Annotated in this window: 53 protein-coding genes and 3 rRNA genes; 1 reads left to right on the forward strand and 55 read right to left on the reverse strand. The window is 40.0% G+C overall.

Translation table 11 applies throughout. The features are described from left to right. The 43 genes from BR30_RS0113280 to metG all read right to left on the reverse strand — a co-directional run. A 16S ribosomal RNA gene (locus BR30_RS0113280) occupies window positions 1-174 on the reverse strand; the annotation flags it as partial. 346 nt (window positions 175-520) lie between these two features. Next, complete coding sequence (gene lysS, locus BR30_RS0113285; RefSeq protein WP_026565438.1) at window positions 521-2,005, reverse strand: lysine--tRNA ligase; 1,485 nt, start codon at window positions 2,003-2,005, stop codon at window positions 521-523. A 191-nt stretch (window positions 2,006-2,196) separates the two neighbouring features. Then, on the reverse strand, window positions 2,197-3,198 hold the full coding sequence (gene dusB, locus BR30_RS0113290) for a tRNA dihydrouridine synthase DusB (protein ID WP_026565439.1): 1,002 nt from the start codon (window positions 3,196-3,198) through the stop codon (window positions 2,197-2,199). A 72-nt stretch (window positions 3,199-3,270) separates the two neighbouring features. Continuing rightward, window positions 3,271-3,480 carry a helix-turn-helix domain-containing protein gene (locus BR30_RS0113295; protein ID WP_026565440.1) on the reverse strand — a complete coding sequence of 70 codons (210 nt, stop codon included), beginning with the start codon at window positions 3,478-3,480 and terminating at the stop codon, window positions 3,271-3,273. Next, complete coding sequence (gene folK / locus BR30_RS0113300) at window positions 3,432-3,959, reverse strand: 2-amino-4-hydroxy-6-hydroxymethyldihydropteridine diphosphokinase (RefSeq protein ID WP_026565441.1); 528 nt, start codon at window positions 3,957-3,959, stop codon at window positions 3,432-3,434. Before folK ends, BR30_RS0113295 begins: the two co-directional genes overlap by 49 nt. Window positions 3,960-3,961: 2 nt before the next feature. Continuing rightward, on the reverse strand, window positions 3,962-4,321 hold the full coding sequence (folB, locus tag BR30_RS0113305) for a dihydroneopterin aldolase (protein WP_026565442.1): 360 nt from the start codon (window positions 4,319-4,321) through the stop codon (window positions 3,962-3,964). Further along, on the reverse strand, window positions 4,314-5,156 hold the full coding sequence (gene folP, locus BR30_RS0113310) for a dihydropteroate synthase (protein ID WP_026565443.1): 843 nt from the start codon (window positions 5,154-5,156) through the stop codon (window positions 4,314-4,316). The genes folB and folP overlap by 8 nt, the downstream gene beginning before the upstream one ends. Window positions 5,157-5,264: 108 nt before the next feature. Beyond that, entirely contained in the window at window positions 5,265-6,194 is a 930-nt protein-coding gene (gene cysK / locus BR30_RS0113315) for a cysteine synthase A (protein ID WP_026565444.1), read from the reverse strand. Window positions 6,195-6,351: 157 nt separating this feature from the next. Continuing rightward, complete coding sequence (locus BR30_RS0113320; protein WP_026565445.1) at window positions 6,352-7,245, reverse strand: peptidyl-prolyl cis-trans isomerase; 894 nt, start codon at window positions 7,243-7,245, stop codon at window positions 6,352-6,354. A 35-nt stretch (window positions 7,246-7,280) separates the two neighbouring features. Continuing rightward, on the reverse strand, window positions 7,281-8,159 hold the full coding sequence (gene hslO / locus BR30_RS0113325) for an Hsp33 family molecular chaperone HslO (RefSeq protein ID WP_026565446.1): 879 nt from the start codon (window positions 8,157-8,159) through the stop codon (window positions 7,281-7,283). Window positions 8,160-8,180: 21 nt separating this feature from the next. Further along, on the reverse strand, window positions 8,181-8,960 hold the full coding sequence (locus BR30_RS0113330) for a type III pantothenate kinase (protein WP_026565447.1): 780 nt from the start codon (window positions 8,958-8,960) through the stop codon (window positions 8,181-8,183). Window positions 8,961-9,066: 106 nt separating this feature from the next. Beyond that, window positions 9,067-11,007, reverse strand: coding sequence for an ATP-dependent zinc metalloprotease FtsH (ftsH, locus tag BR30_RS0113335; protein WP_026565448.1), 1,941 nt, complete (start codon window positions 11,005-11,007; stop codon window positions 9,067-9,069). A gap of 117 nt (window positions 11,008-11,124) precedes the next feature. Continuing rightward, entirely contained in the window at window positions 11,125-11,670 is a 546-nt protein-coding gene (gene hpt / locus BR30_RS0113340) for a hypoxanthine phosphoribosyltransferase (RefSeq protein WP_026565449.1), read from the reverse strand. Window positions 11,671-11,694: 24 nt separating this feature from the next. Then, window positions 11,695-13,080, reverse strand: a complete 1,386-nt coding sequence (gene tilS / locus BR30_RS0113345; RefSeq protein ID WP_026565450.1) for a tRNA lysidine(34) synthetase TilS — start codon at window positions 13,078-13,080, stop codon at window positions 11,695-11,697. 190 nt (window positions 13,081-13,270) lie between these two features. Beyond that, window positions 13,271-14,278 (reverse strand): serine/threonine protein kinase, encoded by a 1,008-nt coding sequence (locus tag BR30_RS0113350; protein WP_026565451.1) that lies wholly within the window; start codon window positions 14,276-14,278, stop codon window positions 13,271-13,273. Next, window positions 14,247-14,984 carry a vWA domain-containing protein gene (locus BR30_RS0113355; RefSeq protein WP_026565452.1) on the reverse strand — a complete coding sequence of 246 codons (738 nt, stop codon included), beginning with the start codon at window positions 14,982-14,984 and terminating at the stop codon, window positions 14,247-14,249. Before BR30_RS0113355 ends, BR30_RS0113350 begins: the two co-directional genes overlap by 32 nt. 95 nt (window positions 14,985-15,079) lie before the next feature. Next, window positions 15,080-17,557, reverse strand: a complete 2,478-nt coding sequence (spoIIE, locus tag BR30_RS0113360; RefSeq protein ID WP_026565453.1) for a stage II sporulation protein E — start codon at window positions 17,555-17,557, stop codon at window positions 15,080-15,082. 316 nt (window positions 17,558-17,873) lie between these two features. Then, window positions 17,874-18,311 (reverse strand): S1 domain-containing RNA-binding protein, encoded by a 438-nt coding sequence (locus BR30_RS0113365; RefSeq protein ID WP_026565454.1) that lies wholly within the window; start codon window positions 18,309-18,311, stop codon window positions 17,874-17,876. Between the two features lie 95 nt (window positions 18,312-18,406). Further along, complete coding sequence (locus BR30_RS0113370; RefSeq protein ID WP_026565455.1) at window positions 18,407-18,790, reverse strand: FtsB family cell division protein; 384 nt, start codon at window positions 18,788-18,790, stop codon at window positions 18,407-18,409. A gap of 13 nt (window positions 18,791-18,803) precedes the next feature. After that, entirely contained in the window at window positions 18,804-19,436 is a 633-nt protein-coding gene (yabQ, locus tag BR30_RS0113375) for a spore cortex biosynthesis protein YabQ (protein WP_026565456.1), read from the reverse strand. Next, a complete protein-coding gene (yabP, locus tag BR30_RS0113380; protein WP_026565457.1) occupies window positions 19,433-19,735 on the reverse strand; it encodes a sporulation protein YabP in 303 nt (100 codons plus the stop codon). The genes yabQ and yabP overlap by 4 nt, the downstream gene beginning before the upstream one ends. Window positions 19,736-19,812: 77 nt before the next feature. Then, complete coding sequence (locus BR30_RS0113385) at window positions 19,813-20,088, reverse strand: RNA-binding S4 domain-containing protein (RefSeq protein ID WP_026565458.1); 276 nt, start codon at window positions 20,086-20,088, stop codon at window positions 19,813-19,815. Between the two features lie 17 nt (window positions 20,089-20,105). Beyond that, window positions 20,106-21,575 (reverse strand): bifunctional methyltransferase/pyrophosphohydrolase YabN, encoded by a 1,470-nt coding sequence (mazG, locus tag BR30_RS0113390; protein WP_026565459.1) that lies wholly within the window; start codon window positions 21,573-21,575, stop codon window positions 20,106-20,108. Then, complete coding sequence (locus BR30_RS0113395) at window positions 21,569-23,185, reverse strand: putative polysaccharide biosynthesis protein (protein ID WP_026565460.1); 1,617 nt, start codon at window positions 23,183-23,185, stop codon at window positions 21,569-21,571. Before BR30_RS0113395 ends, mazG begins: the two co-directional genes overlap by 7 nt. Window positions 23,186-23,738: 553 nt before the next feature. After that, window positions 23,739-24,275, reverse strand: coding sequence for a stage V sporulation protein T (gene spoVT / locus BR30_RS0113405; RefSeq protein ID WP_026565461.1), 537 nt, complete (start codon window positions 24,273-24,275; stop codon window positions 23,739-23,741). 225 nt (window positions 24,276-24,500) lie between these two features. Next, window positions 24,501-28,046: a transcription-repair coupling factor gene (gene mfd / locus BR30_RS0113410; protein WP_026565462.1), complete on the reverse strand. Its 3,546-nt coding sequence runs from the start codon at window positions 28,044-28,046 to the stop codon at window positions 24,501-24,503. Between the two features lie 100 nt (window positions 28,047-28,146). Beyond that, a complete protein-coding gene (locus tag BR30_RS0113415; protein ID WP_026565463.1) occupies window positions 28,147-28,377 on the reverse strand; it encodes an anti-sigma-F factor Fin in 231 nt (76 codons plus the stop codon). Window positions 28,378-28,519: 142 nt separating this feature from the next. After that, a complete protein-coding gene (pth, locus tag BR30_RS0113420) occupies window positions 28,520-29,083 on the reverse strand; it encodes an aminoacyl-tRNA hydrolase (protein WP_026565464.1) in 564 nt (187 codons plus the stop codon). Between the two features lie 176 nt (window positions 29,084-29,259). Then, on the reverse strand, window positions 29,260-29,892 hold the full coding sequence (locus BR30_RS0113425; protein WP_026565465.1) for a 50S ribosomal protein L25/general stress protein Ctc: 633 nt from the start codon (window positions 29,890-29,892) through the stop codon (window positions 29,260-29,262). Window positions 29,893-30,038: 146 nt separating this feature from the next. Next, a complete protein-coding gene (locus BR30_RS0113430) occupies window positions 30,039-30,995 on the reverse strand; it encodes a ribose-phosphate diphosphokinase (protein ID WP_026565466.1) in 957 nt (318 codons plus the stop codon). 23 nt (window positions 30,996-31,018) lie between these two features. Further along, a complete protein-coding gene (gene glmU, locus BR30_RS0113435; RefSeq protein WP_026565467.1) occupies window positions 31,019-32,392 on the reverse strand; it encodes a bifunctional UDP-N-acetylglucosamine diphosphorylase/glucosamine-1-phosphate N-acetyltransferase GlmU in 1,374 nt (457 codons plus the stop codon). A gap of 208 nt (window positions 32,393-32,600) precedes the next feature. Continuing rightward, on the reverse strand, window positions 32,601-32,891 hold the full coding sequence (gene spoVG, locus BR30_RS0113440; RefSeq protein WP_026565468.1) for a septation regulator SpoVG: 291 nt from the start codon (window positions 32,889-32,891) through the stop codon (window positions 32,601-32,603). Window positions 32,892-33,044: 153 nt separating this feature from the next. Then, on the reverse strand, window positions 33,045-33,419 hold the full coding sequence (locus BR30_RS0113445) for a RidA family protein (protein ID WP_026565469.1): 375 nt from the start codon (window positions 33,417-33,419) through the stop codon (window positions 33,045-33,047). A 15-nt stretch (window positions 33,420-33,434) separates the two neighbouring features. Then, complete coding sequence (gene purR, locus BR30_RS0113450; protein ID WP_026565470.1) at window positions 33,435-34,253, reverse strand: pur operon repressor; 819 nt, start codon at window positions 34,251-34,253, stop codon at window positions 33,435-33,437. 56 nt (window positions 34,254-34,309) lie between these two features. Then, complete coding sequence (ispE, locus tag BR30_RS0113455; protein ID WP_026565471.1) at window positions 34,310-35,179, reverse strand: 4-(cytidine 5'-diphospho)-2-C-methyl-D-erythritol kinase; 870 nt, start codon at window positions 35,177-35,179, stop codon at window positions 34,310-34,312. 275 nt (window positions 35,180-35,454) lie between these two features. Further along, the gene (locus tag BR30_RS0113460; protein ID WP_026565472.1) at window positions 35,455-35,640 is read right to left on the reverse strand and encodes a small, acid-soluble spore protein, alpha/beta type; all 186 of its coding nucleotides are present in this window, start codon (window positions 35,638-35,640) and stop codon (window positions 35,455-35,457) included. A gap of 164 nt (window positions 35,641-35,804) precedes the next feature. Further along, window positions 35,805-36,068, reverse strand: a complete 264-nt coding sequence (veg, locus tag BR30_RS0113465; RefSeq protein ID WP_026565473.1) for a biofilm formation stimulator Veg — start codon at window positions 36,066-36,068, stop codon at window positions 35,805-35,807. A gap of 207 nt (window positions 36,069-36,275) precedes the next feature. Continuing rightward, window positions 36,276-37,163 carry a sporulation peptidase YabG gene (gene yabG / locus BR30_RS0113470; RefSeq protein ID WP_026565474.1) on the reverse strand — a complete coding sequence of 296 codons (888 nt, stop codon included), beginning with the start codon at window positions 37,161-37,163 and terminating at the stop codon, window positions 36,276-36,278. A gap of 107 nt (window positions 37,164-37,270) precedes the next feature. Next, on the reverse strand, window positions 37,271-38,152 hold the full coding sequence (gene rsmA / locus BR30_RS0113475) for a 16S rRNA (adenine(1518)-N(6)/adenine(1519)-N(6))-dimethyltransferase RsmA (protein ID WP_035445545.1): 882 nt from the start codon (window positions 38,150-38,152) through the stop codon (window positions 37,271-37,273). Further along, window positions 38,145-38,705, reverse strand: coding sequence for a ribonuclease M5 (rnmV, locus tag BR30_RS0113480; RefSeq protein ID WP_026565476.1), 561 nt, complete (start codon window positions 38,703-38,705; stop codon window positions 38,145-38,147). The genes rsmA and rnmV overlap by 8 nt, the downstream gene beginning before the upstream one ends. 230 nt (window positions 38,706-38,935) lie before the next feature. Then, a complete protein-coding gene (locus BR30_RS0113485) occupies window positions 38,936-40,120 on the reverse strand; it encodes a G5 and 3D domain-containing protein (RefSeq protein WP_026565477.1) in 1,185 nt (394 codons plus the stop codon). A 235-nt stretch (window positions 40,121-40,355) separates the two neighbouring features. Beyond that, complete coding sequence (locus BR30_RS0113490) at window positions 40,356-41,123, reverse strand: TatD family hydrolase (protein ID WP_026565478.1); 768 nt, start codon at window positions 41,121-41,123, stop codon at window positions 40,356-40,358. Window positions 41,124-41,351: 228 nt separating this feature from the next. After that, entirely contained in the window at window positions 41,352-43,319 is a 1,968-nt protein-coding gene (metG, locus tag BR30_RS0113495; RefSeq protein ID WP_026565479.1) for a methionine--tRNA ligase, read from the reverse strand. Between the two features lie 482 nt (window positions 43,320-43,801). Here metG and BR30_RS0113500 point away from each other — a divergent pair, with 482 nt between their 5' ends. Continuing rightward, window positions 43,802-44,086, forward strand: coding sequence for an AbrB/MazE/SpoVT family DNA-binding domain-containing protein (locus BR30_RS0113500; protein ID WP_026565480.1), 285 nt, complete (start codon window positions 43,802-43,804; stop codon window positions 44,084-44,086). A gap of 55 nt (window positions 44,087-44,141) precedes the next feature. Here BR30_RS0113500 and rsmI read toward each other — a convergent pair whose 3' ends face one another. From rsmI to BR30_RS0113565, 12 genes are all read right to left on the reverse strand, one after another. Further along, window positions 44,142-45,014: a 16S rRNA (cytidine(1402)-2'-O)-methyltransferase gene (gene rsmI / locus BR30_RS0113505; protein ID WP_026565481.1), complete on the reverse strand. Its 873-nt coding sequence runs from the start codon at window positions 45,012-45,014 to the stop codon at window positions 44,142-44,144. Further along, window positions 44,992-45,279 carry a GIY-YIG nuclease family protein gene (locus tag BR30_RS0113510; protein WP_026565482.1) on the reverse strand — a complete coding sequence of 96 codons (288 nt, stop codon included), beginning with the start codon at window positions 45,277-45,279 and terminating at the stop codon, window positions 44,992-44,994. Before BR30_RS0113510 ends, rsmI begins: the two co-directional genes overlap by 23 nt. Then, window positions 45,266-46,018, reverse strand: a complete 753-nt coding sequence (locus BR30_RS0113515) for a tRNA1(Val) (adenine(37)-N6)-methyltransferase (RefSeq protein WP_035445549.1) — start codon at window positions 46,016-46,018, stop codon at window positions 45,266-45,268. The genes BR30_RS0113510 and BR30_RS0113515 overlap by 14 nt, the downstream gene beginning before the upstream one ends. A gap of 52 nt (window positions 46,019-46,070) precedes the next feature. Beyond that, a complete protein-coding gene (yabA, locus tag BR30_RS0113520) occupies window positions 46,071-46,442 on the reverse strand; it encodes a DNA replication initiation control protein YabA (protein ID WP_026565484.1) in 372 nt (123 codons plus the stop codon). Between the two features lie 13 nt (window positions 46,443-46,455). After that, a complete protein-coding gene (locus BR30_RS0113525; protein ID WP_026565485.1) occupies window positions 46,456-47,283 on the reverse strand; it encodes a PSP1 domain-containing protein in 828 nt (275 codons plus the stop codon). After that, window positions 47,276-48,283 (reverse strand): DNA polymerase III subunit delta', encoded by a 1,008-nt coding sequence (gene holB / locus BR30_RS0113530; RefSeq protein WP_026565486.1) that lies wholly within the window; start codon window positions 48,281-48,283, stop codon window positions 47,276-47,278. The genes BR30_RS0113525 and holB overlap by 8 nt, the downstream gene beginning before the upstream one ends. 47 nt (window positions 48,284-48,330) lie before the next feature. Then, a complete protein-coding gene (locus BR30_RS0113535) occupies window positions 48,331-48,660 on the reverse strand; it encodes a cyclic-di-AMP receptor (protein WP_026565487.1) in 330 nt (109 codons plus the stop codon). 107 nt (window positions 48,661-48,767) lie between these two features. Next, on the reverse strand, window positions 48,768-49,403 hold the full coding sequence (gene tmk, locus BR30_RS0113540) for a dTMP kinase (protein WP_026565488.1): 636 nt from the start codon (window positions 49,401-49,403) through the stop codon (window positions 48,768-48,770). Window positions 49,404-49,437: 34 nt separating this feature from the next. Continuing rightward, window positions 49,438-50,877: an aminotransferase class I/II-fold pyridoxal phosphate-dependent enzyme gene (locus BR30_RS0113545; RefSeq protein WP_026565489.1), complete on the reverse strand. Its 1,440-nt coding sequence runs from the start codon at window positions 50,875-50,877 to the stop codon at window positions 49,438-49,440. Window positions 50,878-50,971: 94 nt separating this feature from the next. Beyond that, a complete protein-coding gene (locus tag BR30_RS0113550; RefSeq protein WP_098576744.1) occupies window positions 50,972-51,190 on the reverse strand; it encodes a sigma factor G inhibitor Gin in 219 nt (72 codons plus the stop codon). Window positions 51,191-51,748: 558 nt separating this feature from the next. Then, window positions 51,749-51,865, reverse strand: a 5S ribosomal RNA gene (gene rrf, locus BR30_RS0113560). Window positions 51,866-51,941: 76 nt separating this feature from the next. Then, window positions 51,942-52,161 (reverse strand): 23S ribosomal RNA (locus tag BR30_RS0113565); the annotation flags it as partial.

Here is a 52,161-nt window from a genome sequence, read left to right on the forward strand (position 1 = left end):
AAAAGGATTATCCGGTATTAGCACCGGTTTCCCGGTGTTATCCCAGTCTTACAGGCAGGTTGCCCACGTGTTACTCACCCGTCCGCCGCTAGACTCCGAAGAGTCTCGCTCGACTTGCATGTATTAGGCACGCCGCCAGCGTTCGTCCTGAGCCAGGATCAAACTCTCCAAGAAAGTTGATTAGCTCATTTGTTACGTTGGCTTAGTTTCTTAAAAGAAACTAAAATTTATTGTTTGTTTGCACGATTTTGTTTGTTTAGTTTTCAAGGATCAATTACCAAATCGCCTTAAAGCGACTTTATCATCTTACCAAGTTATCAACTGAAAGTCAATAACTTTTTTAATTTCTTTTTTCTCACTGCATCTGTCTCGCAGCAACAGATATTAATATACCACCATTCAAAGACAGGTGCAATAGTATTTTTTAATTTCCCCCAAAAAAATTAAAGTAATAATATTCTAACTTTTCTTCGTTATAGATATAAAAAAAGTGCCAGTAACATGGCACTTTTTAAAGATCCTATTTATGACGCATAAGCGGGAATAATAGTACGTCACGGATAGATGGGGAATTAGTAAGCAGCATAACCAAGCGGTCTATTCCAATTCCTAATCCTCCTGTAGGCGGCATACCATACTCTAAAGCTTCAACGAAGTCGTCATCCATCATATGAGCTTCGTCATTTCCTTGCTCACGTTCTTTTAATTGCGCTTCAAACCGTTCTCTTTGATCAATCGGATCATTCAGCTCTGTAAATGCATTCGCATGTTCACGAGCGACAATGAACAATTCAAAACGGTCTGTGAATCTTGGGTCCTCATCATTTTTCTTCGCAAGCGGTGAAATTTCCACTGGATGCCCGTAAATGAAGGTAGGTTGGATTAACTTTTCCTCTACCTTTTGTTCGAAGAATTCATTAACAATATGACCATAAAGCATGTTGTTATTAATTTCAACACCGTGTTCCTTCGCAAGGTCACGTGCTTCTTCTACACTCATCTCTTTCCAGAAGTCTGCACCAGTGTATTCTTTGATAGCATCTACCATATGAAGTCTTTTCCATTCAGGTTTAAGATCTACCTCATAATCGCCATATTGAACAGTCGTTGAACCGACTACTTCTTGGGCAATATGAGCAATTAGGTTCTCCGTCAGACTCATGATATCACGGTAATCTGCATAAGCCTCATAGAGTTCAATCATTGTGAACTCAGGATTGTGACGGGTCGAGACACCTTCATTCCGGAAGACACGGCCAATTTCATACACCTTTTCCAGACCGCCCACAATCAAGCGTTTTAAGTGCAGCTCAATGGCAATTCTCATAAATAACGGCATATCCAGAGCATTGTGGTGTGTTATGAATGGACGTGCAGATGCTCCACCAGCAATGGAATGCATCATTGGTGTTTCAACTTCTAAATAGCCGTGGTCATCTAAATAACGACGCATCGATTGAATAATACGGCTTCTCGAAATAAAAGTAGCCTTACTTTCTTGACTCATAATTAAGTCTAAATAACGTTGACGGTAGCGCTGTTCAACATCCTTAAGTCCATGGAATTTATCAGGAAGTGGGCGTAACGCCTTTGTTAAAAACACAAAGTTTTCCACCTTAACAGATAATTCGCCTACTTTTGTTTTAAATAATGTACCGGCTACGCCAATAATGTCTCCTAAGTCTGAAGAATCGAATAGTTTATAGTTCTCCTCGCCGACTGCATCTTGACGAACATAGACTTGAATTTGACCTGTTAAATCCTGAAGATGCGCAAAGCCCGCTTTTCCTTTTCCGCGCTTCGTCATAATACGGCCTGCTAAAGAAACAGCTACATTTTTTGCTTCAAGCTCTTCTTTCTCTAATTCAGCATATTGCTCAACTAATTCCTTCGTGTTGTGCGAGCGGTCAAAACGTTTCCCGAAAGGATCAAGACCATTTTCGCGCATGGTATTCATTTTTTCACGTCTGACCATTAATTGGTCATTTAAATCTTCCTGACTCATTAAATTCACTCCAATAATCTTTTATTATGTAAAATGCTATAAATAAGGCAATCCCATTTTTCTGCATACTTTATTATTTTACACAAACTTACACTTTCAGACATCAAAAAGATGTTATTAAAATAAAAACTGCCAGTTTTTTCACTGGCAGCATCCAATTAGTATAGAAAAGACACTTTAAGTGACAAAAATCATCCTACAATTAACTGACTTTGTTCTTTCGCTTCCACTTCTGCGACTAATTCGTTCAATAATGTTACTAAGTGATCTCTAGTATCACATTCATTAATAGCATTACGAACTGTGGCGTTGCCGCGTACCCCTTTTAAATACCAAGGTGTATGCTTCCGCATTTCGCGAACGGCAATATGTTCACTTTTAAGCGCAATTAAGCGGTCTAGATGAAGGATACATACATCAATCTTTTCTCTAACAGATGGTTGAGGCATTAAAATACCAGTCTCTAAATACTGAATAGTGCGGTAGATCATCCATGGGTCACCTAAAGCCGCTCTTCCAATCATTACCCCGTCTACACCTGTTTCTTCAAGCATGCGTTTGGCATCTTGCGGTGTCTGAACATCACCATTACCAATCAACGGAATATTTAGGTTTTGTTTTACTTCACGAATGATATCCCAGTTAGCTTTTCCCTCATACATTTGAACGCGTGTTCGGCCATGCAAGGATACAGCCTTTCCTCCTGCACGTTCTACGGCCTGGGCATTTTTCACAGCAAATATATGCTCATCATCCCAGCCCATCCGCATTTTTACAGTTACAGGTTTTTCAACCTCCGCTACCACCGCTGAAACCATCTCATAAATTTTATTAGGGTCTAGCAGCCACTTTGCCCCAGCATCACATTTCGTAATTTTAGGAACAGGGCAACCCATATTAATATCAATAATATCAGCATTGGTATTCTGATCAACAAATTTAGCCGCTTCGACAAGTGTTTTTTTCTCACCGCCAAAGATTTGCAAGCTTAATGGTTTTTCACGCTCATCTATATAAAGCAGATTCATTGTCTTTTCGTTTTTATTAATGATTCCTTTATCACTCACCATCTCTGCACAAACTAAACCAGCACCAAATTCTTTTACTGTTAAACGGAAGGCAGAGTTACATACCCCGGCCATCGGAGCCAGGACAACGGGATTCTTCATTTCAATATCGCCAATTTTCAACATGAACCTACCTCCTCTTCTTCTGTTAATTATTCATAGGGTTGAACTTAGAATATGATCTAGGCCAGCGACAGTTTATAAATCTTTTGGCGTTAAGTCATCAATTGTGATTTTTAGAGAATGCGCAATCCTTTCCAGCAGATCATTTGCTGGAAGGCGGTTCCCTCTTTCAATTTCGCCCAAAATCGATACAGACACACCAAGTTCCTTCGAAAAACCTTCTTGTGTAAAGCCCTTTAACTTCCGATAGGCTCGAATACGTCTTCCCCATTTTTCAGCTTCCATATTCGGACTCCTTCTTTATTTGGTAATTCTTCTAATGATGATTCAAGTAACTTATTTATCTCCGAACATTTCTTGTCCTGATAGATTTCTAAAAGTGGAATAATTACAAACGCTCGCTCTAGCATCCTTGGATGCGGAAGGATGAGCTTCTCGCTTTGAATATTTTCTTGGTTATAGGTAAGAATGTCAAGGTCTATTGTTCGCGGACCCCACTTTATTTCCCTTTTTCTCCCAAGTTCTAATTCAATTTCTAAACATAAATCTAATAAATCCATGGAGCTGAAAGCCGTCTGAATCTCGATTACCATATTTAAAAATAAATCTTGTTCCTCATAGCCGATCGGATCCGTCTCATAAATTGATGAATAATTTACCAATTTAATACCAGAATAACTGGTTAATCTTTTAATTGCACTCGTTATAGTATCATAACGGTTTCCTATATTCGAGCCAAGGGCAATAAATGCTGTGTTTTCCACTTTTATCTTCTCCTTGTAATTTCTACTGCAACAGACCGATAATGACCTGGAATCGGCGGATCTGGTTTAATCACCGTAACAGTTACTTCAGATATAAGCGGGAAGTCTGTCAGCACGCCAGCTGCTATTCGCTCTGCCACCGCCTCGACTAATTTAAAAGGCGGACCCTCCACAATATCTTTACAAACTTGGTAGAGTTCTGCATAATTCACTGAGTATACCAGTTCATCGGTTTCGCCCGCTTTTTTTAGATCAATAGAAACTGATAGATCAACCGCAAAACGCTGCCCTAACCGAGTCTCTTCTGGAAAAACACCGTGGTACCCGTAAAACTCCATTCTATTGATGTAGATTTTATCCAATCGTTTCACCCTTTCCCATCAGGGCATCCATCATCTTTGCCATTCTGCTCATTTCTTTTACATCGTGAACACGGATTATATGACAGCCCTTTTGGATTCCGTAGCAAATCGTTGCTCCAGTACCTTCCATTCTTTCATCAACAGGAAGATCTAACGCTTGTCCTATCATCGATTTTCTGGAAGTCCCTAACAATACAGGATAACCTAGTTTAACAAACGTATCTAAATTCTGCATGGTGAGCAGATTTTCTTGATAACTCCTCGCAAAGCCGATACCTGGATCAAGGATAATCTGTTCATCCTTAACCCCTGCCTTTTTTACAATGGCTATACTTTCATATAGATCATTGATGACATCTCTCATAAATACCTTGTAGTTTCGGTCCTTACGATTGTGCATGAGCACAATTGGAACACCGTAATCAGCCGCCACTTGTCCCATCTTTACATCTGCCTTTGCCCCCCATACATCATTGATGATATGAGCTCCAGCTTCTATTGCTTGTTTTGCCACTTCTGCTTTATACGTATCAATCGAAATCGGCACTTGAACTTGTTCAGAGATCGCCTTAATAATTGGGATCACCCGCTCAAGCTCTTCCTCAGCTGGAACAGCAGCAAAGCCTGGCCGTGTCGATTCCCCGCCGATATCAATTATATCCGCACCATTTTCCACCATTTCTTTCGCTCGTTTAACAGCCATTTCAACTTGGTTGAATTTCCCGCCATCCGAAAAGGAATCTGGAGTAGCATTTAAAATGCCCATAATAATGGTTCTTTTACTACTATCCAAGGTATATGGTCCACATTGGATTAGTTCTTGAGATGTTTTCATACCTTTCCTCCTTATCCCGCATTTTTTCACTCCTATTATCATACATGAAATCTTAATTCGTATACAAAAAAAAGAAGCATCGGCAAAGCCGACGCCACTCAGATATTATTATTCAGCATCGTATTGGTAAAGCACCGTACTTAAATAACGTTCGCCATTATCAGGAATAATAGCTAGTACCTTTTTACCTTTACCTAATTTCTTACCAACTTCTAATGCTGCGTGAATCGCTGCGCCTGAAGAAATCCCACCAAGAATCCCCTCTTCTCTTGCTGCACGTCTTGACGCTGCAAATGCTTCCTCCGTACCAACTTGGATCACTTCATCATAAATGTCAGTATTTAAAGTTTCAGGAACAAATCCTGCGCCAAGTCCTTGAAGTTTATGCGGACCTGGAGCTCCACCTGAAAGAACTGGTGAATCTGTTGGTTCAATCGCAAAGATTTTAATTTCAGGGAAATTTTCGCGAAGAACACTTCCTGCACCTGAGATAGTTCCTCCTGTACCAATTCCAGAAACAAATGCATCTAATTGTTCCATTTGTTCAACAATTTCTTTACCTGTTGTTCTTCTGTGAACTTCAGGGTTTGCTTGGTTCTTAAATTGCTGTGGCAAGAAATAACCATGCTCCTTAACAAGTTCTTCAGCCTTAGCAATCGCACCCTTCATACCCGCTGGACCAGGTGTTAATACTAGTTCAGCACCATATGCACGAAGGAGGTTCCGTCTTTCCAAACTCATCGTTTCAGGCATTACAAAAACGGCTTTGTAACCTTTTGCTGCAGCAATCATCGCAAGACCAATTCCAGTATTTCCACTTGTAGGCTCAATAATGGTATCGACACCTGGTTTGATTAACCCTTGCTCTTCTGCCGCTTCAATCATAGCTAAAGCGATACGATCCTTTACACTGCTGCCTGGGTTAAAATATTCTAGTTTTAAATAAACCTCAGCACTATTTTCATCTACTAATCTGTTTAATTTAACAATTGGCGTTTGGCCGACTAATTCGGCAACTGAATTTGCAACACGAACCATTAAGAGCACCCCTATTCCGAGTAAATTGATTGGATTTATATTATTAAATTTACCAGTTCTATACTGAGTTTGTCAATCGTTTTGTTTGCGTTTTTTTCAATATTTAAACATTTATACTCTTGATATATAAGAAAAAGCACAGAATAGTACCTGTGCTTTAGTTCTCATTATGACCATAGAACCATTCGACCTTAGCGTCATCCCAAAAAGTCGAAGCAGATGCGGGCGATTTCATTTGTTCCAGCGCAATTTGCCTTCGAATTTGCTCTTTTACATCTGCAAAAGAATATTTCTTCCCACTAATCTTTCCGTCTAGCTTAAGAATGGCATAACCTTCTTCCACTTTAACAGGCATACTGTAGGCACCTGTCTTGAGTTCTTTAGCTACCTCAATATATTGGCTGGGATAACGCTCATCCCCTACACTAATATACCCAATATCGCCGCCTTCATTTGCAGAAAACTCATCAATGGAACGTTCCATGGCTAGCGTTGAAAAATCAGAACCTTGAGCCAACTCTTGCATCGCTTTATCTGCCTCTTCCTGTGTAGGGACAACAATATGTGATAAATGATAAGCAGACGATACATCAAAAAGGTCTTTATTTTTTTGATAATAGCTTTCTAGTTCACTGCTTGAAACTTTAACATCTTTTGTTAATAGTTCCTCTAATAGTAGGTTGCTGCGAATTTGTTCCTTCCACCTTTTTTCATTCTTACTATTCTGTTTAATAAATGAACTTGTGGTGGATTGCAGCATTCTAAATTCGCGGTCGACATCCTGGCTGGATACGTTAATATGATATTTCGCCGACATTTCTTCAATGACCTTTTGGTCGATCATTTCCTTTAACACATCTTTTCCATACCTAGCTTCAAGCTCATTAAGCCAATCTTGCCGCATAATCGTCTTTTTACCAATTGTAGCTACTGTCTCTTCATTTCCTATGGTACCGCCTGCCGTATTTGCCTTTGACAGAAAAAAAGCAATCGTAAGGCAATTCACCAATATCAGGGCCGCAATCACCATCCAAAGCTGCTTCTTTCCCAACCTCTTTCCCCCAATCAGAAAAGCGCAAACACCTGTTATTTTGCTTCCTTTTTAAGCTCTTCTAATTCTTCACTTGTAAAAAGGTATTTTTCATTGCAAAAATGACAATGTGCCTCAGCCTGACCATCTTCTTCAATCATTGCCGTAATCTCTGCTGCTCCTAAACCGACAATGGCATTCGCAAACCGTTCTTTAGAGCAATTACAGACAAACCCCACCGGCATCGTTTCTAACACCTTTACCTGGTCTTTTCCAAAAAGCTCTTCGAGGATTTGCTCTGGTGTTAGTCCACGTTCAATTAGTTTAGAGATGGGCTCAATTGTTTTTAAGCGTTCCTCCAATTTTGAAATAATTGGCTCCGGTGTGCCAGGCATTAATTGAAAAATAAACCCGCCTGCTGCCAAAATCGTATCATCTGGGTTCACCAAAACACCTACACCCACGGAAGACGGAACCTGCTCAGAAGTGGCAAAATAATAAGTAAAATCCTCGCCTAATTCACCAGATACAAGCGGAACTTGTCCGGAAAAGAAATCGCGCAATCCTGTATCTTTGACGACAGCTAACACACCGTCTGTCCCAACGGCACGACGGACATCCAGCTTTCCATGTTCATTCGATTCGAAATCCACCTCTGGGTTTGTTACATACCCTCGAACTTCCCCTTTGGCATTACTATCGACAACAATCGGTCCTAGTGGGCCGCCGCCATTAATTTTTATCGTTAATTTATCGTCACCCTTAAGCATAGCCCCCATCATAACTCCTGCGGTCAATGTCCTGCCCAATGCAGCAGAAGCTGTCCGCCATGTTTGATGGCGTCTTTGTGCCTCGGTCACAGTTTCTGTTGTCCGAACGGCAAAGGCCCGTATATTTCCATCATATGCAAGTGCTTTAACAAGATAATCCTTCATTGGTAAACCCCTTTCTAACTATTATTCCTTAGGTTGCCCTATGTTTCTTTTATAGATAAGCTGTAAACCTTTTAAAGTTAAAAATGGATCAACAATATCAATAATGGTTGATTCTTGGGCAATTAAATTTGCTAAACCGCCTGTCGCAATAACGGTAGGTTTTTTCTCACCTTGCTCCATCATCCGCTTGACAATCCCCTCTACTTGACCCACATACCCATAGACAATTCCCGCCTGCATTGCCGCTACTGTATTTTTACCGATTACCCCTTCAGGTCTGGCAATCTCTATCCTAGGCAGTTTTGACGCACGTGAATACAGCGCCTCTGTTGAAATACCCACTCCCGGAGCAATTGCACCACCCATATATTGACGTTCCTCATTCACATAACAATAAGTTGTCGCTGTTCCAAAATCGACGATAATCAGTGGACTGCCATACTCATGAATGGCAGCTACGGCATTGACGATTCGGTCAGCCCCGACTTCCCTTGGGTTATCATATTTAATATTCAGACCCGTTTTGATCCCTGGTCCAACAACAAACGGCTTAATGTGAAAATACTTTTGACACATTCTTTCGAGTGCAAACATGATTGGTGGAACGACTGAAGAAATAATGATCCCGTCAATATCTGAAAAAGAGAGTCCCGCATGATCAAACAAAGCTTTAATGTTCATTCCAAACTCATCTTCTGTGCGGTTTCTATTGGTTTCAACACGCCAATGGTATTTAAGTTCCTCACCTTCATAAACACCTAAAACAATATTGGTATTTCCTACATCAAATACGAAAATCAAATCTATCACTCACTTTTCAGATTATTCTCTTCTTTACTGAAAACATAATACCATATATTTGTTTAATCATGAAAAAAAGAGTGCTTCATACGAAGCACTCTTTACATTATTTTTGATTATCTAATTCATCAGAAGGATTCTGAGGCTCAAAATCATCCTTTTTCTTATTGATATTGACCTTGACGTCTTCTGTTTTTTTCGGGCCGATTTTCACAGCTTCTAAAGCTTGATTAGGCTCTGGCATATGTCCATGGTCCACCAAGTATTTAATCTGTTCAGCCACAAGTGTTTCCACTTCAAGTAATGTTTTCGCAATGAGATCAAGCTTATCACGATTTTCAGTGAGAATAACTCTAGCTCTTTCATAACATTCTTTAATAATACGTTGAACTTCCAAGTCGATTTCGTAGGCAATCGCATCAGAATAATTTTGTTCATTATGAATGTCACGGCCTAAGAATACCTGACCGCCTGAACCCTGACCAAACTGAAGCGGCCCAAGTTTATCACTCATACCATATTCAGTTACCATCTTACGTGCAATTCCTGTAGCACGTTGGAAATCATTATGTGCTCCTGTACTAACTTCTCCAAAGACAATCTCTTCAGCAACACGACCGCCCAATAAGCCAACAATTTTATCAAGCAATTCTGGCTTCGTCATAAAGTAGCGGTCTTCCCTAGGAAGCATGACAGCATATCCGCCTGCTTGACCACGCGGTACAATGGTAACCTTGTGGACCATGTCCGCTTCATCGAGCACTAAACCGATCACTGTATGGCCGCCCTCATGGAAAGCAACAATATTACGTTCCTTTTCAGAAATCACCCGGCTCTTTTTAGCAGGTCCAGCAATAACACGGTCTGTTGCTTCATCAATGTCTTCCATATCGATTTTCTTCTTACTGCTTCGGGCTGCAACCAAGGCCGCCTCATTCAATAAGTTTTCTAAATCAGCACCAGAGAAACCCGGTGTACGCATCGCAATATTTTTCAAGTTAACAGATTCATCTAATGGTTTATTACGTGCATGGACTTTAAGAACTGCTTCACGTCCAATAACATCCGGACGGTCAACAGTAATTTGCCGGTCAAAACGACCTGGACGTAACAAAGCTGGGTCCAAAATATCAGCACGGTTTGTTGCAGCAATAATGATAATTCCTTCATTTGCCCCAAATCCGTCCATTTCAACAAGCAATTGGTTCAAGGTTTGTTCACGTTCATCATGTCCGCCGCCTAGGCCTGCGCCACGCTGACGTCCAACGGCATCAATTTCATCAATAAAGATAATACATGGTGCATTTTTCTTTGCATTTTCGAATAAATCACGGACACGGGAAGCCCCGACCCCGACAAACATTTCAACGAAATCAGAACCACTAATCGAGAAGAACGGAACGCCTGCTTCACCTGCGGTAGCACGAGCAAGCAATGTCTTACCAGTACCAGGAGGTCCTACAAGAAGAACTCCTTTTGGAATCCGGGCACCTAATTCAGCAAATTTTCGTGGATCCTTTAAAAATTCAACAACTTCCACTAATTCTGCTTTTTCTTCATCAGCACCAGCTACATCTCTAAAACGCACTTTTTTCTTATCATCGTTATAAAGCTTCGCTTTGGATTTACCAAAGTTCATCACACGGCTGCCGCCGCCTTGGGCTTGGTTTAATAAGAAGAAGAATAAAATAAAAATAATCACAAACGGAATAATTGATGTAAAGAAAGTCACCCATCCGCTTGTTTCCTTCGCAGGCATTACTTCCACTTTTGAATCAGCTTTATTAATTTTGTTAATAATTTCTTCACTGTTTGGAACATACGTTATGAATTTTTTCTTCGATTCCAACTCACCACGGACTTCATAAACCCCGCGTTCCGGCTGCATCGAGAACGATTTTACATCGCCGCTTTCTAATTGGGTAACAAACTTATCATATGAAATATGATCAGTCGACTCATTGCTTCCATTAAAGAAACTTACCACACCAATAATGACTAAAAATATCAATAAATAAAAGATGGTATTACGGAAAATCCGATTCATCTCTTACCTCCTCCCACGATAGACAAACTATAGTAAATGGTATCATAGAAAATCTTACAAATTCAAGAAATTACACTTTGATAGGACTTACTATCTCCAAGTTAACGGTAAGGTCGCTTAGAGATTATTTGTGTATACTTCAGGTTTTAATACGCCAATGTATGGAAGGTTTCGATATTTTTCTATATAATCCAAGCCATAACCGACAACAAATGCATCTGGCACAATAAAACCAACATAATCCGCTTGAATTGCACTTTTTCTGCCTGTTGGTTTATCAAGCAGTGTCACAATCTTAATGGATTTTGCTTTCCGATATTTAAACAAGTCAACCAAATAGCTAAGCGTTAAACCGCTATCGATAATATCTTCGATAATAAGAATGTCTCTTCCTTCTACAGATGTATCTAAATCCTTAATAATTTTTACTTCTCCTGAAGAAACAAGTCCGGTTCCATAACTCGATACATCCATAAAATCCATTTCTAGATAGCAATCCATCCGTTTTAATAAATCACCCATAAACGGCATCGCACCTTTTAACACCCCAATAGCAAGCGGGAATTTATCTTGGTACTCTTCCGTTAATTCTGCAGCTAGATTCCTGATTTTATCTTGAATCTCTTCCTCTGATACTAACACTTTTTCAATATCCTGTTTCATCTAAATGTGCCTCCTAGAAGATCCCTACTTTTGATATGTGAATAGTATATATTGTTTAGCTTTGCAATCTATACCTTCAAATGAAGACTTTTTTATACCTGGCAGCCAAATAATATTACCTTCTTTGTCAGTTAGTACTGGCCACATATTACGTTCCTGCATAGGTACTTTTTGATCAATAAATATGGATTTTAATTTTTTTGAACCATTCAATCCCTTAATCGTCATTCGATCGCCAATTTTTCTAGAACGAATAATAATTGGCCACTTTATCGTGCCGACACTAAACAAAGCAGTGTTTACATCTGCATCCAGAATTTCCTCCGTTACATATTTGCAATTAATTTTCCCGCCATTCGGCAAGTTTATCACACCCGGTTCGTTCAATTCATAATGATAGGACGGTGCCTCATTCGATTGAAATTGGAATGTAAGGGAGTAATAGGAACGGATAACTTTTAAACCATTAGGAAAATCAAGCTTACCTGATGGCAGAGAATGCTGAATTAACAAAAATACTTGATCGATATGTACAGCAGATAAAGAAGTTGGTTTTTCTTTGTAAAGATAGTTTAATATTAGTTGAATCCCTCTCCTTTGTAAAGGTAAAGGCACTTCAAGAAACCGGTAAATGTCAATGGTAATTTTGCACTCTTCCTTTTTTGTCATTACTGTATTCATTTGCTGAACAGTTAATTCCTGAAGAAAGATTTCATCGTTGGTTAATTCCTCACTAAACCGTTGAAAATGTTCATGGACATGCGGGTTTTCTTTTTTTAAAAAGGGAATCACTTCTTTACGAAACCGATTTCTGCTATAAATTCCTTTTTCATTACTTGGATCTATTCTTGGGCTAAGGTGATGCCTTTGACAATAATCCTCTATGTCAGCTCTTTCTAACCCTAGGAACGGACGAAAAATTGTGCCGCTGTAAAATGGGCGGATAAATGGAATGCCTGCACGAGCAAGCCCCGTACTGCCCCTTGTTACTCTCATTAACATTGTTTCCATTTGATCATCGCCATGATGTGCCAGCGCTAAAAATGGATACTGATACTTTTCCATAATCTTTAAAAAAAACTCATACCTCGCATCGCGTGCCGCAATTTGCGAACTTTTCCCTGTTAATTCTATGATTTCCGGAACATTGACCCGAGTCATTTCAAAGGGCAAGCTATTCTGTTCACAAAATTTTTGAACAAAAATCGCATCCTCATATGACTCCTGACCACGAAACATATGGTCTACATGGGCAACAATAAGGAGCATATTTTGCTTCTCTTTTTCCGCAAGCAGATAGTGCAGCAGCGCTAACGAATCCGGACCTCCTGAAACACCAATGACAATTTTTTTCGAAGTTAAGCTAAATGCCTGGTGATGAAGAAAGGTCTTGACCTTTGTTTCCAACATAATATTGCACTCTTCCTTAAAACAAAGTTTAGAACCTTTAAATAGTAAGAATAACCTTAGTCTACCACTTTTAAGAATAAAGTATCAAAGCATTGATATTACAAATAGCCTAGAAATTTTTCCTATTCATTTATTGAAATCTCCACGTATTAAATGTTATACGAATGACTTAACAAATAGTTTCAAACATTTATAGTAATTTATTAAATGTATACCATGCGTATAACAGGCCTAACACAATAGCGATTAACCAGAATTCCATCCAACCGCTTTTTTTCTTCTTTTTACGGTAGTGCTGCCTTGTCATTGACTTGCTTCCAATAGAACCCGGGTGTTTTTGTGCTGGTTTGCTCGTCCCGCCAGACTTTACGGGAACTGGATCAGGATTTTTTTTATCAATCATCAGATCTAATAGGTCTGATCTCATTTGTTTCGCGCTGCTATATTGGCCTTGAAGTGCTTTTAGGATGACCTTTTCCCAAGCAATTAACTCAGGTTTCTGACGAATTGCTTCCCTTAATTGCTCGATTCCCCCCGTCGTTTTCGTTAAGCGTTTGGGATAGGCAGTGTTGATCATAATCATGGCCACTGCAAACAAGTCATACGAAGGTTCGGCCTTCCTTGACCCCAGCCCCCAATAGCCGCGATCATAAAACTCAGTAAACTCCTTAATAGCTCTCCCCTGAATGGTGGTGCCGCCCACATCAATGCACCTTATTTTCGGGGGTGGTCCGGTGACAATTAAATTTTCTGGCTTAAGGTCGCCAAATACCCAGCCGTTTTCATGTAGCTTGTCTAAATCATTTAACAGCTGCAAAAATAACACACTCGTCCACGATTTTCCCTTTTGTTGCAAAAACGATAAGAAGTCAGGGCCGTCGATGTATTCCATGACATAAAAGGAAATCCGTCCTTGATTACTTTGCCAATCATCGACATCAAGCAAAGAAGGCCCAAGGGTTGGGGTTCCCTGGACCTTTGCTAAGGATTTTAAAACATTTACCTCAGAGGTAATCGACATACCATTGTCACTCATTTTCAACGCTACTTGAGTGTTATTATGCTTGGCAAGGTAGACCACCCCGTTTGCTCCAAATCCAAGTTCCCTTATAATCGTGTACTTGTTCAAATGCCATTTCCCTGAAATGACTGTTCCTGGGCTTACCTTACATTGACTCTTCAAAGTATGATTCATCATCACGTGAAAGAAGGCTCCTTAAGGATTGTTTTTGATCAAACGAGGATAGCGCTGTCCGTAACGCTGGTCCTGTCGGGGTTATTCCTCCCGTAGACAGTTGGGAAAATACACTTGTCAATGTTTGCAGCTTCGGTGTCCAATCCAGCAACTTTTCGACATCTTTCTTTTTCCCGGGAAATACGTAAACTGAAAATTGATTATCACCTGTACGGGCGTTCAAGCTTAGAGAGAGGTCAAGGAGTGCTTCTTTTACTGTCGGCAGCTTGTGTTTCATACTCGCACTTGTGTCGACAAGAATCAACACCTCTAATTCGACAGTTTCTCCTAATTCATCCACAACCTCCATTACTTCGCCGCGTTTTTCAGGCGGGAGATCTTCCATGGTTTGTGACCGACCCAAAATTTGCTGTAATTCTCTGTTTACAACTCCTTGTATCGTCTGATTCATGGCCTTGCGGGTAACCATTTGTACGGTTTGCGATAATTGCTGGGCATAGACAATCTGACTGACTCCCCCGCCTGACATGGCAATCCCATCAATTTCGGTCATCCCTTTTTCATCAATGGTATCCTGCTCCATCACTCCAATAACATTAACAGTGATTCCTTGTTCCCTGGCGAGTGCAGCCATGGCAATTGGATCGTCACCTTGATTGGAGCACCCATCAGTAATAAGTAGAATTTGGCGAATCTTCCCTGTATACATAACCTTCTCCCTCCACTACATGTATTGGTACCATTTTCGACGGGAAGAAGGTGATTTATACATATTTTAATAGAAGACTGAGTAAAATAACTTGTTTAGGCTTGTCGTTTTAATTTTTGCACAGGAATTGACGCCCATTTCGGTGTATTATGTTTTATTTTTGCAACGGTCACCGTCATATCATCATGGATAATTTCTGATCGCGACCGAATGACTTCCTCAAGGATTAAATCTGCTACTTCTTGCGGGTCATCTGTCTCTAATCCTTGTAGTTTCCGCTTCATCCATAAATCATAGTTCTCTACATGCAAGGGTCCTTCAAATACCCCATCACTCATCATGATAAGTAAGTCGCCAGCCTTTAATTGCTCGCTTACCACGTCCACTTCAAATTCCTGAATCATCCCAATCGGCAAATTGCTGGCTTGGATTTTAATAATCTTATTTCCTCTCTTTATAAAGCTTGGTGTGGAACCAATCTTAAGGAACTTCGCAGATGCATTTTGCAAATCAATCATGGCTAAATCTAATGTAGAAAAAATTTCATCTGTTGTCCGGAGCGAAAGGATGGAATTAACAGATTTAATTGCCACCTTTTCCTCAATGCCCGATTGGAGGATCTTTTGCAAAAGAAGCAACGTTTCTTTACTCTCGTAATGTGCCCTTTCTCCATTTCCCATCCCATCGCTGATGGCAATCGCATATTTACCAAATCCGAGTTCAATCGTCGAATAGCTATCGCCTGAAACAAGGCCGCCATCCTTTGCTGCATGAGACACACCTGTTTCCACCGTATATGCCTTTGACGACCTGAACGTCACATGACAAAAGTCATTTGGAACAGTTGCACATTCTTCCAGTTTGACAACAATCGTCTCACCAAGAATGTCTGATAGCATCGGCGCAATTAACTTTTCACATTCACCATGGCCATTGCAAAATGGCAAGGACATTTCAATATCGACATTTCCTTGTTCAAGACTATATATTTCCACCTGCTCTATATGAATACCGAACGATTGCATCGCCTCCATAATTTGCTCTTCCTGTTTGTGATGATTTTCTCTTTCCCGCTGAATCTCCTTTGCAAAATTCTCCATTACTTCTGACACACCTAACAATTGGTCAGCAACCAGCTTACGACTCTCTTGAACCTGTCTTTTTAGCTTTTGGTTAGCTTGGAAAAAGGTTAATTCCTGGCCAATTGATTCATAGACTCTTTTGGAACGTGTACAAATTTTTTCCCACTCCCTTGCTAGTTTAGAAGAAATATTTCCATCGTTTTGATCCATTTCATGAATAATCTCTTCCATATAAGCATAGGTTGTATTAAAATTGCTCGCCCAACATTGATCCTTCTTAAAGCAGGTTTGGCAGGTTTTTTCGGTCACGTTGCTCATAAAGTAATCCATTTCCCGCGCATGTTCGTCTTCCCTTGGCTGAACTTCCATTTGTGAAAAGCTTTTGGACAAGGCATGGAAGACATTAGAGAATTGTGATACCCGCTGCGCGGTGACGTCGCGCATCTTCCGCATATATTTTTGTTGTTCAGCAGTGTATTCCGGTGTACCAGGGATATACTTCGCCAATCTTGAAGTTAATACTTGAGGTGTAAGCAGGAATAAGAAAACGGCCGCCGAGGTTTCCAAAACGGTCATCAGAATTGACCCATCACCGCCTTCCCCATACATGCCAATGAGGAGTGTGGCAATATATAAACCAATCGAAACACCTATTTTCTTACCTTCCTTCATTAGGCCGCCCAGAACACCTGAAAAAGCTAGTAGACTCATATGATAAAAACTGGAAACACTTGCAAGGCTAAAAATTAACCCCGTGACGACCCCAACAGTGGAGCCGACAGTTGCTCCAGCAATAAATGAAAATACTAACACTAAATATCTCGACAAGATATGTTCCACCGATAAATCATATACCTTCCAGCCGATTGTCCCTGTCATGATGGAAGCGAGCATGATAATCAAACAGACGATTTCTTCTGTCTTTAACAATTGTCTTCGTTTGTTAAAGGTCAACAATGGAATACTTTGTAAAAAGATTAGCGTTAATATAAAAGCAAGACTTGTTTGTACCCCGACCATCATGAAATCATATAGTGTCAATTGTGTCGAAAGGATAAAGGCTTCAGCTAGTTTCCCCAGCCCAAGCACAATACCGACAAAAAACGGAGCTGCCTTCAACTCATTTCTTAGCCATTTCTTGCTAATACGGAAAACAACGATAAAACATAGGGTAATGATAAAGGTACTGGCAGCATTTGATAATGAAATGGTCACTGCTCCAATAACCAGTCCGATCAAGGCAAGCGGTGCCCGATCTCGTTTAATTAAATAAACAGAAGCAAAAAAGGGAAGGCAAAAAGGGGTTAGTTTCGCCAAAATCAAGGCCCGTCCAAGCAAAAAACCAACCAATAACAGCAAGAACCCTTTTTTTATGAAAAAGGACTCCAGCATTAGTTGAATTTTTTTCAATCCACTCTGCAAAGCCCATTTGGATGGCTGAAGATTAACTTCACTGACGGGTTCTATGAAACTAGCATTTGTCTTTTCCATAAATCACACTCCCTATTCTTTCATTGTTCAGATAATTATAAAATTAATAGACTTAGAAGTTTGTCAAATTAGTGAACAAGCAAAAAAAATCGTTCGACGGTTTTCACTATTATCATTCAAATAATATTAATTAGTGTCGTAGAGTGTCACCAAAAACAGAGGGTGTCAGGCACCATGTGAAAAATTCACATGGTGCCTGACACCCTCATTTCGTTTTCAATTTAAAGATACAAAAAAGACAGGTCATTTCGACCTGTCTTCAAATATAGATATGAAGTGACTCTACTCTTTATCCGATTAAAAGTTTAGCAGCAAGTTACCCCCGCTTAGCTCCTCTTCCTCCACGTTTGGACTCTGTGTTCCTTTTTAAGGAAGATAAACGATCCTCACTATCTTTTAAAAATTTTGCCATTTTGGTTTCAAAATTTTCCGGCTTAAAATTATTACGATCGTTGTTTCTACCCTGACGAGGTCGTTGTGAATTTGAGTTTGAGTGGGATCTTTGCTGTGACTCAGGGCGATCCTTTGCCTTCTTAATCGACAGTCCAATCTTCCCATCCTTCTCAACATTAATGACTTTTACCTCTACTTGGTCGCCAACCTTTAGATGGTCATTAATATCTTTCACATAATTGTCTGCAACCTCACTGATGTGTACGAGTCCTGTTGAGCCCTCAGGCAGCTCCACAAACGCTCCAAAATTAGTAATCCCGGTTACCTTTCCTTGTAACTTGCTGCCTACTTCAATTGACATAAAAAGAATGTTCCTCCTTAAAAGTATAAAAAATCAATCTTACTCTATATTATACAAAAAGAAAAAAATCAGTGTCAATATGACTATAAATTGGTTCATTTACCCTTTTTTTCATCTGGAATATTAAAAATGATTTCACCTTTATTGGAGAAAAAGTACTCTTTTCTTGCTAACTTTGCAATATAATCATCATCATTTAATTTAATGATATTTTCATTGAGAATATCTTGCTGCCCTTTTAATTGCTTTAACTCATGATCCAGCTGCTTCTTCTGCGCAATCTTAGCATTGAGCTTCGCCGTTTGGGAAATGTTACTGGAAATCATTAAGTAAGAGAGAATGCTCGCAAAAACCAGAAACATTGTCAGCCTTCTTGCTAATAGCTTCTTTTTCCTAGCTGAAGCAATTTCTGCATATTCTTGCTGCTTTACAAAGGTTGTCTGAATCTTTGATACACTTCTCTTTTGTTCTGCTTCCATTTCCCTCACCGCCTTACTCTTTTCGTTTTTTCCATCTATCTATTAACTTAGTAATATAATTCCTGATTCTCTGAAAATTTCCTGCCGTTTTATTATATAACTTCTCGACGGATTTTTTAATACTTTTCGGCAAAAGTTTCCAAAAAATTAACAGAATCTTTTGCAACGGAACGAAAATAATTTTGACTATTAATAATAAAACTTTACCAATAAATTTAACAAGGGTGAAAAGGCCCCTGCCAATCGCAATGATAACCATGATAACCAACTGAATAAGACCAACAATTGGTTTATAGATCAAGAGCTGAAAGGTCTTTTTTAGGAAGCGGCTGATTGCAATAACAGATTTTATCACAAATTCGAGCAAGCGAAGGTAGATCCCTTTAAATAGACTCTGGTAAGCGGCAAATCCACAAATAAGAGCGAGGAAGATATAAAATCTAAGCTCGCCATTATTGACTAAAAACAAGGTATAAAAAATAATCACCGCTTGGATAATCCAAAAGAGTAAATCATTAAAAAAGACTATCCACTGCTTTCTTTTCGGCCGTTTTAAAAACCGCTGATAGGTATCGAACATGGCACCAAACAACGTGCCCATTCCAATCATCGAAAGCAGGGTGAAAAATTGAGTCGAGAGGCTCATCGGAATAACTTGCTAAAGAATCCTTTAGCTTTCTCCCCGTGCTGTTCATCAAGGTAAACTAAATCAAAGATCTTCCCCTTAATTGAAACAAGCCCCTTTTCTACATCTAAATTTTTCATTTGCAGGTTTTGCCCCTTGATGGCTAAAAACCCCATAGATGTTTCGAGTAAAAACTCCTCATTATCAAAACTTTCTACTTGTTTCACTCCGGTAATATCAAGCAACTTTCGTCCCCTCATGATGACATCATGTTCTGGAACGCTGCTCTTAGCTGGATTACTCTCATAAAATTGGCTCATTAACATCCCTCACAATCATTTGTACAACCTTTTTGATACATATTTATGTGAGGGATGAAAGAATTAGAACCCGGTTACTAAAAGGGCGATTCGGTGGAGCCAATTCTTTCTTCATTGATGATGGTATACATTTCTGCGGCTTCTTCCTTGCGTGTGGTATCTTGAATCCTGTCAATCCTTGCCGTTACCTTTCTTTGCCCTAAACGAATCGTTAATTCATCGCCGACTTTTACCGTTGAACTGGCCTTTGCCTCTTTCCCATTAATCTCAATTCGTCCTTGATCCGATACCTCTTTTGCCAATGTCCTTCTTTTGATTAAACGAGAAACTTTTAAAAATTTATCAAGACGCATGTAGTTGTCCCCCTCTTTTATAATCCCTTAACTTTTGCCTCATCCCAATATTGGTCAAGTTGTTCAAGTGTATGTTCCTCAAATGTCCTGCTGCTTTCCTTTACCCTTTCCTCGACAAACTGAAACCGGCGTGTAAACTTTTCATTGGTTTCAAACAAAGCTTCTTCTGGATGAATCTTTAAGAATCTGGCGACATTCACAAACGCAAATAATAAATCACCAAATTCCCCTTTCGCACGTTTCATGCCTTCTTCTGTTCCATCTAGTTCCTGCACAAATTCTTCGAGTTCTTCTTTCACTTTCTCCAAAGCAGGGGTAATTTCCTGCCAATCAAAGCCAACCTTGGCAGCTTTCTTTTGTAGTTCATAGGCTCTTAACAGATTGGGTAGTGCCATTGACACACCCTCAAGTAAAGAGGTGGGTTCTTCTTCACCCTTTTCCTGTTTCTTAATCTCCTGCCAATTTCGAACGACCTCTTCTGCATTCTCTGCCTCAACATTTCCGAACACATGGGGATGGCGTCGAATCATTTTTGCTGATAATCCCTCAATAATATCATCTATCGAAAAATAACCATCATCCTCGCCAATTTGCGCATGGAGCAAGACCTGCAACAGTACATCACCAAGTTCTTCGATTAAATGATCAATATCTCCACTATTTATCGCATCAATAACTTCGAAGGTTTCTTCAATTAAATATTTCTTTAAGGATTCATGTGTTTGCTCCCGATCCCATGGACAGCCAGTAGGACTCCTGAGTTCGGCAATAATTTCCCTGAGCTTTGAAAAATTCTTCAACAGAATTTGTTCCTCTTTGACTGGCGGGATATAAACAGACGTTAAATTGTTGATCGATACATTTCGATCCAACTCGTACAAAGGTACTTTCTCGATAATTTCCTGGCTGCTTCCTGCTGCCGTTACAATATACACCAAATAATCATCAGGTAATTTTTCCATTAACGTTAATTTCACGTTGGAAGCAACAAATTGATCGTAAACTTGGCCAATGATCATATGTTGTTCAATCTGCAACTGCTCTTTGGATAGTGATGTCCCATCAAGCAATTGGAATCCTTCAATGGGGTCAATTTTTAACGACGTAAATAAGGCGTCAATAAAACTTTGACCGCCGCCAATCGTAATCTCTATCTCTCGCTTTGGACCATACTCTAAAAGGAGCTGTACGGTCCGCTCCGCCACAAGCGGATGGCCTGGGACCGCATAAACCACCGTCTCGCGGCCGGCCTTACGCAATAGTGTCTGAACAATTTCTTCATATACATCCTCAAATTGATCATGTTTTTCATAAATCGCATCAAACGAAAGATAAGTAAATCCTTCTTTCTCTAACTCAGCGACAACAGGATGCTCCTTCGTCCGTAAAAATACCTCTCCTGCGTTCATTAATTTCTTATACACTCCAACGGGAAGCTGCGCTAAATCTCCTGCACCTAAACCAAGAATCTCAATCTTTTTCACCATTTATTCCTATCCTTTCGGGCCATTAATTTTATTAATTTACTTCCAAATGGAAATAATGATAGTTCTTCTTCACGAAACACTCTCCCCCTAATCATCACGAATAAGAAGAGCAATCCACCTAATATAGCGGAACTTAGCGATTGAAAGACGGATTCGATTCGTCCAACATCGCCTGTGCCCAATAAATATAAATAAACTTTTAAAAAGACGACCATAACTGCTGCCGCCATGATCACCGTCCATGAAAAGCGCAGAGAAAATAGCGAAATCCTGGTAATCTTTTTAAATTGAACGAATAACAGAACTGTGACGAGACATAGTGAAATCAGTGATGAAATGGCAGCACCCATTGTTCCATATAAGGGAACGAACACACCATTTAGTATATATTTTACTGGAAAGGCAAGGGCAGCCGCGATGGCAGGAAAAAGCATGACACCCAGCCCTTGCATAATTGCAATAATCGTTGATGTAATCGATGTAAATAGAATCATAAAGCCAAGCACACCGATGACCTCAGACCCCGCATTATTTTCAAAAAGCATCGTATTGGTTGGTTCAATAATAGCCCATAGTCCGGCCGATGCCCCGACACCAATAATCACACTTACCTTAAGGGCTACTTGAATTTTGTGTTGCAAAAATTCCGGTTTGGCAGATAAACGTTCTTTTGTAATTAAGGGGACAAGTGTTAAAGACATCGAGGTCGCGGCAATGGTACCTAACTGAATAAGCGGCTGCCCCCGATCAAATATCCCCTTAAGGCTCTTAGCCATGTCTTTTTCAATTCCGCTTGAGACAAGCAGGGAGAAGAGATTTAACGAATCCCCTAACTGGATAAAAATCATCAGCATCCCGCTGATACAAATCGTTAGACCTTGAAAAATCAGTGCCTTTAGGATCTTTTTGGCCTCGCCAGCATAGTTTTGAAACATACCTGGACTGGGTGCTATTACCTTCCATTCTTTACGAATCCACAAAAACATAAACAAGATGATTCCTGAGACCAAACTGCCTGTAATGGAGCCAAACATGGCCCCTCCGCCAACAAGATACAGTGAATAGCCCTTTTTCTTAAAAAGATATGCCAGAAAGAGGATGGTTACCACCCTAGTTGATTGTTCCCCCACCTGGGATAAGGCGGTTGGAACCATGTCGCCAATACCTTGGAAATAACCGCGTAAGATTGACATCAGCGGAAACATCAAAAACACGATGGAGACAACCCGTAAAAGAATAGCTAGCTGCGGGTCATTCATCCAAACAGCGATGCTGCCCGCCCCAAAATAAAGAATCAAGAAACAAAGAAAACCAAATAATTGCAAATAAATAAAGGAGAAAAACAGCAGAAGACGTGATTTGATATCGTCACCTTTTAGTTTCTGCTCCGCATACAGCTTAGAAATAACAACAGGAAAACCTGTCGTCGACAGAACGATGGCAATTCCATAAAACGGGTACACCTGTTGGTATATGTAAAAACCGGTATCGCCGACAATATTTTGAAAAGGAATTCGGTAAAAGGCACTTAAAATTTTTGTAACCAGTGCCGCTACCATTAAAATAAAAGCCCCTCTTAGCAGAGCCTTAGATTGATTCACAGACTTCATTCATTCACCTACCAAATAGAAAAGCGGAAGCGCCCGTTTAGCGGCGTATGGACTGGAGCACTTTGACCGAGATAAAGGAAAAACGGAGAACGTTAGTGAGCCGATGTTGACTTATCGACGGGAAAAGGGCGAAGTACACTAGCCGCTGGGCGCTGGAGCTAGACATTAAAATACAAACTCGAAGGTTATTATATCATGGAGAGAGCTTATTTAAACTAATAAAAGGCAAAGGATGTTCATTGGTGATTATGGCACCCTGTTGATTGGAGCGGAGGGCACGAAGACTCCTGCGGGAGTATGGGGCAGGGGAGACCCCGCATGCGCTGAAAGCGCCGAGGAGAAGAAATGCGGAAGCTCCTTGTTCAGCCCCGACAAGCGCTGGAGGGCCTGACGTTGAAGTCGTTCTTTGACTTCAGCGGCAGGACCGAACCGACCTCGAGGGGCTGGAGCTGGAAGGCTCCCCGCAACGCCCGCGAACCGCTCGTGCCTGGAGCGAAAATCAACAGGCCAGTTTAACAGAGCCAAATAAAAAAGACAGCTCTCGCTGCCTTTTTTATGATTCCATTTGTCGAGCGAGGAAGCCAGCTGCGGTTTCAACCGCCTTTTGTTCCACTTCGCCAAGAGTTCCTTCTTTAGAAAAAATAATAACTGCTCCGATTGGGTCACCATTTGCAATAATAGGTCCAATCGTATAGGAAGTTACCGCTTCCTCATTTCCATCCACTAAGGCAATGTCGCCCTTTTGCGTGTTCAAGATGGAATTTCGTTCTTCCATGGACTTTTCAATGACTTCACTAATATTTTTATTTAAGTATTCCTTCTTAGAACCGCCAGCCATTGCGATAACAGAGTCTCTATCACAAATTAAAACAGGGTTTCCAAGGCTATCAAAAAGTGCTTCAGCATATTCTTTGGCAAAATCACCCAATTCACTAATAGGTGAATATTTTTTCAAGATGACTTCTCCGTCTCGATCTACAAAGATCTCTAACGGATCCCCTTCGCGTATACGCAAAGTTCTGCGTATTTCTTTGGGAATGACAACACGACCCAAATCATCGATTCGACGAACTATTCCAGTTGCTTTCATCCAATGTTGCCTCACTTTCATCTGATGATTATTCAACTTGGTAATGATCTCTTTCCTGAAATTGTAATCATCACCAACTTTGAACTTAGTATCTTTCATCTGGAAAGTTATATACATAAACGTAATATTTTTTCAAATATATTAGAATTATCCCAAATTGGATAATGCTTCATTTCTCTGGAATGATTCGGTCAAACCGATTAATTCTGTGTTGGCCAATTCCCCTTAATTTACGGGATTTTCATGGCCCTTTTTGGCTTTGGACACGCCCTTAACCATTTCAAAGACAATGTTCAACCATTGTGACACAGGATAATCCTTGATCTTAATAACAATTTTCAGTCGAGGACCTTCCATTCCTGGAGAAACATTTCGGCCAAACTGACTGCCAATTTGGAAAATCTTACTTCCATCAATGGTGTTGGTCACCTCTTCATTTATTAAAATGGTTACTTCTTGTTTCGCCTGTTTAATTTGTTCCACACCATTTAGAAGAGCATAAACCTTCATTTCAGCTATCTGAAATAAAGAGGCAACCTCTTCTGGATACTCACCAAAACGGTCGAGCATTTCCGATTCAAGTTCCTCAATATCGTCGAGGGACTCAGAACCCCTGAACCGTTTATACATCTCTATCTTTTGATGCCCATCCTTAATATATGTATCAGGAATATAAGCATCAATTTCAAGGTCAATTTCGACTGATTTTTTTACAGCTGTTCCAGCCACGCCAATGGTTACCTTTCGCTCTTCAATAGCGTCTTTTAACATCTGGGAATAAAGGTCAAAACCAACAGAGTCAATAAAGCCATGCTGTTGGGCACCTAATAAATTACCAGCTCCTCTGATTGATAAATCACGCATGGCAATTTTAAAACCAGAACCTAATTCGGTAAATTCCTTAATAGCTTGAAGACGCTTTTCTGCAACTTCCGTTAAGACTTTATCTTTTCGATAAGTGAAATAGGCATAGGCGACACGATTTGAACGACCGACGCGACCACGGAGTTGATAAAGCTGAGAAAGACCCATTCGATCCGCATCAAAAACGATCAAGGTGTTTACATTCGGTATGTCCACACCGGTTTCAATGATGGTGGTACTAACAAGAACATCAAATTCACCCGCTAAAAAGCCGATCATCACCGTTTCCAATTCATTTTCTGACATCTGACCATGAGCACAAACTACGCGTGCATCCGGCACAAGCATCGATATTTCTTCCGCTTTTCGCTCAATATCTTCCACCCTGTTATATAAATAATAAACTTGTCCGTCCCGGGCTAGTTCCCTTTCGATTGCTTCCCGCACCAATGATCCATTATATTCCATTACATACGTTTGGACAGGGAATCGGTTTTCAGGCGGCGTTTCGATGACCGATAAATCTCGGACACCAAGCATGGACATATGCAGCGTTCGAGGGATCGGTGTTGCCGTCAAGGTTAAGACATCAACATTTGTTTTTAGTTTCTTAATTTTTTCCTTATGGGTAACTCCAAAACGCTGCTCTTCATCAATAATCAACAGGCCTAAATCACGGTAAACAATATCTTTGGATAGCAGGCGGTGTGTTCCTACGACAATATCAATTGTCCCTGCCTTTAATCCTTTAATCGTTTCTGTTTGTTGTTTTTTCGAACGGAAGCGGTTTAACAGGCTAATATTAATCGGATAATCCTGAAACCTTTCCCGTAAAGTTTCATGATGCTGCTGGGCCAAAATGGTAGTTGGGACCAGAAAAGCTACCTGCTTGCCATCAGCAATGGCCTTAAAGGCGGCCCGAATCGCTACCTCTGTTTTTCCATAGCCAACATCCCCGCAAAGGAGTCGATCCATTGGACGCGGCCTTTCCATGTCTTTTTTAATCTCATGAATAGAGCGCAACTGATCGTCTGTTTCTTGATACGCAAATGATGTTTCGAAATCTTTTTGCAAATCGCCATCAGGGGTATAGGCATAGCCAACGGCTGCTTCCCGTTCTGCATATAATTTAATTAAATCATCGGCAATATCTTGAACAGAAGATTGAACCTTCTTCTTGACCTTTTTCCAATCCGTTCCGCCCAGCTTATAAATCTTTGGCTCTTTACCTTCCGAACCAACATACTTCATGACCAGGTCAATCTGTTCGACAGGTACGTACAGTTTGTCTGTTCCTTGATAACGGATATGGAGATAATCCTTATGAATACCGTTAATGACAAGTGTTTCAATCCCTAAATACTTACCGATACCATGATTGACGTGGACTACAAGATCACCGATTTTTAACTCAGAGTAACTTTTAATTCTTTCAGCATTTGATAGTTTTTGGCGATTAGTAGATTTTTTGACACGTTTATTAAATAGTTCTTCCTCAGTAATAACCGCTATTTTCTGTATGGACAGTTCAAAACCTGTTTGCAGATTCCCGTGCATAATTTGAACTTTACCAGGAAGCAGCTGTTGTCCGCTCTTAATCACGCTCGCACTGATCTCATAATCCTCGAGGACACGCTCTAGCTTTTTAACCCGTTCTTCATCAGGTCCTAAAAATAAAATAGAATAATTGCCTTTTTTCCAGCGGTCGACTTCTGCTTTTAACAAATGCATCTGACCGTGGAAGTTTTGCATTTGCTTGCAGGAAATATTGATAATATTTTGTGGGCTGGTATTTGCCACATGCCGCAAAAATAAGGACATATAAACGATCGGCCATTCCTTTTTTTGCAAAAATACAGTAAGGTCATGAGAAATATGTAAATCATGGACAATCTGACCGGTGCCAAGTAAACTTGTATACCATTCTGCCTCTTCTTTTACTAATGAATCATTCATTTCTTGAACTCGGCTTATTTCGTCAATAAATACAAGTCCATTTCTTGGCAGGTAGTCTAGTAGACTACTAGCGCTATCGTAGGCTAGTGATAGGTATTTAAAGACTTGGTCAGGCTTCTGTCCATTTTTTAATTGCTCTAATTCAAAACTGATATTCTGTGACAGTTGCATTTTTGCCTTATCATCCTTCAGATTTCGAAGGCTTTTCCCTAACCCTGCTTCAAGCTTCTCAACAATTTGGCTATAATTCTCTGCTTCCAATAATACCTCTGTTGCCGGTCCAATCTGAATCTCTGAAACCTTTTCCTTCGAACGTTGATCTTCTAATGAAAAGGAACGAATCGAGTCGATTTCTGTGTCAAATAATTCAATTCGGAGCGGATTGGCCTCCGTTAGCGGATAAATATCAATAATCCCGCCTCTTACACTAAATTCTCCCGGCGTTGTCACCATTTCTGCTCGAACATACCCCATTTTGACAAATGTGTTTAAGGTGTGGTCGATATTTATATCTTCTCCTAATTTTAATGAGAGTTGGTATTTCTCCCATATTGACTTAGGTGGGACAATTTTCTTTAATCCTGCAATGGGGACGATTAATATTCCTTTTTTATGCTTGCTCCAGTAGTTTAAGGCCTCAATTCTTTGTGCTTTTAATTCAGGACTGGCAATACTCATTTCAGCAGCAATTAACTCATTGGCAGGAAAAAGGAAAACTTCCTTCTCGCTTAATAGATTGACAATATCATCATAAAGTTTTTGGGCTTGTAATAGATTATGGGTGACGAGCATGATTGGCCTTTGCATTTGTTCGTAAATAGATGCGGTTAAAACCGTTCTAGACGAACCCGATAACCCGGCAATCAGCTGTTCCTTTAGGCCCTCTTCAACCCCTGCAATCACGGAATGGACATCTTCCTGCTTGAGGAATAACGATGTTAAAGCATTCAAGGTTTCTCCTCCCTCCTTCTTCCATCAAAAATCATATGATTATTCTTATTTTAGTAAATTATAAATAGAAAAACGCTTTGGATAATCAGTCCAAAGCTGGTTAGTGAATAAGGAAATCGTATTGGTGGTAATCTGGATTCCGTTCTAAAGCTTCTTGACAGTCTTCACAAATGGCTGTGATGTGAATATCGCCAGATGAGTCATACGCAACCATTTCCAGTCTTTCTTGATCATTTAATTTATGAAGACCGAGGGCTTCGCTGTGTATGGATGCTTTGTCAATCGAACCAAGGTTTGTACCACAATGCCGACAATGGTAATGGATGGCCACGCCAGTCCCTCCCTAATCTAGGATTCCTTAATAGTATGAACCTTCTGGGAGAAACTTATTCAATTAGAAACCGCTATCATCACGACCCATCGTATCTTTATATTGGTTTATTGTATGAAACAAATGGGTATTTCATGTATCATCATGACTGATTATAATCATTCATTACCTGTAAGAAAGACTTCTTTAGCCACGATGCGCAGGCATCTGCACTTTTTTCCACGGCCTCATCCATTAGCGCCTTTTCATCCGGACGAAAACGGCCAAGAACATAATCAGGCACACTCATTCCTGCTTGAGGGCGATCGATTCCAATTCTAATTCGGTTAAACTCCTGAGTGCCAAGATGAGCAACTGTTGACTTAATTCCATTATGTCCGCCTGGACTCCCTTTTTGCCTAAGTCTAATCTTTCCAACGGGCAAGTCAAGATCATCATAAATCACGAGCAGATCTTCTTCGGCAATTTCATAATAATCCATGACAGCTCTGATCGACTCGCCCGATAGATTCATATAAGTCAGCGGTTTTAACAAAATGACCTTTTCTCCGTTATAAAAACCCATTCCATACAGCCCTTTAAATTTAGACTGGTTAAGTGGAATTGAAAAAGTACTTGATAGTGCATCAATGACTTCGAATCCAATATTATGTCTTGTATGTTCATATTGTTTCCCAGGGTTACCTAAACCAACTATTAATTTCATTCTGGGTCCCACCTCTTCCGGTTTAGCCAACCTTTTAAATAATTTTCGAAACATCTTTTTTCTCCCATGAGAGTGTAATGAGGTAAAAGACGTAACCTTGTAAAGATTACGCCTTGTTGCTACTCTTTAATTTACAGTGAACAGTGAACATTGTCTAGCCTAAGGTGCAGGTCTTTTTATTCTGGAGTGGTCTCTCTGCCTTCTTCATTATCAGGATGTCCGCCATCTTGCTGCTCTCCAGCATTAATTTCATCTTCTTGTTTCGGAGGAAGAATGGAAGCAATCACTTCATCATTTTCATGGTTGATTTGGAAAGTAGATCCTTGATTAAGAATGTCGGCAATGGTTAGCGTTTCGCCGACCTGCAGATTCGTTACATCAACCTCAATTTGTTGTGGGATATTATCCGGTGTCGACGTAATCGATAATTGATGGAGCGGTTGCTGTAAGACACCGCCATCTTTTACACCTGCTGCATCCCCAGCTAAAACAAGTCTTACATCTACATTAATCTTTGAGGATTTATCGACTGCTAAGAAATCAACATGAATGATTTCCCTTTTAATTGAATCCTCTTGGTATTCGGTTAAGACTACGTCCTGTTTGCTGCCGTCCACATCTAAAGAGATGACTCCATTCCGGCCCACTTGACGGATTGTTTTCGTTAAGTCAGCCGAATTAACATATACTGGCTTACTATCAACTTTTGAACCATAAATGATGGCTGGGATATTTCCATTCGTTCTAATTTGCTTTAATGCCGAGTGGCGCAATTCCTTCCGTTCCTTTGCTTGTAAAACTGTACTCATGTTTATCACCCTCCTATTTTATCAAAAACTGTCTATATAAAAATGCCCTAAAAAAGGAGGGTCTAAACATTTTTTTGCAAAACAAAGATAAAGTCTTTATACAGAAACAGGATCCAGCCGCATGGGCCAGATCCTTACACATTTAATCAATCAAACAACGTACTTACGGATTGCTCTTCGTGAACTCGGATAATTGCTTCACCAAGAAGTGGTGCAACGGATAAGTTAATAATCTTATCAATCTTTTTCTCTTCTGGAAGTGCAATTGAATTAGTTATAACCAATTCTTTGATGTTTGAATTTTGAATTCGTTCAATTGCAGGTCCTGATAAGACGGGATGGGTACAGCAAGCATATACTTCTGATGCCCCATTTTCGATTAAGGCGTTAGCAGCTAGTGTGATCGTACCAGCTGTATCAATGATATCATCAATTAAAATCGCTATTTTCCCTTCAATATTACCAACAATATTCATAACTTCCGCCACGTTTGGTCTTGGACGACGTTTATCAATAATTGCAATTGGAGCTTTTAATCGTTCAGCTAACTTCCGAGCTCTTGTCACTCCGCCATGGTCTGGAGAAACAATGACAATGTCCCCTTGGAAATCTCTCGCTTTAAAATAATCTGATAAGATCGGAACACCCATTAAATGATCAGTAGGAATATCAAAGAATCCTTGAATTTGTGGTGCGTGAAGATCAAGACAGATCACACGAGTCGCTCCTGCTGTTTCAAGCAGAGTTGCCACTAATTTAGCTGTAATTGGCTCACGGGCACGTGCCTTACGATCCTGACGTGCATAGCCATAATAAGGCATAACAATATTAATGGTCTTTGCTGACGCTCTTTTTAACGCATCAATCATGATTAATAATTCCATGATATTTTCATTCACTGGCTGGCTAGTTGACTGGATGACATAAACATCACCGCCACGGATACTTTCCTCGATATTAATTTGAATTTCTCCGTCACTAAATCTTGTGACCGAACATTTACCTAATTCAACACCGATGAATTTCGCAATTTCTGTTGCAAGAGGGAGATTTGAATTTAAACTAAACACCTTAAGATTTGGGTCTAAATATTGATTCGACATGATAGCCTCCTAAAATCATTCACTTATTTCTTTAGATTCAGCTTTTGGACGTAATTTTCCTTATTTACTTGCTGTGCCCGGGCAATCGATAAGGCATCGCCTGGTACATCTTTTGTAATCGTCGAACCTGCTGCCACATATGCACCCTTCCCAATGGTAACAGGGGCAACTAGATTTGAATTGCAGCCAATAAAGACTCCATCTTCAATCTTAGTTAAAAATTTATTTTTCCCGTCGTAATTAACTGTAATGGAACCGCAGCCGATGTTCACATCAGAACCTACCTCTGCGTCACCAATGTAACTTAGATGGGAGGCTTTGCTTCCTGTTCCAAAGACAGCTTTTTTGATTTCCACGAAATTGCCTATTTTCACTTCATCTTTAATTGTCGAGTCTGGGCGAATATGAGCAAATGGCCCAATATTGACGTGAGCACCAATAGAACTATTATGTGCAACGGATTGACGGACTACCGTTTCCGCACCAATTTCACACGAATCAATTTCTGAGTTTGGTCCAATCTGACATTCTGATCCAATCACGGTTTTGCCTTTAATCATCGTTCCTGGATAGATCACCGTGTCCTGCCCGATTTCAACATCCGTTTCTATGTAGGTGTTGGCAGGGTCAATAAGGGTTACCCCGTTCCTCATATGAGCAGCATTCGTGCGAGCGCGCATAATTCGCTCTGCTTCTGCAAGAGCCACACGATCATTCACACCTAGTGTTTCTTCAAATTCATCTGTTTGGAAAGCTGTGACCACTTCCCCCTGCTTCTTTAAAATTTCAATGACATCAGGTAAATAATATTCACCTTGGACATTGTCATTCGAAACATTCTTTAACGCTTCAAATAAGGCTGTATTATCAAAGCAATAAGTCCCTGTGTTGATTTCATTAATCTTTCTTTCGACTTCTGAAGCATCTTTATGTTCAACAATTTTTTCTACCAAACCGTCTGCGTTTCGAATAATGCGGCCGTATCCAGTCGGGTCCTCAATTCTTGCTGTAAGAATCGTTGCTTTTGCCCCTAATTCTTCATGGTGTTTAAATAAAGCTTCCATCGTTTCTGCTCTAATTAAAGGAGTATCACCACATACAACAATCGTTACTCCGGCTTTGCCTTCAAGGATGTTCTGTGCTTGACTTACAGCATGGGCAGTTCCTAACTGCTGATCCTGAAGAGCATATTGGCTGCTTTCACCTAATTGTGCTTGAACCATTTCTGCCCCATGACCAGTAATGGTGACAATTTCTTTTATATTAAGCTTCATTATTTGGTCAACCACATGTTGTACCATTGGTTTTCCGCATACGGGGTGTAATACTTTATATAGCTTAGATTTCATTCGCGTCCCTTGTCCCGCGGCTAAAATCACAGCATAACGATTAGACATGAACAGTCCTCCAATTAACCTTTTTATCCACTAAAAATATTAACGTAATTGAACGCTCTTTTCAAGGTATGTGAGGGAAGTGTCTATTTTTGTAATAATGAATTAATTTGAGATTGAGAGTAAGGTAAGAGGCTGCTGAGGGGAGATGAGTGCCTTTTGCACAATAAAAAGAGCCTTCATAGAAGAAAGGCCCTAGTTGTAAAAATCCTTAGGAAGCTCCGGCTTCTTCAAATTCTACTTCCAATTCACCTAGACGGTGGTACTCAGCCAAAACAGCTTCTTGGATTTTACCGCGTGTTCCTGAATTGATTGGATGCGCAATGTCACGAAATTCTCCATCAGGAGTACGTTTGCTTGGCATAGCTACAAATAAACCGTTGTTTCCGTCGATAACCCGAATGTCATGAACGACAAACTCATTGTCCAAAGTGATTGATGCAATCGCTCTCATTCTTCCATCTGTGCTAACGCGGCGTAATCTTACGTCAGTTACTTCCATGTGCTCACACCCTTTTCTTTAGATAAAAAGCTAAGTAAATAAATTCAACAATTTTTTCAAAAATCCTTCTTTATATTCAAAATATTTTTGAAAAATTAGGGCGAAATAGTGAACACTATGGAACGATGGATGAAAAGGAAACAATCTAATCTCTTATTTAACGAGTGCGACTACTTCGATTTCCACTAATACATCTTTCGGCAATCGAGCAACCTCGACACATGAACGAGCAGGTTTATGTGTAGAGAAGTATTCACCATAGACTTCATTTAATGCAGTGAAATCATCCATATTTTTAATAAATACGGTGGTCTTTACCACGGTTTCAAATGATGCACCCGCAGCAGTTAATACCCCCTGCAAATTTTGAAATACTTGGTGAGCTTGTTCTTTAATATCGCCTGTTACTAAAGATCCTTCAGCTGTTAATGGGATTTGTCCTGAACTATAGAACAGATTATTAACAATAATTCCTTGTGAATACGGGCCAATTGCAGCCGGTGCTTGATTTGTTTGAATCACTTTCATATGTATTCCCTCCATCTATTTTTTAAAATAATTGCCAGCTTGAACATTAATCTTCTTATCTTTCAAATCTACATCAGCTAATTGCACGAGCGATGTATATTCATCGACGAGCCGCTCTTGTATTTTTTCTGCCTCTACTAACACAGCAATTCCCGCCAGATGTCCATTGAATTCCTCAAGCAGGCTGATCATGCCCATAACGGTTCCGCCAGCCTTCATAAAATCATCCACAACAAGGACGCGGGAACCTTCTTTCATACTTCGTTTCGAAAGGAGCATGGTTTGAATTCTTTTCGTTGAACCAGACACATAATTAATACTAACAGTCGGACCTTCGGTAACCTTACTATCTCTCCTAACGATCACAACAGGAACATTCAACTGACTCGCAACTGCATAGGCAAGTGGAATTCCTTTTGTGGCCACGGTCATGACCACATCTATTTTTGCGTCGGTATAAGCAGAGGCGATAATGCGCCCGGCTTTTTGGACCACCTGTGGATCGCCCAAAATATCAGTTAAGTATAAGTATCCTCCAGGTAGCAGCCTGTCAGGATTAGCAATTAAATCACATAATTCATTGATAAAAGGTGCTGCTTCTTCATGGCTTACTTTTACAAAGAATTTAACCCCGCCAGACGCCCCGGGCACGGTTTGGATGGTCCCAATTCCTCTATTTTCAAATGTCTCTTTGATGATAGCCAAATCTTCACTAATCGAGGATTTCGCAGAGGCATAACGTTCAGCAAAAAAAGTAAGCGGAACTAATTGTCGAGGATGATCCAGTAAATAATTAGTCATATCAATCAAGCGTTCACTGCGGCGAAATTTCATAACAATCCCCCAAAAACACGAATATTCTAACTTAAGGATACCATTTTCGTACGTCTTCAATCAAGTGAGTGTCGTTCACCTAACATGCGGACGGCAAATACTTGATCACAGAATCCTCTTAATCCGTTATAAATTCGGTGCATTCTAGAATCATGCTGAACAATTCCAAACACCGTCGGCCCGCTCCCGCTCATTAGGACTGCATCCGCACCAAAACGTTTCATTTGTTCCTTAATGAGCGCAACTTCAGGATGAAGGTTTAGCGTCACTTCTTCTAAGACATTCCCAACGTTGCCGCATACCTTTTGGTAATCATGCTCTTGGATTGCTTCAATCATACCAGCGATATTAGGATGGACCGTTTCTTTAATATCCAGCCTTCGGTAAACTTCAGCTGTTGACACCCCTATAAAAGGCTTTGCGAGGATGACCCAGCATGTTGGCGGGGCAGGTATTTGTGTAATAATTTCCCCTCTCCCCTTTGCCAAGGCTGTCCCGCCATAGACACAAAAGGAAACATCCGACCCAATCTCGCTGCCAAGTTCGGCCAATTCATCCATGGTTAATCCAAGATTCCAAAGCTTATTTAAACCTCTTAAAGTGGCTGCAGCATCACTGCTCCCCCCCGCAAGTCCAGCTGCGACCGGAATGGTTTTTTCAATCGAAATCATCACACCTTGTTTGACATGGAATCGATCTTTTAAGAGCTGGGCAGCCTGATAAGCTAAATTTCGCTGGTCATCAGGAACATAGCGATTGTGAGAAAGAATATGTATTTTATCTTCGTTTAATAACGATAGCTCTACCCGGTCCGCCAAATCAATCGTGGTCATAATCATCTCCACCTCATGAAAGCCATCGGGGCGTTTGTGTAGAACATCTAATGCTAAATTTATTTTGGCCGGTGCTTTTACTAAAAGCTTCACTACGTCCACCTACTTCTATATTGTCCAGTTTCAGCGCCTGGGCAAGGCGCTCCCACTTTTCCTTTTCCGAAAATCCACATTTTGTCCTATTTTACCACAAAATGATAAAAGTAAGACGTGAGATATGCGAAATCCTATCAAATTTCATAATTTATTATATATTTTATATAAACAAGGTCATATTTTGGAGAAAAAAGACCAAAGGAAAATGTTCCTCTGGTCTCGCTGCAGTAAGTGATTGATTAATATAATAAGCGGAAGTCCTTTTTTAGAAGTTAACCTCTTGGACTCCGATTGGCTAACTGTCCTTGTGCAAGTTCAACGGCACGCTTGACCATATTCCCTGCATCTTTTGCTTTGATGCCGCCCCATCCTTCTTTTTGAACAACATCATAAAATCCAAGTTCCTTTGCCAACTCTTCTTTCAAGTGACTGGACATTATTCCTCTTCTTCTGCCCATCTAAACAACCCCTTTCATACTACAGCATTCTTAGTATGGGATAGATATTGGTATTTATGAGGGAAGGCATTGATTTGCTCTCTATTTTCAGTATCTACTAGCTTTCGCTTTATAAATAGCAAAAAGCAGTAAACCAAGGTTTACTGCTGCAGATTGCTTATATACTAATTTAAGGCTAAATGTCCTGATGCATCTTCGTAGAAAGTGATTTGAACTGTTTCTGTTAATACATCCGCATAGCTGTAAGAAACACGTTCGAATGAGTTTTCATCCTGATCTAATTGAATAACAAATACAGATGGATAAGTTTCCGCTAAAACACCGGAGCGTTCAATGGTTTTTCTACGTCCACCATTGGCTTTAAGCAGTAATCTTTTCCCTAAATTTGTGTCAAGAGCCTTTTTAATATCGGCTAAGGTTTTTGGCATTCGGTCCACCTCACTGTGTAAAGTATAACACACTGACATAGTTATGTCAAACAAAAACATAAATTATATCAGTCAAACAAAAAGTTTGTCAATATGTTTTGTTCTACTTTTTCTTCTAAAATTCAACATTTTTAGCTTGCCTTAAATTGCAGGGGAATATGTACCAGCCATAAAATAAAAAAATAAGCCTTTTCGTTTTGGAAAGGCTTATTCATCTTCCTCTTCTTGGATTGGCCGATAAGGCATCCCTGTCCTTAACACTCCCTTTGTCTCAATCCCACCAAGTCCCTTTTCACCTGTTAAGGTGTTCCGTAACACATCCCATACGTTGATTCGTTCCATGAAAGGTGTAAAGCTGATTTTAGCAACAATATACACTGGGTCCAGTGCATGAATGTTAATCCTTTCTGGTGAACTAGCGAAGTTCGCTCCGGCGTGAATCAAGGATTCAAAATGCGATTGACATGCACCAGCAAAGATGACGAGCTGATCCAAGTGAGGGATTCTTTTCCTTGCTTCATTAACCGTTTGAACGAAATGTTTTGAATGACGGTAAGCATTAATATCTGTCATCTTCCCTTTTGCTTTTGAATATGCATCATGACCAGTAATCACGAGAATATCGGGACGATACGTATCAATCAGGGCACCAATTCGATCAGGCATCTCCTTTTCGTTACAGTGTATCCCCATAACAGGGATACCCACCTTTTCATATACTGTCATACATTTCTTTAAATAGGATGGATCACCATCTAGATGGAGAACCTTCCCTGGCATTTGAAAATAATTACTTGGTTTTACATAGCCGCCAGTCGCCACGTATTCCTGCCGGTGCTTGATTAATTCCACATCTTGAGTAAACAGCCGAAATGACTGCTCCTCCAATGTCCGGTATTCATTCTTCAGCTTGGCTCTTTGATTATGGTCAATAACAACCAAATCCTCGTATGGGGCATCTGCTACGAGCCGGAAATCCTCTCCATATAGGACTGCAAACTTCTGGTCGTTTATTTTTCGGACATCAATTATACGAAAGAGAATATCACAGTTATACGAGCGCCTGCCGACAATATCATTTATTTTTATATCCACTGTCGTCACTCCAATGAGACCAGCAAATAGGCCTAAATAAGGTTTCACTCATAGGCTATGCAGCTAGCTGCCTCATTGTGAAAAAAAATAGACCCTTTAACAGGGGTCTAGTGGAAATACGGATACAATTCTTCGGTTAAACGGCCAAATTCTTCTAAGGAAAGGGTCTCGCCTCTTCGGGTAGGATCAATCCCACTGGCACTTAGGGCTTGAAGGATTTCCTCCTTTTTTTGTTTTCCATCTGGCAGCTGGCTTGTTAGATTATTAAGCAGGGTTTTCCGACGCTGAGCAAAACTTGCCCTTGTCACTTGGAAAAAGAACGCTTCATCGGTCACTTTAACCGCTGGTTGTTCCCTCTTTGTCAATCGAATAACGGCTGAATCAACATTTGGCTGCGGGACAAACACTGTTTTTGGGACAATCATGACGGTCTCAGCCTCTGTGTAATACTGAACAGCAATGGAAAGAGAACCATAATCCTTCGTCCCAGGCCTGGCAGAAATACGGTCTGCCACCTCTTTTTGAAGCATACAAACAATCCCGCGGATTGGCAAATGCTCTTCAAGAAGTTTCATAATGATTGGCGTAGTCACATAATAAGGGAGGTTAGCAACAACCATAATATCGCTAATTCCAGCGAATTCTCCCGTGATGACTTCGGCAACGTCTGCTTCTAGCACATCATTATGAATAATGTTTACATTTGGATAGGGTGATAACGTATCCTTTAAGATAGGCAGCAACCGTTGATCAATCTCAAAGGCAACGACCTTTTTACTCGACCGGGCCAACTGTTCGGTAAGCGCGCCAATACCTGGTCCGATTTCAATCGCACCAGAGTCTTCTGCTAAATTCGCGAAACTAACAATTTTTTTTAAAATATTTGTATCGATTAAAAAGTTTTGACCTAGGCTCTTCTTAAATGAAAAACCGTATTTATTTAGAATTTCTTTTGTCCTTACTGGGGTAGCAATATCTTTATTATTCATGTAGTTCCTCCTGACGTACAACCCTTAGTGCTTCCGAAAATTCTTGTTTACTGATTTGGAACATCATTAAGCGCTTATGGAGCTGTTTCCCATTTGTATATCCTATTTTTAAAAATTCACCCAGGATGATTCGTCTCTCTTTCGCTCCTTCGCCGCCAATAAGGCCAGCGGTAAGTAAGTCCTCTTGAGTTATTTCTTCAGTATACGTCTCACTCATAACTTGAGCATCCTTTAGTGCCTCTTGGATTGCTTCTGGACAGGCATGCTCCACACCAAGACTTTCACCAACTTTCCCCATTGCAGCCTCCTTTGTTAAAAAGGCATGTTTACAACCAGGAACCGCCTCGGCAATAGTCTTCCGGATTTTTTCACCTGGAAAGTCAGGATCGGTAAAGATGATTACGCCTCTTGTCTTTTGTGCCCGACGTACCTTTTCTATGGTAGCCCCATTTACAGCCGACCCATTTGTTTCAATCGTATCCGCATTTACTGCTCGTTTAATCGCTGTTGTATCATCCTTACCCTCAACAACAATAATTTCTTTAATCTTCATTTTACTAATATAGGCCTCCGTAATAAAAAAATAAAAAATTGAAAAAAACTTGAAACATTTTTGTAATGTCCATCGTCTATATTATCAAACAGATTCATACAATTAAGTAAGAAAAGTTTAATTATCTCTTCAGAGGGTATACTGTTTTTATTAATATGTATCGATGTTAGTATAAAGAAATTTACGAGAAAAGCAAAATGCAGAGGATAGGACCCTCTGCATAAAGGAAATTAATCTAGTACTTTAATTTTTACTTTTTTCCGCCCCCAGCGGTATGCATCACTTTTTGATGACATGAATAAATCAATGATATATCCCTTAATAGCACCGCCAGTGTCACCTGCCACAGCGTACCCATAACCATCAACATATACCTTTGATCCAAGTGGAATAACTCTCGGGTCAACCGCGATTACCTTCATGTTCGGATTCGCACGGAGATTAAGTCCGGTTGCTGTTCTTCCTGAACACCCATTGCAATACGCTGTATAGGCAGTTGCAGTCACATAAAACTCTTTTCCCGACTCATTAGCAGCACCACGGGAAACTTGTAATGATAAATCCTTCGTTCCGACAGCCACAACTTTATCTTGTTTCTCTGCAATCTTTTGCTCACTTAATAATTTTCTAGATACTTCTTTGCCATTTTCAAGCCAGACTTCATACTGTTTAGAAATGCGACCTTTTTTACCTTTGGTGATGGTTTTTTCCTTGCCTTTTTCTAAACTTTCATCCTTCTTGGTTACCACAGCAAATTGAACAGGTTCTTCCACTACATCGGTGACTTTTTCAACCCGAATGACGTTAACAACACCATTCTTAGAGATGGATTCTGTTAATGACGGCTCAACTCGGTCTAATTTGTTTAGCTTAATCCCCTGTTGTGATAAAAAGTCAGCGACCGTAGCCGAAGTGGCCCAAACTTGTTGCTTTTTACCGCCGTCAACATATGTAAGATGAATCGCTTTTTTTATTCCAACTTTCATCTTATCTTTAATTGCTGCTTGCGGACTAGGTGAGATTTCATCATGTTTGCTCAAAACAATTTTCTGCTCTTTTAGGAGTCCAGCTAATGTATCCGCTGTCGTCCAGATCGTTTTCTTCTCGTTGTCCTTGACAATGTGAACCTGTTTAGCTTGCTTCCATACGACCATAAGGTGGTCCTTCACCTTTGAATTCGCCTTTGGTTGCAAATAGTCTTGTGACCGGATGGATACATCCATTTCATCAAATAATTCATTGACTGTATCCGCATGTGTCTTTACGACCTTTTGCTGATTGTTAAGAGTGATGGCAACAGTTTTCTTTGACCCTTCATAAAAAAGAATTCCAAGAGATGTCAACAAAACTACGAAACTAGCAAAAGCAATGGTCAATGTCTTCCGGCTCAAAGACTGGGGAAACAGGTTTTTCATGGTTTTGAATACGATGAAAAACGCCTCCTTCTCTTAGAGAGATTAATGAACCATGCTGTCGGCTGTCTATCCTTGCATACTCTGCGAGGGTATTTCTAATTATGCACAAAGTTAGAATATTTGCAAAGAGAAACTTCTCGACACGGTTATCCTATGTAGAAAAGGAGACGTGTAGAACTTTTTGTTTTCATTAAATTTTAGGACAAGCTTCCACTGTCTTCGACAAATTCCCCTATCATTTTATGGCGAATAATTTTTTAGCATTTCGTGTCGTTGCTTCAGCCACTTCTTCAAATGTCAACCCTTTTATTTCGGCAATTTGTTCAGCCACTAGTTTTACATAACTAGGCTCATTTCTTTTCCCACGGTACGGATGGGGAGCTAAATACGGGCAATCTGTTTCGATTAACAGCTTATCTAAAGGCACTTCGGCTGCTACTTCTTTCGGCTTTTTGGCATTTTTAAAGGTCACTGGACCTCCTAGTGAAATATAGAAGTTCATTTCCACACATTGTTTCGCCACTTCAGGACTGCCGCTAAAGCAATGCATAATTCCGCCTACTTCTTCTGCACCTTCTTCCTTTAAAATTCCCACGATATCAGCGGTAGCCTCGCGATTATGAATTACGATAGGCAGCTTCACCTTTTTAGCCAGCCTAATTTGTTTCCGGAAAACCTCCTTTTGAATATCCTTTGGAGATTTGTCCCAATGATAATCCAAGCCCATTTCACCAATCGCAACCACCTTTGGATGGGCAGTTAATTCCTCTATCCACACTAAGTCTTCTTCTGTCATGTCAATTGCATCAACCGGATGCCAGCCAACACAGGCATAAATAAAGTCATAGGTTTCGGCTAATTCCATAGCTCGCTCTATAGTTGGGCGATCAAATCCGACAACCACCATATGGGTGACTCCCTCACGTTCTGCCCTTCCAATCACTTCTTCTAAGTCTTCGTTATACTGGTTATCATTTAAATGTGCATGTGTGTCGAATAGCATAGTAAGTAAGAACCTCGTTTCCTTATTTTTCTCTAAATTGTGCACTTACGGCCCTTTAATGTCAAAAAATCGAATAAAAAAAGGGAATGTCCCGATAAAATGTTTCACGTGGAACACTTAAAAGCGGAAGCGCCTTGATCAGGGGCTTGTGACCCCGAGCCCCTAGGCGCTGTAGCTGGATATAACCAAAAGTAAAAGCGCCCTTATCAGGCGCCTTAACTTATTTTATTATTTTACTTTAGCACCATTTGCTAAGGTCTGATCAACTGTTGCCAGGGAAAGTTGGCCATTTTTTGAACCGGCTAAGATCATGCCCTGTGACAATTCGCCGCGCAATTTGACTGGTTTCAGATTCGTAATACAAATCACCTTGCGGCCGACTAATTCTTCAGGCTTATAATATTGAGCAATTCCCGAAACAACCTGACGTTTTTCATATCCTAAATCAAGTTGAAGTTTAAGGAGTTTATCTGCCTTTTTTATCGGCTCTGCTTGAATGACCTCAGCAACACGCAAATCAATTTTCATAAAATCATCAATCGCAATTTCAGCGATTTCTTCTGGTTGTTCTTCTGGCTTTTCTTCTTTCTTTTCTTCCGCTGCTGGAGCAGAACCTTGCATCTTCGCCTTAATAAAGTCAACTTCCTCTGCAATTTCAAGCCTTGGGAAGATTGGTGCAGCCTTTTCAACCTTTGTTGCACTTGGAATTAAGCCGAAATCAGCAAGGCTTTCCCATGCTTTTAACGATTCATCTTGAATACCCAGCTGCGCAAAAATTGCATTCGGCGTACGTGTTAGGAACGGCTGCAATAAAATCGCTATCCGTCGTAATGATTCAGCCAAATGGACCATTACACTAGCAAGCTCCTCACGATTCGTCTCATCCTTCGCTAACGTCCATGGTTTTGTTTCATCAATATATTTATTGGTTCGGCTGACTAACTGCCAAATCGCTGTTAACGCTACAGAGAATTCCATCTTCTCCATCGCTTCCTCATATTTATGAACGGTTTCTTGATTCACTTGCAGGAGTGAAGCATCAAATTCACTAACGGAACCAGCATAATCAGGAATAACCCCGTTAAAATACTTTTCGATCATCGCAACAGTACGATTGAGCAGATTTCCTAAATCATTGGCTAAATCAAAGTTGATTCTTTCAACAAATCCTTCTGGTGTAAAGACGCCATCCGCTCCAAATGGAACTTCTCTTAATAGATAATAACGAAGAGCATCAAGACCATAACGGTCAATTAGGGTGACTGGGTCAACCACATTCCCCTTTGATTTGGACATTTTTCCATCTTTCATTAACAACCAGCCGTGGGCAAAAACCTTCTTTGGAAGTGGAAGGTCTAAAGCCATGAGCATAATTGGCCAATAGATGGTATGGAAACGGACAATTTCCTTCCCAACAAGATGTACATCAGCTGGCCAGTAGTTTTTGTATTTGGCATCATTTTCTGTCCCGAACCCAAGTGCTGTAATATAATTGGATAATGCATCAATCCAAACATAAATGACATGCTTTGGATTTCCCGGCACCTTAACTCCCCAATCAAACGTAGTCCTCGAGACAGCTAAGTCTTCTAAACCTGGCTTGATAAAGTTATTAATCATCTCATTCTTACGAGATTCAGGCTGGATGAAATCAGGATTTTCCTCATAATACTGCAAGAGACGATCTACATATTTACTCATTCTAAAAAAGTAGGATTCTTCTTTAACTTTTTCAACTGGTCTGCCACAATCTGGGCAATTTCCATCCACTAGCTGCCGGTCAGTAAAAAAGGATTCACACGGTGTACAATACCAGCCTTCATACTGATCGAGATAAATATCGCCTTGTTCAAGCAGCCTTGCAAAGATTTTTTCAACAACCTGTTTATGCCTTTCCTGGGTTGTTCGAATAAAATCATCATAGGAAATATCAAGTTTATTCCATAACTCTTGAATACCATCAACAATTTCATCAACATATTGCTGCGGAGTAATCCCCACCTCTTCTGCCTTCCGTTGAATCTTTTGTCCATGCTCATCCGTCCCAGTTAAGTACATAACATCATAGCCGCGCATACGCTTATATCGTGCCATCGCATCACCTGCAACGGTGGTATAAGCATGCCCAATATGTAAATTTCCGCTAGGATAGTAAATCGGTGTTGTCAGGTAAAAAGTCTTTAATTTATTCTCCATTTGTATACCTCCAATAGTTGGCTAGCGCACAACCCTATTAAACCATTATTGCCTGTTTTTTCCCGTCTCTATCATCAAAATATACCTAAAAATCAACTTTTGTGCAAGGAGACACGCTATCGTTAACTTCCAGTTTTTTTAAATTTTCACCTTTTACACCCATAATCGCTTTACGTCCTTCGAAGTATTTGTAGTTCAATAGTAACGAACTATGCAGGAATTTGTCGAATAACACCATAACGAACGAATGTTCCTTTTGAAAAATAATAATATTATTATAGTAGAATTTAAGTAATATTTAGGTAAAATGTTGCTAAATCAACACTTCTCTAAATTATATAGTTTTACTATTATTTCTCAAAATTTAATAATTGACGGATATGGGAATTTCTTGTATTATAAGGTTATGAAAAATTTGTCGAATAATGACGAAGAAATAGATAGAGAAAAATATGTTCATAATATGAGAGGAGCTAGTAAAAATGAAATCTACAGGTATCGTTCGTAAAGTTGATGAGTTAGGCCGTGTGGTAATTCCAATTGAATTAAGACGTACTCTTGGTATCGCTGAAAAAGATGCTCTTGAAATCTATGTGGATGATGAGCGTATCATTTTAAAGAAATACAAGCCTAATATGACTTGCCAGGTAACAGGAGAAGTTTCTGATGATAATTTATCTCTTGCTGGCGGTAAATTGATTCTAAGCCGTGAAGGTGCAGAACAATTAATTCAAGAAATCCAAAACAACTTTGAACTAGTAAAATAAGAAAAAGCTCCAGCACATTTGCTGGAGCTTTTATATTATTCATATGATCATTTAATTATTCGACATGATAGGCCTGATACACATCTCTTTTATTCATTTCACGGTCTTTTGCCGTTAGCTTAATCGCTTCTTTCGAAGGAATATTCTTTTCAGAAATATAATGATTTACATGTTCTTCAAGCGATAAGCTTTGCCACCAGCTCGGTGCTTCCTCCTGCTGCTGATCTGTTCCTTCCACAATCAAGCAAAACTCCCCGCGGATTTCATCCTGATGAGTCCAAGCGATTACTTCCTCGATTGTTCCACGAATAAATTCCTCATACTTTTTCGTTAATTCCCTGCATATGGCCACATTCCGGTTCCCCAGCACATCTACCATAATTGATAAGGTTTCTTTTAAACGATGCGGAGATTCATAGAAGATTAATGTTGCCGACTGCCACTTTAAAGCTTCTAATTCCAAACGCTTCTCCTTCTTATTTCGATTTAAAAATCCAAAAAAGTAAAAAGGCTGACACGGCAACCCTGAAGCAATTAATGAGGTCAATGCAGCGTTTGCACCTGGCAAGGGAACAACTGTTACCTTTTCCCGCGTAGCGGCTAACACCAACTCATAACCAGGGTCAGAAATTGCTGGCATACCCGCATCACTTACAAGGGCAATTTTTAACCCTTCCTTTACTTTTTGAATCAATTTATCACCGCTTGTTTCTTTATTGTGTTCATGATAACTGACCACAGGTGTTCCAATTTCAAAGTAATTGCACAGCTTCTTTGTATTTCTTGTATCTTCAGCCGCAATTAGGTCTGCCTCTTTTAATAATCGAATCGCTCGGAAACTCATATCTTCTAAATTTCCTATGGGGGTAGGGATTAGATATAAAATTCCCTTTGTTGCTTCATTCTCAAAGCTCTTTTGCTGCCACATGGCTATCACCTGTTTCTCTTATTAGAAATTCATCTTTTTTCTTTCTAGTTAATCGTTTGAAATTGTATTCTGCCCTTAGTGCATCCCCTTTATTTTCAAAACATCGATAGTATGTAAGTTCAACCGGGCCTCGGCCTCGTGTATACTTCGCCCCTTTTCCTTCATTATGCATCTTGATCCGCTTTTCCAGATTATTCGTGTATCCACCATACAAACTACCATCCTTACAGGTAAGCACATAAAAGAAATGTTCATTTTTCTCCATATAGAATCTCTTTTATTTCTGAAGTATATTCATTAGCTTCATTATAGACAAATAACGGTGGGAGAATTTTCAAATCTGGACTGCCATCCTTAATCGCCTCAATCAACAAAGTATTTGCCTCTTTTCCCTTCTTCGGATAAACAAATTGGATCCGTTTTGGTTCAAGCCGGTATTCTCTCATCAATGTAATGATATCCAATAGTCGTCCGGGACGGTGGACAAAGGCCACCTTTCCGCCTTGTTTCACTAATTGGCTCGAGGCCATAACCGCGTCCTCTAATGTACAAAGAATTTCATGACGAGCAATGGCTAGATGTTCATTCGGGTTCATTTCTTCCTTAGATGGTGTAGTAAAATAAGGTGGATTGCATGTAACAACATCAAATTTCCCATGCCCCAGTTGCTTATGAATCTCCTTGATGTCACCATGAATCATCTGCAGCCGAGTCTCTAGGTGATTATATTCAATACTTCTTACGGCCATATCATACAATCGTTCCTGTATTTCAACACCGGTAATTCGCCCTTTCGTACGTGCACTTAGAAATAAAGGAATCACTCCATTTCCGCTGCATAGGTCAATTAAGTTCCCTTTTTGAATCGGAACATAGACAAATCTTGCTAGTAAGACTGCATCAAGGGAAAAGGCAAAAACGGATGGACTTTGAATAATCCGTAAGTTTTCTGCCAACAAATAATCTAACCGCTCATCTTCCTTTAAGTTAACCAAGGTTTCCATCCTCCAACAAAATATATGAAAATAGAGGCTGATTATTTTCAGCCTCTTAAAGTTATTTCTTATTTAGAAAGGAAAGGCAGAATAAACAATCGCCTTCTTTGCGTAAACTTCCAAAATGAAGGTTACAAATATGAAAACCTTCTTGATATAGACGGGCAAGGTTATCATATCCTTCTCCTACATCAAATGGCTTTACACCAGACGTCTCGGGCACAGAGGACCCTTTTTTATTCTCTGTTTCTTTCTTTTCCTCTTCGGTCGTTACATCTAAACGGCGTCTCAAATGTTCATTTTCAAGCTTTAAATAATGATTCTCTTCTAGTATCTCGGCTAAATGCTGCTTTAATTCTCCTAGCTTTTGGTAAAGATGGCCAATTTGTGTTTCCATATTACTTACTGATTCAAATATTTCTTTTTTATCCACGTCTTCCACCTCATTAATCTGTGGATTGTATAGAAAAGGCACCTTCTTTATTGATTTCCTCCAAGGTATACTCCAGAACGCGTTCCTGTTCCTTCAGTTCCACCTGTAGTACCCGTTCTAATATATTTAATCCTACTACTTTTCCTTTACCTTGCGGTGTTTCAATGATTTCCCCTAAATCCGGCAACAATGCTTTAGCAGATTCATATTCATCATTTTCATATTTTAAACAGCACATTAATCTGCCGCATAATCCGGATATTTTTGTAGGATTTAATGATAGGTTTTGGTCCTTTGCCATTTTGATCGAAACGGGATCGAAATCCCCTAAGAAGGTGGAACAGCATAACATTCTGCCACATGGACCAATACCGCCAAGCATTTTCGCTTCATCACGAACACCAATCTGGCGTAATTCAATTCTCGTCCGGAAAATAGCTGCTAAATCCTTTACAAGCTCACGGAAATCAACTCTTCCATCAGCAGTAAAATAGAAGATCACTTTGTTTCGATCAAATGTATATTCAACATCGACTAGTTTCATATCCAGTTGATGCTCATTCACTTTTTCATTACAAACATCATAAGCTTCTTTTGCGGCTTGCTTATTCTCTTCAACAATCATCTTATCCTTCGGGTCGGCAATTCTAACCACTTTTTTGAGTGGAAGGACAACATCATGCTCCTCAACCTGTTTACGAGCAATTACTGCTTTGCCATATTCCACTCCACGAACTGTCTCGACAATGACAAAGTCGTCTTTTTCAATGGAGAGTTCCCCTGGATCAAAATAATAGATTTTCCCCGCTTTTTTAAAGCGTACTCCTACAACATCATACAAATGAAGATCCCTCCTGCAATTTTAACACAAGCTGTTCCATCATCAGCTGAGGATTCATATTCCTCTCCAGCTTCCTCTTTGCATCAAGGATAGCTGACATTTGATCCGATATGCGCCGTCCAGATGTATGCAGGGCAAATTGTCTCAGCCGTTCGCTTTCCTCTCGAAAAACAATCTGCTCCTGCCTATCTAATTGTATATATAGTAAATCCTTAAAAATAAGAAGTAAAAGGTCTAAACCACGATGTATCTGTTCTTTCTCTTTAAAGTGTGAAAACCAGTCGGCCTGAAGCGTTACCATTGCTTCTAACGGATTTTTTTTCAACACCTCATATAATTTTACCACTATTTTTTGGGCTTGTGCAAACCATTCATCGACATTTAAATTTTGGGCTTCTTCTAAACTGTTGGTTAATTGTGCTAGCAATGGAGCCTTTTGCGGTTCTACGCCGTTTTCCACCAATTGTTTTATCATCACTTGTGGTGATAAGGGATGAAATGTTAGTATTTGGCACCTAGAAAGGATGGTTGGTAATATCTTTTGCGGCTGTTCTGTTAAGAGAAAGGCAACCGTCCCGGGATTAGGTTCCTCTAAGAATTTCAGTAAACTATTGGAAGCACTGACACTCATCTTATCGGCATGAACAAGTAAATAAACCTTTTTCAAAGATTCTAGTCCCTTTTTAGAAAACTCCACCTGCAAGTTTCTAATTTGGTCGACCTTAATTGATAACCCCTCCGGTTCGACAATATGTACGTCAGGATGGTTCCCATGGTTGATGCGCCGGCAATTGCTGCATTCCTCGCATGGCCGGTACTGATCGATGGTTGCTTCGCAAAATAGCGATTTTGTCAGTAACAAGGCTATTTCTCGCTTCCCTGTCCCTCTGATGCCCTCAAGAAGGTATGCATGGGCCACTCGATTTTTCACTAAACTGTTTTTTAACATTTTTAAGACAGTTGGCTGAAGCTCTTCTAGTTGCTCCCATGATTTTCCCAAGTTCATCACTCACTAACTTTATTATAATAACGGATCTATTGTTTATTTTAAAAATGCATGTATTGTTCGATTGGTAGGACGAATACGGTGGCTCCGCCTACTTCAACTTCTACTGGATAAGGAACATAGGAGTCAGCGTTCCCGCCCATGGGCGATACAGGGGCAACTAACTGCTCTCTAGCCCTGCAGTTATCCTTAATAATCTGGAGGGCCCGGTCCACGCGGATATCCTCTGTACCAATCATAAAGGTCGTGTTGCCTGACTTAAGAAATCCACCTGTACTAGCTAATTTGGTTGCTCTAAAATTATTATCTACTAGTGCCTTTGACAATCGATTACTATCTTGGTCCTGTACGACAGCTATGATCATTTTCATCCGAACCACCCTCTCCTTTTTTTATTACTAGTTTCATTTCCTATATTATAACAGGTAACAGAGCTCCTTACATTCGTAATGACAGATTCTTTAGGATAAAAAAAGCCCTACAGAGAAGGCTTCCTTTTTGCTAGTGTTTCTTCGATGACCTTTATCGTTTGCTGAAAAACCTCTTCCACAGTACCTGAGGCATCAATGCACCGTATTCTCTCTGGAAAACGGTCAATTAATAGGTGGTATCCTTCACTTACCTTTTTGTGGAATTCAAGGTTTTCTAAATCTAAACGATTGATTTCCCGGCCTTTATTTTTATTGATTCGCTGCAGACCCAACTCTGGTTCGATGTCAAAGTAGATTGTTAACTCTGGCATCAAATTTTCAATGGCAAATTGATTGATAGCAAACACCTCATCAATCCCTAATCCACGTGCATAGCCTTGGTATGCTAAAGAACTGTCAACAAACCGGTCGCACAACACGATTCTCCCTTCATCTAGTGCTGGTTTTACCTTTTCTATTAAATGCTGTCTTCTAGCAGCAGCATAGAGTAATGCTTCCGTCCGAGGGTCCATGGCCGTATTCTCTTTAGATAATATGACAGCTCGAATCTGTTCTGCGATATCAATACCGCCTGGTTCTCGGGTTAGAAGGACATCTCCAAGCTGATTAGCCACCATATCAATAATGGTTGACTTACCTGCACCATCCGGTCCCTCAAATGTAATAAAAATCCCATTATTCATCTATATAAAACCTCCAAAACTGTTTCTTGCTCTCTTAGGCTGTGCAAAAAATCTTTATGCAACCATCTTTTAATGAAGCTCCTCCTTGAAACCTTGCCCCGGTTTGTATTAGGCGGCTAAGCAGACTGAGCTTATCTTTTGTGATTCTTTCTCCCTTTAACAGCAGAGGGATACCTGGTGGATAAGGAATAATCATTTCAGCACATACCTCTCCTAGAGCTTTAGGTATTGGTAGTTCTTTTATCTCTAAATTCTCCATTTCTTTGAAGGTAATCGCTAAAGTGGAGATTTTCTGCCTAGCTGTTTCAAATATCTCATGAGGAGTGTGTACTGACAATCCAGTAAGTGCCTTTTTTATTTTCAAGAGTGTTTCTTCAAAAGGGAAACTTTGTCCAGCTTTAAGTAAAGGCAAAATAAAGAGTATATTATTCGGGTCAGCTAATTCTGTGAAAATTGCTGATTCTTCCAGTCTCCTTTGGAGTTCAAATCCATTTAAATTGCACCGGGACTGAATGGTTATTTTTAGAGGATCACCGCAATTGTTAGGATAATCAAGCACCCTAATCACAGGAATCTTTGCTAACTCGTTCCTAAAACGGCTGATTTCAGTTAAAAGAAAGGTTACATCTTCTTGCGTATATGCACCTAGATAATTCCTCGCCAAATCCAAGGATGCCATAATTGGATAGGACGGACTGCTTGATTGGAACATAGCTAGGTATTCCTTTAGCTTATTCTGATTGACGATATCACTATTAATATGTAAGTAGGAGCCCATTGTCATTGCCGGGAGAATCTTATGTGCGGATTGAACCACAATGTCTGCACCCAATTGAAGAGCGGAAGGCGGGAATGGATCGCCGAGGCTCAAATGCGGCCCGTGAGCCTCGTCCACTAGTACCGGGATATTGTGTCGATGCGCTTCATTTATTATTTCTTGTAATTCATATCCCAATCCATAGTAGTTAGGATAGGTCAGAATGAGTGCCTTGGCATCAGGATATATATTGATGGATTCTTTGACTGTTTCTAAACTGATTCCAGAGGGAATTTTCCACTCTTGGTTAAATTCAGGCTCTAGAAAAATAGGATCCGCCTTCGCTAAACTTAGACCATTTAAAATAGACTTATGACAATTCCTTTGAACGAGGACTTTTGCCCCTTCCTCACATGCTGCCATAATCATTGCTAGATTTCCGACAGTTGAACCATTAACAAGAAAATAACTTTTTCTCGTCTGGTAGAGGTCAGCTAATAGTGCTTCAGCCTCTAGTATCGCTTCTTCGGGTGAGTGCAAGTCATCTAAACCCGATAATTCAGTCGCATCTATTTTTAAGATATTCTGGAAATAGCGGTGAGCTTCAGGTTGGAGCACTTCACCATATTTATGTCCAGGAACATGAAAGGAAACCGGCCTTTTGTTTATATGTTGGATTAGAGCATCATATAATGGTGTTTTTGATTGATTATACATTTGTTTACTTCCTTCTAAGAGTCTAATTCATTCTAACAAAAAAACAGTTCCCTTTCTCATTTGATTACAAAAAAAATAAGCCCATAATGGACTTTTATGAAAAAATTTCTGGCGTGGTTATTTTTTTCAGCTGTTTGAGAAAATATTTATATTTTGGATCCTTTGTATCTGTTTGTATTAAATCATTTTCACATTCTGTACAAATAAAAGAAGTATATAGATGTATGCCTTTTGGTTTTAAATTCTCACATATAACACACATTTCCTGATGATATTTCTGTGCTAAAAATGAACTCAATCCCTCCACCTCCATACATCCATTCTGCCCCGAAGTTTTTAATTGCATACAATTTTTTGAATAATCTTTTCGCGCCATCTTAATTAATATAGTATGTAACAGTTCACGATTGGGTGTATGTCTATTCGTAATTTCTTTGAAAACACTTCGTACTTTTTTACTATTGTTAAAGTTCTTATTAAGAACACACAAAAAAACAACCTTTTGGCTTATACACCGTGACACTTTTTATTTACTCGCCACTCCTTTTTCCAAGCCTGGGATTTATATTCCTATTTAATTATCCGCTTATGTTCTTTGGAATCCCTCCGATAGACATTTTGCCTGTTCATTTAGAGTGTTTTGTCCTTCGGAGTGCCTCCGATAGACATTTTGCGTGCTCACTTGGAGTGTTTTGTCCTTCGGAGTGCCTCCGATAGACATTTTGCGTGCTCACTTGGAGTGTTTTGTCCTTCGGAACCCTTCCGATAGACAATTTTTCCTGCTCACTTGGTGAATTTTGTCCTTCGGTATAGTTAGTTTCCTTTCTCTCCATAACAAAAAAGGACAACCTGTAAAGGTTGTCCTTGATATGCCTGGCAACGTCCTACTCTCACAGGGACGCGTGTCCCAACTACCATCGGCGCTGAGAAGCTTAACTTCCGTGTTCGGTATGGGAACGGGTGTGACCTTCTCGCCATTGCTGCCAGACTATTTGGTTTGAGGTTTCATTCCCTCAAAACTAGATAATGCAGAAGAAGTTTGTAAACTCGAGATTGCCTTAAAATTGGTTAAGTCCTCGAACGATTAGTATCAGTCAGCTCCACATGTTACCACGCTTCCACCTCTGACCTATCAACCTGATCATCTTTCAGGGTTCTTACTAGCTTGCGCTATGGGAAATCTCATCTTGAGGGGGGCTTCATGCTTAGATGCTTTCAGCACTTATCCCGTCCGCACATAGCTACCCAGCGATGCTCTTGGCAGAACAACTGGTACACCAGCGG

This window comes from Bacillus sp. UNC41MFS5 (genome assembly GCF_000686805.1).

Excerpts from the sequence above, each read along its gene's own strand:
- folP (WP_026565443.1), bottom strand. The coding sequence starts at position 5,156 with ATGAAAACATCTCAAGAACTAATCCAATGTGGACCATATACCTTGGAT.
- dusB (WP_026565439.1), bottom strand. The coding sequence starts at position 3,198 with ATGTTGAAAATTGGCGATATTGAAATGAAGAATCCCGTTGTCCTGGCT.
- hpt (WP_026565449.1), bottom strand. The coding sequence starts at position 11,670 with ATGAAACAGGATATTGAAAAAGTGTTAGTATCAGAGGAAGAGATTCAA.
- spoIIE (WP_026565453.1), bottom strand. The coding sequence starts at position 17,557 with ATGGAAAAGACAAATGCTAGTTTCATAGAACCCGTCAGTGAAGTTAAT.
- veg (WP_026565473.1), bottom strand. The coding sequence starts at position 36,068 with ATGCCAAAAACCTTAGCCGATATTAAAAAGGCTCTTGACACAAATTTA.
- BR30_RS0113535 (WP_026565487.1), bottom strand. The coding sequence starts at position 48,660 with ATGAAAATGATCATAGCTGTCGTACAGGACCAAGATAGTAATCGATTG.
- BR30_RS0113460 (WP_026565472.1), bottom strand. The coding sequence starts at position 35,640 with ATGGGCAGAAGAAGAGGAATAATGTCCAGTCACTTGAAAGAAGAGTTG.
- BR30_RS0113385 (WP_026565458.1), bottom strand. The coding sequence starts at position 20,088 with ATGCGTCTTGATAAATTTTTAAAAGTTTCTCGTTTAATCAAAAGAAGG.
- BR30_RS0113430 (WP_026565466.1), bottom strand. The coding sequence starts at position 30,995 with ATGTCGAATCAATATTTAGACCCAAATCTTAAGGTGTTTAGTTTAAAT.
- tilS (WP_026565450.1), bottom strand. The coding sequence starts at position 13,080 with ATGTTGGAAACAAAGGTCAAGACCTTTCTTCATCACCAGGCATTTAGC.
- spoVT (WP_026565461.1), bottom strand. The coding sequence starts at position 24,275 with ATGAAAGCAACTGGAATAGTTCGTCGAATCGATGATTTGGGTCGTGTT.
- hslO (WP_026565446.1), bottom strand. The coding sequence starts at position 8,159 with ATGAAGGATTATCTTGTTAAAGCACTTGCATATGATGGAAATATACGG.
- BR30_RS0113425 (WP_026565465.1), bottom strand. The coding sequence starts at position 29,892 with ATGAGTACAGTTTTACAAGCAAAGGAACGGAAGGAATTGCGCCACTCG.
- lysS (WP_026565438.1), bottom strand. The coding sequence starts at position 2,005 with ATGAGTCAGGAAGATTTAAATGACCAATTAATGGTCAGACGTGAAAAA.
- purR (WP_026565470.1), bottom strand. The coding sequence starts at position 34,253 with ATGAAATTTCGCCGCAGTGAACGCTTGATTGATATGACTAATTATTTA.
- rsmI (WP_026565481.1), bottom strand. The coding sequence starts at position 45,014 with ATGTGGCAGCAAAAGAGCTTTGAGAATGAAGCAACAAAGGGAATTTTA.
- yabQ (WP_026565456.1), bottom strand. The coding sequence starts at position 19,436 with ATGAGCCTCTCGACTCAATTTTTCACCCTGCTTTCGATGATTGGAATG.
- BR30_RS0113295 (WP_026565440.1), bottom strand. The coding sequence starts at position 3,480 with ATGGAAGCTGAAAAATGGGGAAGACGTATTCGAGCCTATCGGAAGTTA.
- metG (WP_026565479.1), bottom strand. The coding sequence starts at position 43,319 with ATGGAGAATAAATTAAAGACTTTTTACCTGACAACACCGATTTACTAT.
- pth (WP_026565464.1), bottom strand. The coding sequence starts at position 29,083 with ATGAAATTAATAGTTGGTTTAGGTAACCCTGGGAAACAATATGAACAT.
- BR30_RS0113510 (WP_026565482.1), bottom strand. The coding sequence starts at position 45,279 with ATGGAGAAAAATGAACATTTCTTTTATGTGCTTACCTGTAAGGATGGT.
- ftsH (WP_026565448.1), bottom strand. The coding sequence starts at position 11,007 with ATGAATCGGATTTTCCGTAATACCATCTTTTATTTATTGATATTTTTA.
- BR30_RS0113550 (WP_098576744.1), bottom strand. The coding sequence starts at position 51,190 with ATGGAGGTGGAGGGATTGAGTTCATTTTTAGCACAGAAATATCATCAG.
- rnmV (WP_026565476.1), bottom strand. The coding sequence starts at position 38,705 with ATGAAGATTAAAGAAATTATTGTTGTTGAGGGTAAGGATGATACAACA.
- BR30_RS0113490 (WP_026565478.1), bottom strand. The coding sequence starts at position 41,123 with ATGCTATTCGACACACATGCACATTTAAATGATAACCAGTATAACGAA.
- BR30_RS0113485 (WP_026565477.1), bottom strand. The coding sequence starts at position 40,120 with ATGAAAAACCTGTTTCCCCAGTCTTTGAGCCGGAAGACATTGACCATT.
- BR30_RS0113355 (WP_026565452.1), bottom strand. The coding sequence starts at position 14,984 with ATGTATACAGGGAAGATTCGCCAAATTCTACTTATTACTGATGGGTGC.
- rsmA (WP_035445545.1), bottom strand. The coding sequence starts at position 38,152 with ATGAATAATAAAGATATTGCTACCCCAGTAAGGACAAAAGAAATTCTA.
- glmU (WP_026565467.1), bottom strand. The coding sequence starts at position 32,392 with ATGTCTAATCGTTATGCTGTGATTTTAGCCGCGGGACAAGGGACGCGA.
- yabP (WP_026565457.1), bottom strand. The coding sequence starts at position 19,735 with ATGAGCCAATTTTATGAGAGTAATCCAGCTAAGAGCAGCGTTCCAGAA.
- BR30_RS0113370 (WP_026565455.1), bottom strand. The coding sequence starts at position 18,790 with ATGGAAGCAGAACAAAAGAGAAGTGTATCAAAGATTCAGACAACCTTT.
- BR30_RS0113445 (WP_026565469.1), bottom strand. The coding sequence starts at position 33,419 with ATGAAAGTGATTCAAACAAATCAAGCACCGGCTGCAATTGGCCCGTAT.
- BR30_RS0113350 (WP_026565451.1), bottom strand. The coding sequence starts at position 14,278 with ATGATGAATCATACTTTGAAGAGTCAATGTAAGGTAAGCCCAGGAACA.
- cysK (WP_026565444.1), bottom strand. The coding sequence starts at position 6,194 with ATGGTTCGTGTTGCAAATTCAGTTGCCGAATTAGTCGGCCAAACGCCA.
- mazG (WP_026565459.1), bottom strand. The coding sequence starts at position 21,575 with ATGGTGAAAAAGATTGAGATTCTTGGTTTAGGTGCAGGAGATTTAGCG.
- BR30_RS0113395 (WP_026565460.1), bottom strand. The coding sequence starts at position 23,185 with ATGAAGTCTGTGAATCAATCTAAGGCTCTGCTAAGAGGGGCTTTTATT.
- BR30_RS0113365 (WP_026565454.1), bottom strand. The coding sequence starts at position 18,311 with ATGTCAATTGAAGTAGGCAGCAAGTTACAAGGAAAGGTAACCGGGATT.
- BR30_RS0113515 (WP_035445549.1), bottom strand. The coding sequence starts at position 46,018 with ATGGAAACCTTGGTTAACTTAAAGGAAGATGAGCGGTTAGATTATTTG.
- BR30_RS0113500 (WP_026565480.1), top strand. The coding sequence starts at position 43,802 with ATGAAATCTACAGGTATCGTTCGTAAAGTTGATGAGTTAGGCCGTGTG.
- spoVG (WP_026565468.1), bottom strand. The coding sequence starts at position 32,891 with ATGGAAGTAACTGACGTAAGATTACGCCGCGTTAGCACAGATGGAAGA.
- tmk (WP_026565488.1), bottom strand. The coding sequence starts at position 49,403 with ATGAATAATGGGATTTTTATTACATTTGAGGGACCGGATGGTGCAGGT.
- BR30_RS0113545 (WP_026565489.1), bottom strand. The coding sequence starts at position 50,877 with ATGTATAATCAATCAAAAACACCATTATATGATGCTCTAATCCAACAT.